Below are 54613 nucleotides of genomic sequence, written 5' to 3'. Positions count from 1 at the left end.
GAAGACGAAGCATAATATCGCCGGAGCAATCCGCGACAGGAGCCCGGCCATCGCGCCGGGCTTTTTCGTTGGGGATTTTCCGGATGTTTTTGCTGCGGGCCTTATGGCATCGCGCTAAAATAACATTCTCCGAAATGAATGGGCTGAGTCGGCGCCATGCCGTGTCATACGGGTGACACTCACAGTATTTCTCCTTTGTGTTGCCCGGGACTGTGGAGAAGTCGAACAACGTGCACAGCGTTCAGGATTTAAGCGAAGCGAGCCCTCGCTCCTTTCGCGGCCTCTTGATTTTCGCGTCCGGAATTGCAAATCCGGAGCTGGAAAAAGACAGAACGGATGATGATGAACGACGCCGCTCGAAAGATTGCAGCCGTTGCCCCCTCGGAGCAGCATTATCGCGAAGCACCCAACAACATCGAAGCCGAGCAGGCGCTTCTGGGTGCCATCCTGATGAACAACGACGCCTATTACCGGGTGTCCGACTTCCTGAAGCCGATCCATCTCTACGAACCGCTGCACCGGAAGATCTTCGAGGTTGCCGGCGATATCATCCGCATGGGCAAGATCGCCAACCCGGTGACGATCAAGACCTTCCTGAAGGCCGACGAGAAGGTCGGCGATATGACGGTGTCGCAATATCTGGCGAGCCTCGTCAGCAACGCCGTCACCGTCATCAATGCCGAGGATTACGGTCGGGCGATCTACGACCTGGCGCTGCGCCGGGCGCTGATCACCATCGGCGAGGATGTCGTCAACATCGCCTATGATGCGCCGCTCGACATGCCGCCGCAGTCGCAGATCGAGGATACCGAACGCCGCCTCTTCGAACTGGCGGAAAACGGCCGCTATGACGGCGGCTTCCAGGCCTTCAACGATGCGGTTGCGCTGGCGATCGACATGGCCGCCGTCGCCAAGGAACGAGACGGCGGGCTTTCCGGCATTTCCACCGGTATCCATTCGCTGGATTCCAAGATGGGCGGCCTGCAGCGTTCGGACTTGATCGTGCTTGCCGGACGCCCCGGCATGGGCAAGACCTCGCTTGCGACCAACATCGCCTACAATATCGCCGCCGCCTACGAAGGCGAAGTCCAGTCGGACGGCAGCATGAAGGCGAAAAACGGCGGCGTCGTCGGCTTCTACTCGCTCGAAATGTCGTCGGAACAGCTTGCCACCCGTATCATCTCCGAGCAGACGGAAGTCTCCTCATCGAAGATCCGCCGCGGCGACATCAATGATGCCGATTTCGAAAAGCTCGTCGCCTGCTCGATGATGATGCAGAAAGTGCCGCTCTATATCGACCAGACCGGCGGTATCTCGATCGCCCAGCTGTCGGCGCGCGCGCGCCGTCTCAAGCGTCAGCGCGGCCTCGACGTGCTCGTGGTCGACTATATCCAGCTGATGACCGGCTCGGGAAAATCCAGCGACAACCGCGTGCAGGAAATCACCCAGATCACCACCGGCCTGAAGGCGCTCGGCAAGGAACTCAACGTTCCGATCATCGCCCTGTCGCAGCTCTCGCGTCAGGTCGAAAGCCGCGACGACAAGCGGCCGCAGCTTTCCGACCTTCGCGAATCCGGCTCGATCGAGCAGGACGCCGACGTCGTGCTCTTCGTGTTCCGCGAGGAATATTACGTCAAGAACCAGGAGCCGCGCGACATCAACGATCCGAAATATCCGGAATGGGAAGCGTTGTTCGACAAAGTGAAGGGCACCGCCGACGTCATCATCGCCAAGCAGCGTCACGGGCCGACGGGCACGGTGAAGCTCGCCTTCCAGTCGGAATTCACCCGCTTCGCCGATCTCGCCGATCCCTCCTTCACACATTACGAGGAACATTGACGCGGTCCCGCGTCGATTTCCTTAGCTAAAGCCCGGCGGCCCGCAACAAGGCAACCGTTGCGACGCCAATCACGACGCTCATAAGCATTGGCAAACGGCGCGCGGCGATTGCCGTTGCCGCGCAGGCCAAGGTCTCTGCCCAGCCCGCCGCAAAGGCAGTCGGGGCAATGACCGCCATCAGCACAGCCGGCGGAATGGCCTCGATCGCCGCTCTCCGCCGCTGATTCATCTCGACATGATGGAGCAACACGAGGCCGCTGACGCGGGTGAACACCGTTGCGGCGGCCATCGCGAGGATGGCGATGAAGATGTTGAGATCGAGCGTCATGCCGCCTGCTCCCGCGCCCTGTGCTGCCATAGGGCCGTTGCCAGCCCGGCCAGAGCGCCGGCGGCGATATACCAGACCCCCGGCACGAAGTGGTGGACCGCAACGGATGCGGCACCACTTGCCGCAAGGACGGCGCCGGTTTCCGGCCCCTTCCAGAAACCCATGACGAGCACGATGAAGACAGCCGGAAAAGCGAAGTCGAGGCCGACGACCGTTGGATTGCCGAAAAAGGCGCCGAGCAGTGCGCCTGTCAGCGAAGAGCCGACCCAGGTGAGGTAGAAGGGCGTGACGATGCCCGCATACCAGGCCGGTGTCAGTCGTGTGGCTCCCGCGCGGAATTCCGCCATGGCCCACAGTTCATCTGCGAGGAATAGCATGGCAACATACCGTTTGACGCCGGAGAAGGACTGCATCTTCGTGCCGATCGACGCGCTCATCAGCACGTGACGGATATTGACCAGCAGGGCTGCAAAGCCGACGCCGATCCAGCTTGCCGGATGGGTCCAGATGTCCATGGCCACGAATTGCGAACCGCCCGCAAAGACAAGCGCGCTCATCAGCGTCGTTTCCAACGGGGAAAGCCCCTTGGTGGCTGCGACCGCGCCGAACACCAGGCCGATCGGTAACACGGCGACAACAAGCGGAAAAATGGCGCGCATTCCGGCAAAAAAATCGCCGGATGGCCGGCTGTGCTGCAACATGGCAACCTCCTGATCAAGATCGCGGAGGATTAGCCCGGCCAGCCAGGGCCGTATTGAACGAAAGTGATCAGCCCGTGCGGAATTGACCTGGTGTTACGCCTGTCCGTGCCTTGAAGTGTCGGGTGAAATGCGCCTGATCGGCAAAACCGCATTCGAGCGCAATATCGGCAGGCATGCGCCCCTGGCGCAGCAGCCGACGGGCCACCTGCACGCGCCGATCCGTCAGAAAAGCGTGCGGGGTAATGTGATATTCCTTGCGGAAGGCACGGATGAGGTGGGCGCGGCTCAAACCCGCCACTCCGGCCAGCTCCTCGAGCCCGACATCGCTGTCGAAGTTCTCGATGAGGTATTCGCGGGCACGGGCCACCGCGCTTCGTTCCTGCGTATCGACAGGAACGATGATTGCGCTGCCGTGACGCGCAAAGATCGCTGCCAGCACCGAAAACATTCCCTCATCCGATTCCAGCGCGCCTGCCCCGCTCTCAAGCGTTCGATGGGCGGCGTGGAAGGCATTGGCGAGCTGTGGATCGCGTGGAAGCCCGCCGGAGAAAGAGGGCGTCGCATGGAAGGCCTTGCCGGTGACATCCTCCAAAATATCGACGAACAGCTTCATATCGGGATAGATCATCCGGTAGCGGTAGCCCTCTCCGCCCGGAGCGCCGTCATGGATGACACCGGGATCGATGAGATAAAGGTCGCCCGGGCCGGTTTCCTCCCGCCTGCCGCTGAGAGTGGCGATCTGGCTGCCGCTTTCTATTGCGCCGATGCTGAACGTGTCATGCGCATGCGGCGCATATTCGTGCGTCAGGAAGGTGGCGCTCAAACACTCCATGTCGCGGAAGCGGCCATCTCGCCAGAAGCGGGCCGATTCCACGTTCGCAAGCGGCATGGCCGCCGCCGCCTCTTTTTGCGATACGTTCTGCATCCACTGAGATTATCGCGGAAGCCTGCACGCGTCTTGAACAAAAGTGATCAGATGACAGGCAAAGGGTGGTATGTGACCTGCCTTGGCCATAATGCTCTCTAAAGCGCGTCGCGATCTTTCAGATTCGCTCCCTGCGCTTGAGCTCTTTGTCTTTACGCATGTCGTTATCGCAAAACCGCTGCACACTTTTGCGCGACATGCTTTAGACTGGCTCAGGCGATTTCCTTCCATTAGTTCACGGCGATACATGACAGATTTTCCCATCCCCTTCGAAGATGACGATCTTTTCGCTTCCGCGGGCCTGCGGCTGACCGTCGATCTGACCGCGCTGACGGAGAACTGGCGCGACATGGCGCGCCGCTCCGGCGCGGCGCGCGCCGCAGCCGTTGTCAAGGCGGATGCCTACGGCACGGGCATCGAGGATGCCGGTGAAGCGCTCTATATGGCCGGCGCCCGGGATTTCTTCGTTGCCACAGTCGACGAGGGCGTCACACTTCGCCTCTATGCGCCAGAGGCGCGCATCTTCGTGCTCGCGGGCATATGGCCGGGCACCGAGCGGCGCTTTTTCGAAAACGATCTGGTGCCGGTGATTTCCTCCGACGAGCAGCTCGCCTTCTGGATGGCAGTGCTTGCCGACTACGGCGATTATCCCTGCGCACTGCATGTCGATACCGGCTTCAACCGGCTCGGACTGCACATGGACGATGCGATCGCGCTCGCCGACGACGTTTCGCGGCCGGCGAGCTTTGCGCCGGTGCTGGTCATGAGCCACCTCGCCTGCGGCGACGAGCCCAGCCATGCGATGAACCGGCAGCAGCTCGAATCATTCCGCAGGGTTAGCGCCGCCTATGAAGGTATCGATTCAAGCCTTGCCGCCTCGGCCGGCATTTGCCTTGGCGAGGATTATCACTTCGACCTGACCCGTCCCGGCATCGCGCTTTATGGCGGCGAGGCGGTCTGCGGCCGGGCCAATCCGATGCGGCCTGTGGCAACCGCGGAAGCGCGCATCATCCAGGTGCGCAGCGTCGAAGCCGGCGAGACCGTCAGCTATGGGCGGGCGCTGCAGCTTCGCCGCAAAAGCCGACTGGCGATCGCCTCGGCCGGGTATGCCGACGGCTACATGCGCGGGCTGTCGAGCGGCGGCGTGCCGCTGCGCCAGGCCGTGCCGCAGGGCGGGCTAGGCTTCATCGCCGGACACAAGGTGCCGGTCGCCGGCCGGATCACCATGGACCTGACGATCTTCGATATCACCGACCTGCCCGATAACGCCGTGCGCGCCGGCGATTATGTCGAGCTGTTCGGAAAGAATATGCCCCTGGACGAGGTGGCGCGGGCGGCGGGCACGATCGGCTACGAGATCCTGACCAGCATGGGGCTGCGCCACGAACGGCGCTATGTCGTCGACGAGGAATAGCTTCCCCGTCAGCGGCTGCTGAGCGCCAGCCGGACACCGAGCGCCAGGAAAAGCGCGCCGAGGCCGCGATCGAGCCATAGCCCGATTCTTTGATTATGCCTGAGCGCATCGGCAAGCCGCCCTCCGAGAAGGACGAGCGGCGGTTCGATGAAGGCGGCGACGACGATGATGAGCCCGCCATGCAGCATGAGCTGGGTCCATGCCGGCCCTGCCCCTTCGACGACGAATTGCGGCAGGAAGGCCAGGAAGAAAATCGCCACCTTCGGATTGAGCAGCGACACCAGAATTCCCTGCCGGTAGATCTTCGCCGCCGGCAACTTTTCACCGGCATCCTTTATCAAGCCATTGCCGCCGCCGGCGCGCAAAGCCTGGATTCCCAGCCAGACGAGATAGGCGGCGCCGATCCATTTGACCGCGGAGAAGGCGACCGAAGAAGCGGCGAGCACGGCGGAAAGGCCGAGCGCTGCCATCAGAACATGCAGGCAGGCGCCGGACCAGACGCCGAACAGTGCGGAAAAACCGGCGCGTTTTCCACCTCTCATCGTGTGACCGAGGATGAAGGCGATGTCGGGCCCGGGCGACAGATTGAGCAGAACCGCGGCCGAGAGAAATGCAAACCAGTGCGCGAGCGAATAATCGAACATCTTCCACCGTTCGGGATGAGCAGAAGCAAAGGATAGGCACGGGAGGTGCTGATGGGAAAATCATTAGTTTTGATCCGTCGCGATAGCCATTATCTCAGGCACGACAGTGATTCGATGAAGCATGCATCTGCTTCGCTCGAGACCCCGGACTGAAAGAGTATTCGATGGCGAAGGCCAGGACACAATTCATCTGCCAGAGCTGCGGCACGGTTCATAACCGCTGGGCGGGCAAATGCGAGAACTGCGGCGAGTGGAACACCATCGTCGAAGAAGACCCGATGGGCGGGATCGGCTCAGGCCCCGGCAAGACGCCGAAGAAGGGGCGGCCGGTGACGCTGACGGCGCTGTCGGGCGAGATCGAGGAGGCGCCGCGCATCCATACCGCCATGTCGGAGCTCGACCGGGCGCTCGGCGGCGGCTTCGTGCGCGGGTCGGCGGTGCTGATCGGCGGCGATCCCGGTATCGGCAAATCAACGCTGCTGATGCAGGCCGCCGCCGCCCTTGCGCGGCGCGGCCACAAGATCATCTACGTCTCCGGCGAAGAGGCCGTCGCCCAGGTCCGGCTGCGGGCGCAGCGGCTTGCAGCGGCCGATACCGATGTGATGCTGGCGGCGGAAACCAATGTCGAGGATATTCTGGCGACGCTTGCCGAGGGCAAGCGGCCGGACCTCGTCATCATCGATTCCATCCAGACGCTGTGGAGCGAACTTGCCGAATCCGCCCCGGGAACGGTGACGCAGGTGCGCACCGGCGTGCAGGCGATGATCCGTTTCGCCAAGCAGACCGGGGCCGCCATGGTGCTCGTCGGGCACGTGACCAAGGACGGGCAGATCGCCGGACCGCGCGTCGTCGAGCACATGGTCGATGCCGTGCTCTATTTCGAGGGCGATCGCGGCCATCATTACCGCATCCTTCGCACGGTCAAGAACCGCTTCGGACCGACCGACGAGATCGGCGTCTTCGAAATGTCGGACAAGGGCTTACGCGAGGTCGCCAACCCCTCGGAACTCTTCCTCGGCGAGCGCAACGAAAAATCGCCCGGTGCTGCCGTCTTTGCCGGCATGGAGGGCACGCGCCCGGTGCTGGTCGAAGTCCAGGCGCTGGTGGCGCCAACCTCGCTCGGCACGCCCAGGCGCGCCGTGGTCGGCTGGGATTCGGCCCGGCTGTCGATGATCCTGGCGGTGCTGGAAGCCCATTGCGGCGTCAGGCTCGGCCAGCACGACGTCTATCTCAATATCGCCGGCGGCTACCGCATCACCGAACCGGCGGCCGATCTCGCCGTCGCCTCGGCGCTCGTTTCCTCGCTTGCCGGTATTGCCCTTCCCGCCGATTGCGTCTATTTCGGCGAAGTCAGCCTGTCGGGCGCCATCCGGCCGGTTGCGCACACCGCCCAGCGCCTCAAGGAAGCCGAGAAGCTGGGCTTTTCCGCAGCATTGCTTCCGTCCGCCTCCGCCGAACTGCCGAAGGGTTCCGGCGGACGCTGGAGTGAGGTCGAAAGCCTGCCGGATCTGGTTGCGCGCATCGCCGGGTCGAAGGGGGCGCTGCGTGTGGAAGACGAGGTTTGATCCTTTCATTGCCAAGATTGGTGATGATATAGGAGGCACACGATAAGGCACGACACGGCCGCCCAGCGGCAGTCCTGGAGTTGAATTTACATGCCCATTACGATTTTCGACGGTATTGTCATCGGCGTCGTGCTCTTCTCCGCCGTGCTGGCGATGGTCCGCGGCTTTTCGCGCGAGATCCTCTCGATCGCAAGCTGGGGCGGCTCGGCAGCAGCCGCCTATTACCTCTATCCCTACCTGCTGCCCTACGCGAAGAAATACACCGATGACGACCGCATCGCGATCGTCGGTTCGGCAGCGGTCGTCTTCCTGATCGCGCTCATCGTCATTTCCTTCATCACCATGAAGATCGCCGATTTCATCATCGACAGCCGCGTCGGCGCGCTCGACCGCACGCTCGGCTTCCTGTTCGGGGCTGCGCGCGGCGTGCTGCTGCTGGTCGTCGCCGTCGCTTTCTGGAACTGGCTGGTCGATGCCGACCACCGCCCGGCCTGGGTCAACGAAGCGAAGTCGAAGCCCTTCCTGGATTCGATGGTCGTGAAGCTGAAATCCGTTCTGCCGGAGCAATTTGCCCAGATGATACCGGCGAGCATCCGTGATAAGCTTCAGCCGCCGGCACAGGGCGGCGCTGAAGGCACCAATCCGCCGACGGGCGACCAGGCGCCGGCGGAAGACGCACCGACAGCGCCTGCACAGCAGCCGGCGAATTGACACAGTGTTCAAGAGCTTGACCCGCCTTCCGGCAATTGCCATTTGAGCGGGAGTTGAAATGAGAGGTCCGGCCGGGCATTCCAGCTCTGTCGGGCTTCAGCTATTTCTGGAAATGCCGATCCATTCTTGTGAGAGCAGAGGCCCGCAGAAATGAACCAGTCCCATTCCTTGCCCACCGACGATCCGCTCGACGGAGATACGCTGCATGAAGAATGCGGGGTTTTCGGAATTTTGGGACACCCCGATGCCGCGGCACTGACGGCTCTCGGCCTGCATGCTCTGCAGCATCGCGGGCAGGAAGCGGCCGGCATCGTCTCCTTCGACGGCAAGCGCTTCTACCAGGAGCGCCATATGGGGCTCGTCGGCGACCACTATACCAATCCGATGACGCTCGCCCGCCTGCCCGGCAGCATATCGATCGGTCATACCCGCTACTCGACAACCGGCGAAGTGGCGATGCGCAACGTGCAGCCGCTCTTTGCCGAACTTGAGGAAGGCGGCATTGCCGTTGCCCATAACGGTAATTTCACCAACGGCCTGACGCTGCGTCGCCAGATCATCGCGACCGGCGCCATCTGTCAGTCGACGTCCGATACCGAAGTGGTCCTCCACCTCATCGCCCGCTCCCGCCATGCCTCCACATCCGACCGCTTCATCGATGCCATCCGCCAGATGGAAGGCGGCTATTCGATGCTCGCGATGACGCGCACCAAGCTGATTGCAGCGCGTGACCCTACAGGCATCCGCCCACTTGTGATGGGCGAACTCGACGGCAAGCCGATCTTCTGCTCGGAAACCTGCGCGCTCGACATCATCGGCGCCAAATTCATCCGCGATGTCGAAAACGGCGAGGTCGTCATCTGCGAAATTCAGCCCGACGGCTCGATCAGCATCGATGCCCGCAAGCCCGGCAAGCCGCAGCCGGAGCGCCTCTGCCTGTTCGAATATGTCTATTTCGCCCGGCCGGACTCGGTCGTCGGCGGCCGCAACGTCTATACGACGCGCAAGAACATGGGCATGAACCTCGCCAAGGAATCGCCTGTCGAGGCCGACGTGGTCGTCCCGGTGCCGGATGGCGGCACGCCGGCGGCGCTCGGCTACGCACAGGAAAGCGGAATTCCCTTCGAATACGGCATCATCCGCAACCATTATGTCGGCCGCACCTTCATCGAGCCGACCCAGCAGATCCGCGCCTTCGGCGTGAAGCTGAAACATTCCGCCAACCGGGCGATGATCGAAGGCAAGCGCGTGGTGCTGGTCGATGATTCCATCGTGCGCGGTACGACGTCTCTGAAGATCGTCCAGATGATCCGCGAGGCTGGTGCGCGCGAAGTCCATCTCCGCGTCGCCAGTCCGATGATCTTCTTCCCCGACTTCTACGGCATCGACACGCCCGATGCCGAAAAGCTCTTGGCCAACCAATATGCCGATGTCGAAGCCATGGCCAAATATATCGGCGCCGATTCGCTTGCCTTCCTGTCGATCAACGGGCTCTACCGCGCCGTCGGCGGCGAGGACCGCAATCCGGCCCGCCCGCAGTTCACCGACCATTACTTCACCGGTGACTATCCGACCCGCCTGCTCGACAAGAACGGCGAGTCGATGGGCAACAAGCTTTCGATGCTTGCCAGCAACGGCTGAGCCGCCGCTGCATTAACCTCCCTTCCGAGGGGCTGTTGCGCCCCTCGCCTTCGCAAGCAAATCCGGAACCGGAGCAGATGAATATCAATCTTGAGGGCAAGATCGCACTCGTCACCGGTGCATCGCGCGGCATTGGCTATTTCACGGCGCTTGAGCTTGCGAAAGCCGGCGCCCATGTCATCGCCTGCGCCCGCACGGTCGGCGGGCTCGAGGATCTCGATGACGCGATCAAGGCCATCGGCGGCACGGCGACACTGGTGCCCTTCGACCTGGCGGACATGAACGCAATCGACGCGCTCGGCGGCTCGATCTTCGAACGCTGGGGCAAACTCGATATCCTCGTCGCCAATGCCGGCGTACTCGGCGTCATCTCGCCGATCGGCCATATCGAGGCGAAGGTGTTCGAGAAGGTGATGACCATCAACGTCACTGCGACATGGCGGCTGATCCGATCGGTCGACCCGCTGCTCGCCCGCTCGGATGGCGGCCGCGCCGTCATCCTGTCATCGGGTGCCGCCCATAAATGCCGGCCTTTCTGGAGCGCCTATTCCGCCTCCAAGGCCGCCGTCGAGGCACTGGCCCGGACCTGGGCCGGCGAAAGCCAATCGACGCCGTTGCGCATCACCAGCGTCGATCCCGGCGCGACCCGCACGGCGATGCGCGCCCAGGCGGTGCCCGGCGAAGATCCGCAGACGCTGCCGCATCCTTCCGAGGTCGCCAAGGCGATCCTGCCTCTGCTCGGCCCCGGCGTGACCGAGACGGGCAAACTGTTCATTGTGCGGGACAATAAGCTCGCCGATTACCGGCTGCCGGAATAAGCCAGGCTCACTTGGCTGCAACTGCCGGGAACAGATGCGCGAAGCCTGTCTCCGACGGGCAGAGCGCATTGAGGTCCACCGCCCCCTGAATGCCGTTGACACTGCCATTGTCGGAAAATTGCCAGATCGACCAACGACCGCAGCCTTGCTGCGCCGGTTCCTGAAACACGCTCCGCAGCCAGAGGTAATGATCGGGGAAGCGGGATTCATTGCCCTTTAGATACTGATCGTAGAACTCCTGGGTGACATAGAAAATCGGCTTTTCTGGAAAGGCACCCTTCAGCTCGGCGAAGAAGGCGTTCACCTCAGTCGCCATTTCCTCGACCGTCGGGACCTTGTTGCAATTGCCGACGAACTCCAGATCGACGGTGATGGGCAGGGTCCCCGGCTGCCGCGGCACGGTCGCCAGGACATTCTGCGCCTGATCCTTGCCCGGGCGGCAGAAGGTGAAGAAATGATAAGCGCCCCTGACCATTCCGGCATCGCCGGCGCGCTGCCAATTGTCGGCGAACCTCGAATCCTTGTGGTCGCCGCCTTCGGTCGCCTTCATAATCGCAAAGCGCACGTTCGGCTGCGCGGCCACCGTCTTCCAATCGATATCGCCCTGGTGATGGCTGACATCGATGCCCTGGATCGGATAGGTTGACAAAGACGGATTATTGAAACGAAGCATACCGAAATCGTATGCGAAATATGCGGTCGATGCGACTGCCAGAATTGCAATCGCTCCGATCATCCCCCGGCCCCAGCCTCTCACGCAGTCCTCTCCTATTGAGCAACTCCCAACTGCCTATAAGCGATTTGCGCCACGAAAATGGCAGGTGAGCCGTGCCGCGGATCATCGCTTGCCCCTCTTGACCAAAGGTCATTCCCGCGCCATAAATCCCGCCATGAAAACGGTTATCTGCATTATCTGCCGGAAGATTATTCGCTAGCGCACGCGCTGGCCCGGCCGTTTTCGTCTCCCAAATAGTCAGATGCGAAACGCCCCGGCCCGCCGGTCGCGATATTTTTCTAGTTGTGCTTATGGGAGAGTGGAATGGGCGGCATGCCGGAACTGAAGCTGTACAACACGCTGACACGGGAAGAATCGGTCTTTGCGCCGATCGATCCGGACAATGTCCGCATGTATGTCTGCGGCCCGACCGTCTATGATTTCGCTCATATCGGCAACGCCCGCCCGGTCATCGTCTTCGACGTGCTGTTCCGGCTGCTGCGCCATGTCTATGGCGAGGATCACGTCACCTATGCCCGCAACATCACGGATGTCGACGACAAGATCAATGCGCGGGCGCTGAGGGATCATCCGGGCCTGCCGCTCAACCAAGCGATCCGGGCGGTCACCGAAAGGACCGAGACGCAGTTTCACGCCGATGTCGCCGAACTCGGCTGCCTGGAGCCGAGCGTCGAGCCGCGCGCCACCGACAATATCGTTGAGATGACCGAGATCATCGAGAAGCTGATCGGCAACGGCCATGCCTATGTGGCAGCGGGCGAAGTGCTGTTCGACACTAAGTCCATGGCGGATTACGGCCAGCTTTCGAAGCGCCCGCTCGACGAACAGCAGGCAGGCGCCCGCGTCGCCGTCGATGCGCATAAAAAGAACCCGGGCGATTTCGTGCTCTGGAAGCTGTCGAGCCACAACGAACCCGGCTGGGAGAGCCCATGGGGCCGTGGCCGACCGGGCTGGCATATCGAATGCTCGGCGATGAGCCGGCGTTATCTCGGCGATATCTTCGACATTCACGGCGGCGGGCTGGACCTGATCTTCCCGCACCATGAAAACGAGATCGCCCAGTCACGTTGCGCCCATGGCACCAAGGTGATGGCGAATGTCTGGATGCACAACGGCTTCGTGCAGGTCGAAGGCCGCAAAATGTCGAAATCCGAAGGCAATTTCGTCACCATTCACGATCTGCTGCATACGCAGATTTTCGGCGGCCGCAAATGGCCGGGCGAGGTGCTGCGCCTTGCGATGCTGATGACCCATTACCGCGAGCCGATCGATTTCTCGATCAAGCGGCTGGAAGAGGCTGAACGCCTGCTCGCCAAATGGCCGGCGACGGAAGCCGGCGATGCCGCGCCGGATGAAACCGTGCTGACCGCGCTCGCCGACGACCTCAACACGGTCGCGGCGGTGCAGGCCTTACATGCGCTGGCGCAGGCCGCCCATAACGATCCCGCCGCGGCCGCCCGTTTTGCCGCGACGGCTGCGTTCCTCGGCCTGCTGCCGAAGAAAGCCGAAATCGACCAGGCCGTCGCAGCGGCGGTCGATGCGTTGGTCGCCATGCGGCTTGAAATGCTGAAGGCGAAAAACTTCGCCGAAGCCGACAAGATCCGCGACGAACTGACGGCAAAGGGCATCCAGCTGAAAGACGGCAAGGATGCGGCGACCGGCGAGCGGATGACGACGTGGGAGGTCAAGCGGTGAGACCCGTGTCTTCGGATAAGGCCCCTCCCCAACCCCTCCCCACAAGGGGGAGGGGCTACGGCGCTGTACTGCTCCGAAGCGACCTCACCGCAAACGCAAGCCTTCGAGGCGGGAATGAAGGCGGCATCACGGGAGAGCCCTCCCCCTTGTGGGGAGGGTTGGGAGGGGTTCTCTTTTTCTCATCCACATTGTTGCGGAGGGATTGTCCATGACCACCTATACCGGCGGCTGCCAGTGTGGCGCGGTGCGCTTTCGCGTCAGCGGCGAACTCAAAGATTCGTCGATCTGTCATTGCCGCATGTGCCAGAAGGCGTTCGGCGCCTATTATGCGCCGCTGGTCTCGGTGCGCGGCGCCGATTTCGCGTGGACACGCGGCGAGCGGAAAAAGTTCCGCTCTTCCAATTTCGTCGAGCGCGGCTTCTGCGGCGATTGCGGCACGCCGCTCTCCTACGAGGCGCCTGACGGGGTTGCAATTGCCGCAGGCGCCTTCGACGATCCTTCGGCGCTTCCGCCGGTCGTGCAATACGGCATCGAGGGCAAGATCGGCTTCGTCGATCATCTGCACGAGTTGCCGGGGCACCGGACGGAAGAGGATGCACAAGCCGCCCCCTTCGTGCTCGAACTCGTCTCCTACCAGCATCCCGATCATGAGACCCAGACATGGCCACCCAAGGAGCCCAGATGACAGCGGACGCGGACAAAAACGGCGGGTGCCAGTGCGGAGCGGTGCGTTACCGCGCCGAAGGCGAAGTCGGTTCTCCCCATCTTTGCCATTGCCGCATGTGCCAGAAAGCGGCCGGCAATTATTTCATGCCGCTTGGCGGCGTGAAGCACAGCAATTTCACCCTGACGCGCGGCGCGGCGAAATGGTTCCACTCCTCTGACCTCGTGCGGCGCGGTTTCTGCGGCGATTGCGGCACGCCGCTGTTCTACGATATTCCGGGGACGGATTTCATCAACATCACCCTCGGCTCGTTGGACGATCCCGACGTGGTCAAGCCGGTGATGCAATCGAACACCGGCCGCAAGATGTCCTGGTTTCACGCACTCGACGGCCTGCCGCTCGAACCAGAGCCCGAAACGCCCGACCGCGAGGATGCGATTGCGGCAAGCAACCATCAGCACCCCGACCACGACACGAAAAGCTGGCCCCTCGGAGAAATCTCATGACGGACACGATAAAAACAGGCGGCTGCCAGTGCGGCGCCGTGCGCTTCCGCATCTCGGGCAAGTTGGGGCGCCCCTCGATCTGCCATTGCCGCATGTGCCAGAAGCAGTTCGGCGGCTTCTTCTCCGCGCTGGTCACCGCGCCTGAGGAAGCGATGGAATGGACGCGCGGCGCGCCGAGCTACTTTCAATCCTCGGTCAATATCGAGCGCGGCTTCTGCAGCAATTGCGGCACGCCGATGACCTATCGTCATCCGGGCGGGCTGGAGCTTGCGATCGGCACCTTCGACGATCGCAGCGACCTGGCGCCGCAAATCCAGGTCAATTACGACGCCCGCCTGCCCTGGGTCGAGGAGATCTTCGAGGCGCCGGTGCTGAAGGATCAGGATTTCTACGCACGGCAGGAGGCGATCATCTCCTTCCAGCATCCCGATCACGATACCGAAGTCTGGCCCGCGAAAGGCGTGAAAATATGACCGAGAGACTGCGCACGCTCTATCCTGAAATCGAAGCCTATGCCTCAGGCCATCTCGATGTCGGTGACGGCCATGTGATCTATTGGGAGCGCTCGGGAACGCCTGGCGCCAAGCCCGCCGTCTTCCTGCATGGCGGCCCCGGCGGCGGCTTCTCGCCCACCCATCGCCGGCTTTTCGATCCCGCCCTCTACGACGTCGTGCTGTTCGACCAGCGCGGTTGCGGCAGGTCGACGCCGCATGCCGAGCTCAATGCCAACACGACCTGGCACCTCGTCGCCGATATCGAGCGGCTGCGGGAAATGGCCGGCGTCGACAGCTGGCAGGTGTTCGGCGGCTCCTGGGGTTCGACGCTGGCGCTCGCCTATGCCGAGGCGCATCCGGAGCGCGTCTCCGAGATCATCGTGCGCGGCATCTATACGCTGACCAAGGCCGAGCTCGACTGGTACTATCAGTTCGGCGTCTCGGAAATGTTCCCGGACAAGTGGGCGCGCTTCATCGCGCCCATTCCGCCCGATGAGCGGCATGAGATGATGCATGCCTATCATCGCCGCCTGACGCATGAGGACAGAAGCGTGCGCCTCGCAGCCGCGCAGGCCTGGAGCATCTGGGAAGGCGAAACGATCACGCTGCTGCCCGAGCCTTCGACGAGCGGCAAGTTCGAGGAACCGGAATTCGCCTATGCATTCGCCCGCATCGAGAACCATTTCTTCGTCAATGCCGGCTGGATGGACGAAGGACAGCTGATCCGAGACGCCGGCCGGCTGAAGGATATTCCCGGCGTCATCGTGCACGGCCGCTACGACATGCCCTGCCCGGCAAAATATGCCTGGCTGCTGCACAAGGCCTGGCCGAAGGCGGAATTCCACCTGATCGAGGGTGCGGGGCATGCGTATTCGGAGCCGGGAATTCTCGACCAACTGATCAGGGCGACAGACAAGTTTGCCGGGAAGACAAACTGATTGTTTGAGGTAGCCTCTCACCCTAGCCCTCTCCCCGCGCGCGGGGAGAGGGAACGAGCTCTGCGATACGGCGCGGCATCTCCCTTCTCCCCGTCAGAACGGGGAGAAGGTGGCGGCAGCCGGATGAGGGGCAGCATCCGCATTCCAACAACACCCGCTTGCCGGGAGGAAACGACATGAAAGAACGCATCTATCTCTTCGACACGACGCTGCGGGACGGGCAGCAGACGCCCGGGATCGATTTCTCGGTCGAGGACAAGATTGCGATCGCCGCGATGCTGGACGAATTCGGCATCGATTACGTCGAGGGCGGCTATCCCGGCGCCAATCCGACCGATACCGCCTTTTTCAGCGAGAAGCGCACCAGCCAGGCCAGCTTCGTCGCCTTCGGCATGACGAAGCGGGCGGGCGTTTCGGTTTCCAACGATCCCGGCATTGCCGGGCTGCTGCAGGCGAAATCCGACGCCATCTGTTTCGTCGCCAAGAGCTGGGATTATCATGTCGCGGTGGCGCTCGGCTGCACCAATGAGGAAAACCTCGAAAGCATCGCCGAAAGCGTCAAGGCGGCGGTCGGCGCCGGCAAGGAAGCGATCGTCGATTGCGAGCATTTCTTCGACGGTTTCAAGGCCAATCCGGCCTATGCGCTCGCCTGTGCCAAGACCGCCTATGAGAGTGGCGCCCGCTGGGTCGTGCTTTGCGACACCAATGGCGGCACGCAGCCGCCAGAGGTACGCACCATTGTCGAGGCGGTAATCACTTCAGGCGTTCCCGGCCGCTGTCTCGGCATCCATGCCCATAACGATACCGGCCAGGCGGTCGCCAATTCGCTGGCTGCCGTCGAAGCCGGCGTCCGGCAGATCCAGGGCACGCTGAACGGCATCGGCGAGCGCTGCGGCAACGCTAATCTGGTGACGCTTATCCCGACCTTGGCGCTGAAGAGCGCTTATAATACACGTTTCGAAACGGCGATCGATGAGGAGCGGCTGCTCAATCTCACCCGGCTCTCGCACGCTTTCGACGAGTTGCTCAACCGCTCGCCCGATCATCAGATGCCCTATGTCGGCGCCTCCGCCTTCGCCACCAAGGCCGGCATCCATGCGTCGGCGCTGATCAAGGACCCGAGGACCTACGAACATGTGCCGCCGGAGAGCGTCGGCAATTTCCGCAAGGTCATGGTGTCGGACCAGGGCGGCAAAGCGAACTTCATCAATGCGCTGAAGCGGCGCGGTATCGTGGTCGCCAAGGACGATCCGAAGCTCGATCTGCTGATCTCGATCGTCAAGGACCGTGAATCGATCGGCTATGCCTATGAGGGTGCCGATGCGAGCTTCGAACTGTTGGCGCATCGCACGCTCGGCACGATACCGGAATTCTTCACCATCGAAGGCTTCCGGGTGATGATCGAGCGCCGCTTCGACAGTCTCGGCCGCGTGAAGATCGTCTCGGAAGCGGTGGTCAAGATCACGATCGACGGCCAGACGCTGATGTCGGTTGCCGATGCCGAAGGCCCGGTCAACGCGCTCGACCTGGCGCTGCGCAAGGATTTCGGCAAGTACCAGCACGAGATCGACGATCTCGTGCTCGCCGATTTCAAGGTGCGTATCCTCAATGGCGGCACGGCGGCAATCACCCGCGTGCTGATCGAATCCACCGACAGCGATGGCGTGCGCTGGTGGACGGTCGGCGTTTCCGAGAACATCATCGACGCTTCGTTCCAGGCGCTGATGGATTCCGTCATCTACAAGCTGATGAAGAACCGGCAGCTTGCCGGCAAGATCGCAGCGGAATAATCTGTTTGCCGGTTCGGCTAACCGCGGGCAAACGCCGCCAGCGTCTCGCCCGCCATCCTATAGCGGATCCATTCCTTCTGCGGCTCCGCGCCAATCGCCTCGTAGACACGGATCGAGGGTTCGTTCCAGTCGAGCACGCTCCATTCGAAGCGGCCGCAACCCTTCTCCAGCGCGATCTGCGCCAGGCGCCGCAGCAGCGCCTTGCCCGCGCCCGAACCGCGCGCGTCCGGCGTTACGTAGAGATCCTCTAGATAAAGACCGTTCTTCGCTTGCCAGGTCGAATAGTTGAAGAAATAGACCGCGATGCCGATGGCTTGACCCTCGCGTTCGCAGATCAGCGCATGCGTGACTGAACCGTCCCCGAAGATCGCCGCACGCGTGCTTTCCTCGGTCGCCTCGACCTCGTGGATCGCCTTTTCATAATCGGCCAATTCGCGGACAAATCGCAGGATCGTTGCCGCGTCTGAAGGCGTTGCAGGGCGTAAGGTAAGGGTCATGTGAGAGGCTCCTGGTCTGGCGCTTGGCGTTCCAGATGAAAGAACCTGCCGGGCCTGTCAACTGAATGCGCAGATCATCAGCGGGGTTCCCTCGATTGGTCCACCTGTCGCCCGCTCGCGGCAGTCTGGAACAGGATTCGGATTTTTGGAGACCGATATCAGCCTTTGCCGCTATCATCCGTTCATTCTTCTCCCATCCGCTTCAAATCCTCTTAGCCTTTATTCAACGAAATGAATTGGCCTATTCACGGCGCTTAAGCTAGGCCGGATCAGAAGCAGAACAAAGATGGAAACACCCCGATGTCGACCGATGCATCCGTTCCCCTGGCCAAGAACGAAGACAGTCCGCGCGGTTTTGCCTTCGCGCTGACGGCCTATCTGCTCTGGGGCTTCCTGCCGATCTACATGAAGGCGGTGGCGCATATCTCGCCGGCCGAGGTGATCGCCCACCGCATCGTCTGGTCGCTGCCGCTGGCCGGCATCGTGCTGATCGTGCTCGGGCGCACGGCGGATATCGCCACGGCGCTGCGCTCGCCGCGTATGCTGGCGATGGCGGCGCTGACGGCGTCGCTGATCACCGTCAACTGGGGCACCTATGTCTGGGCGATCGGCGCCGGCCATTCGCTCGACGCAGCACTCGGCTATTTCATCAATCCGCTGTTCAGCATCTTCCTCGGCGCGGTGCTGCTGAAGGAAAAGCTGCAGCCGCTGCAGATCGCGGCGATCGCGCTGGCAGCACTTGCCGTCGCCATTCTCGCATTCGACAGCGGCGGCATTCCGTGGGTGGCGCTGACGCTGGCAATCAGCTGGGGTTTCTATGCCTTGCTGCGCAAGACGCTGCCGCTCGGGCCGAACCAGGGCTTTTTCCTCGAAGTGCTGATCCTCAGCGGCCCTGCCCTGCTCTATATCCTTTATCTCGAATTCGGCAGCGGCCAGGGCCATCTCTACCGCACCGGCCTTGCCGACACGACGCTGCTGCTCGGCTGCGGCGTCATCACCGCCGTGCCGCTGATGATCTATGCCAATGGCGCCAAGCTGCTGAAGCTGTCGACGATCGGCATCATGCAGTATATCGCGCCGACGATGATCTTCCTGATCGCCGTCTTCATCTTTCACGAGCCGCTCGGCACGGCGCGCATGATCGCCTTTCCACTGATCTGGGCGGGGCTGTTCCTCTATAGCTGGTCGATGCTGAAGGGAAGCCGCGGGCGCTGAACGGCGGGCGCCGGAGACGCCGGCCCCTCGCCTACATTTTCGAGATCACTTCATCCTCGCCGTTACGATCAGCGGCGAGCTGGGCTGCCTGAGCCATGATTGCCGGAATGATGCCGGAGATCTCATCGACGACAAGCGGCTGCACCCGATGAGCGGTGTGCAGGAAGCCCTCTTCTGTCATGTGGCGCATCAGCTCCATCATCGGATCCCAGAAACCGTCGACGTTGGCAAAGACCATCGGCTTTTCATGGCGGCCGAGCTGCGCCCAGGTCATGATCTCGACGATCTCCTCCAGTGTACCGATGCCGCCGGGCAGCGCGACGAAAGCATCGGAACGCTCGAACATCGTATGTTTGCGCGCATGCATGTCAGGGGTTACAATAAGTTCGTTAAGTTGACCGAGCGAGTGGCGAGTCGCTTCCATATCGATCAGGAATTCGGGGATGATGCCCGTGACCTGGCCGCCGCCTGAAAGCGCGCCGCTGGCAACCGCGCCCATGATGCCTTTGGTACCCCCGCCATAGACGAGGCGCAGGCCGTATTCGGCGATCTCTCGTCCGAGAGCACGCCCGGCCGCCATGTGGGAAGGATCGCGTCCCGGCCTTGAGCCGCAGTAAACGCAGATGGATCGAATCGATACAGATTGTTCGGTCATAGAGGCAAACAACTATTCCATTTCAATGCAGTCAAGAAAATTGACTGGAAAGCAGCCTACCTAGCTTGCCGAATTGCTTTGAATGCTTGTGCAAAGCAACGGGAATCGCTAGCAATTTCGGTTACTACGGCAAATTGCCGCCTGGGGAGACATAATGATGAAGAACCGTGCCGGCTTGCTGGCCCTTGCAGTGCTCGTAATCGCAATCCTACTGATGGTATTTTTCGTCATGCCGCGCATTGGCGGCGATGCAGCCAAGGTCGGCGACGCCATCAACCAGGCGAGCACGGAGCTCAAGGACACGGTTAACGAGTCGGCAAAAACATCGCGCTCGGCCGTGGCCGACGCGGCCGGCGTCGCCGATAAGGTGGGTCGCCTATCGGCCAATGCGAGCGTGTCGCTTACCGAACTCAAGGCACTGTTTGCCGACGGCAAGGGCCCCGCCGACGACGTCTTCACCGCTGCCAAGACGAAGGCCGTCGATGCGCTGAGCGCGCTTGCCGGTTTCGCAATCCCCGAGGGGCTCGATCCGGCGACCCAGGCACTTGCCGTCAAGGCGAAGGATGGCGGCACGAAGGCGCTCGCCATTGTCCAGTCGCTACCGGAGAACATTACCGAAGCGCTTGCCGCGATCGCCAAGGCCGAGGCTGCGCTGACCGGTGCGCCTGAGCCTGCGGCGAGCACGGCTGCGGCGAATGCCGGCCCGAAGCTTCCCGCATTCGACGTCCTGCGCGTCGAGCCCGATGGCTCGACGGTGATCGCCGGCTCCGCCGAACCGAACGGCAAGCTCGAAGTGCTTGACGGCGAAAAGGTCGTGACGACAGCCAATGTCGATGCCAGCGGCGATTTCGCCGCCGTTCTCGACGATCCGCTTGCGGCGGGCGACCACCAGCTGGTGCTGAAGTTTACCGGCAAGGACGGCAAGAGCACGCTTTCCGAAGAGGTTGCGACCATCTCCGTACCGAAGGACGGCAACGGCGCCAATCTGCTCGCCATGGTCTCCAAACCCGGCGCGGCGAGCCGCATCATCACCGCGCCGAAGGCCGGCACCGAAGTCGCCGATGCCTCCAACCCGATGGCGCCGCCAACAGACAAGCCAGCAACGGGCGCAGGTTCGGCTGCGCCTGCTGCGACCGTTGCGCCAACCGGCGAGCTGGCGCTGCAGACGCCCAACCTAACCGACGCCGCCTCCGGCGGCCTAGCGACGGCCCCCGCCGTTCCCGGCACCGCCGCACCCGACAAGTCGAATGCGCCCGATGTGATGGTCAACGCCGTCGAAATCGAGGGCAACAAGATTTTCATTGCCGGCACGGCGCGCGCCAACGCCAAGGTCCTCGGTTACGCCGACGACAGCCTTGTCGGCCAGGACACCGCCGGCTCCGATGGCCATTTCGTTATCGACGGCGTGGTGGCGCTCTCGGTCGGCGACCACAAGATCCGCGTCGATGTCGTCGATCCCGCCGGCAAGGTGATCGTGCGTGCAGCGGTGAATTTCAATCGCCCGGCCGGCGACCAGGTCAGGGTCGCGGCGCAATCCGTCCCAGCCGACGCAAATGGCGCCTCCTCGATGGTGCCGCTCGACGAAGGCGAACTCGGCAAGCGCAAGGCCGAAGTCGGCAAGGCCTTCGGCCTGCTGAAGGGGCTGTTTGCCGATGGCAAGCTGCCCGGCGCCGAACAGCTTGCGGCGGCGCGCTCGGCAACCGAATTCGCATTGCGCTCGGTCGCAGATTTCCGGCCGGGATCCGATGCGCCCGACACGTTCAAGCAATCGTCCGGCGCCGCCTCGCAGACCGCGACAAGCGCCTTGAAGATGCTGCAGGGCCTGCCGAAGGATGCAAAATCCGTCGGCGCAGGCCTCGACGGCCTGGGGGCGATCATCGCCGGCCTCTCCGCGTCCCCCGCACCGGCGGCACCGGCGGCGCCTGGTGCAACCGACGCGGCAGGCAACCAGCCGAAGACGATCGAACAGGCGCCGCTGACGGCAAACAACGCGGCGGTGATCATCCGCCGCGGCGACACACTGTGGCAGATTTCGCGCCGCACCTATGGGCTCGGCGTTCGTTACACGACGATCTACATCGCCAACGAGGACAAGATCGTCGATCCGGATCGCATCCGCCCCGGCCAGATCTTCGGTCTGCCGAAGGATGTACTGCCGAACGCCGAGGAACTGCACCGCAAACGCCTGTCCAACCGACACCTCTAAAGCGCGTCGCGATCTTTCAGATTCGCTCCCCGCGCTTTAGCTCTTTGTTTTCGCATGTCGTTGCCGCAAACCACCCGCTGCACACTTTTGCGCGACATGCTTTAAGCGCCAAACACCGTAACGAGGCCGGGCGGGATAACCGCCCGGCCTCTCTTTTCCTGAACCCCGCACTTGTTGTATTCATCCGCCCGGCATCCTATCTGGCGGTGGCGGGGAAGCGCTTCGGGCATATTCCGGTTCCGCGCTCTTGCCGGCATCGAAGCGCGGCAATCGCCGCAAGCCCATCCGGGCTGGAGACAAGCATGGCAAACGGCAAGACAGTCTCGGAATCCAACCTGCTGCAGACACTTCTCAACCTCTGGCCCTTTATGTGGCCGGCCGGCCGACCCGACCTCAAGATGCGCGTCGTCTGGGCTTCGGTCTTCCTGCTGATTTCCAAGTTCGTGCTGCTGCTCGTTCCCTATTTCTTCAAGTGGTCGACCGATGCGCTGAACGGCAGGATGGATCTCGCCGGCTCGGTGCCGCCGCTGCTAGCCGGCGCCATCGCCCTGGTGATCGCCTACAACATCACCCGCCTGATCCAGCTCGGCCTCAACCAGCTGCGCGACGCGCTGTTTGCCAGCGTCGGGCAGCATGCGGTGCGCCAGCTCGCCTACAGGACTTTCGTGCATATGCATGAACTGTCGCTGCGCTTCCATCTGGAGCGCAAGACCGGCGGCCTGTCGCGCATCATCGAGCGCGGCACCAAGGGCATCGAGACGATCGTGCGTTTCACGATCCTCAATTCGGTCCCGACCGTCATCGAATTCCTGCTGACGGCGGCGATCTTCTGGTGGGGTTACGGCTTCTCCTATCTCGCCGTCACCGCCTTTACTGTCTGGGCCTATATCTGGTTCACGATCCGCGCATCCGACTGGCGCATCGCCATTCGACGGTCGATGAACGACAGCGATACCGACGCCAACACCAAGGCGATCGACTCCCTCCTCAATTTCGAGACCGTCAAATATTTCGGCAACGAAGAGATGGAGGCAAAACGCTTTGACAAATCGATGGAACGCTACGAGAAGGCGGCGACCGATGTCTGGACATCGCTCGGCTGGCTGAACTTCGGCCAGGGTGTGATCTTCGGCATCGGCACGACGATCATGCTGGTGCTGTCGGCACTCGCCGTGCAGCGCGGCGAACAGACGGTCGGCGATTTCGTTTTCGTCAATTCGATGCTGCTGCAGCTTTCCGCGCCGCTCAACTTCATCGGCTTCGTCTACCGCGAAATCCGTCAAGGCTTGACCGATATCGAGCAGATGTTCGACCTCCTGGAGGTCCAGGCCGAGGTCAAGGACGCGCCCGATGCGGTCGATCTTCGGATCGGCCAGGGCGCGATCGCCTTCAGGGACGTGCACTTTTCCTACGACCCCGCCCGTCCGATCCTGAAGGGCATTTCCTTCGAGGTGCCGGCCGGCAAGACGGTTGCCGTCGTCGGTCCTTCGGGAGCCGGCAAGTCGACGCTGTCGCGGCTGCTCTATCGTTTCTACGATATCCAGAGCGGAGCGATCACCGTCGACGGCCAGGACATCCGCAAAGTCACACAGAAAAGCTTGCGCTCGGTGATCGGCATGGTGCCGCAGGATACCGTGCTCTTCAATGACACCGTCGCTTACAACATCCGCTACGGCCGCACATCGGCGAGCGACGGCGAGGTCTTCGCGGCAGCCGAGGTGGCGCAGATCGCCCATTTCATCGAAATGCTGCCCGAAGGGTTCGAGACCAAGGTCGGGGAGCGCGGGCTGAAGCTTTCGGGCGGCGAGAAGCAGCGGGTGGCGATCGCCCGCACCATTCTCAAGGCACCGCCGATCCTGATCCTCGACGAGGCGACGTCGGCGCTCGACACGACGACGGAACGAGAAATCCAGACGGCGCTCGACGTGGTTTCGAAGAACCGCACGACGCTGGTGATCGCCCACCGACTATCGACGGTGATCGGCGCCGATGAAATCATCGTGCTCAAAAGCGGCGAGATCGCCGAGCGCGGAACGCATGCCGCCCTGCTCGAGCGGAACGGTCTCTACGCCTCGATGTGGAACCGGCAGCGCGAGGCGACACAGGCAGAGGAACATCTGAAGCAGGTGCGCGAAAGCGACGACCTGGGGGTGATCACGCGGCTTGCCCCGGCAAGCTGAGCCGGGAGCGACAAGGCCCAAGCTTTTGTTGTTCAGAACTCCGGCGTCGGAACCACGTCCGGGGCCACAGCATTGCCCCGGAGACGGTTTTTCGCTAACCAGCAAAAAACGACAACGCAAGGAGACCGGCAGCATGAGCCTGTTCAACACGGTTCGCAACACGATCGTCCCCGTGCATAAGGAGGGTTATCCCTTCGTTGCCGCCTTCTTTGTTGCGTCGCTGATCCTGGGCTGGATCTTCAAGCCGCTCTTCTGGATCGGCATGATCTTCACGCTGTGGTGCGCCTATTTCTTCCGTGATCCCGAACGCGTGACCCCGCAGGACGACGATCTGGTGATCTCTCCCGCCGACGGCAAGGTCTCGGCGATCCAGATGGTGACCCCGCCGGCCGAGCTCGACCTCGGCTCCGAGCCGATGCTGCGCATCTCGGTGTTCATGAACGTCTTCAATTGCCATGTGAACCGGGCGCCGATGCGCGGGCGTATCGTCAGCATCAATTACCGCTCCGGCAGCTTCGTCAATGCCGAACTCGACAAGGCGAGCGAGGACAACGAGCGCAACGGGCTGGTGATCGAAACCCGCCACGGCCAGATCGGCGTCGTACAGATCGCCGGCCTCGTGGCGCGGCGCATCCTCTGCTGGGCAAATCCCAACGAACCGGTGGATGCCGGCGAGCGCTTCGGGCTGATCCGTTTCGGCTCTCGGCTCGACGTGTTCCTGCCCGCCGGTGCCGCGCCGCGCGTCTCGCTCGGCCAGGTGGCGATTGCCGGGGAAACTGTGATTGCCGAATTCGCCTCCGCCAAGGGTCCCATCATCAGCCGCCGCAGTTAAGGCGCGTCGCGATCTTTCAGATTCGCTCCTCGCGCTTTAGCCCTTTGTTTTTACGCATGTCGTTGTCGCAAAACCGCTGCACACTTTTGCGCGACATGCTCCAGGTTCAGATTGGAACGCGATATGGAAACGCCCTTTCCGCCTTTCGAGCCCAACGGTCCGGATGATTCCGCCCGCGGCCCGCGTCTGCGCGAAATCCCGCTCCGTCTCGTCTTTCCGAACCTCATCACCATTCTGGCAATCTGCGCCGGGCTGACCGGCATTCGGCTGGCTTTCGAGAACCGTTACGAGCTCGCCGTCTCCATGGTGCTGGTCGCCGCCTTCCTCGACGGCATTGACGGGCGCGTGGCCCGGCTGATGAAGGCAACCTCGAAGTTCGGCGCTCAGATGGATTCGCTTGCCGATATCGTCAATTTCGGCGTCGCACCTGCCCTCGTCGTCTATGTCTTCGCGCTCGATCAGGCGCGCTCGCTCGGGTGGATCGCGGCTTTGATCTACGCGATTGCCGCCGGGCTTCGGCTTGCCCGCTTCAACGTCATGGCCGAACGCGAGAACAAGGCGAGCTGGCAATCGGAATATTTCGTCGGCGTACCGGCGCCGGCTGGCGCCATGCTGGTGCTGCTGCCGGTCTATCTCGGCTTCCTGGGCCTGGCGACGGACCGCACCTTCGCCTATGTCTCGTCGATCTATACCGTCGTCATCGCCTTCCTGCTGATCAGCCGGCTGCCGGTCTGGTCGGGCAAATCGGAAGGCAACCGGCTGCGGCGCGATCTCGTGCTGCCGATGATGCTCGGCGTCGTGCTCTATGTGGCTCTGCTGATGAGCTACACCTGGGAGGTGATGGTCTTCACCGTTGCCGCCTATCTCATATCGCTTCCCTTCGGCGCGCGGAAATGGCGCCGGAAATATGGAACGCTGACGATCGAGGAACCCGGCGTCGGCGACGACGACATCGGCCGTCACATCTGAGGCGGACGCATTTCCTGATTTTTTCGGAGTGATGGGAATGCGTCTCTTCGCATTCCCGGGAAAACTGTTGCGCGCTTTTTCCCCGGAAAAACGGCTGCGCAGTTTTATTGGAACCGCTCTCTTCAGTAAGTATTAACCAACGTAGGCTTCAGTTAAGCCTCGCGAATTATGGTGCGCGTTTACAAATCCTGATAAGCTGCGTCCCCGTTTTGTCGCTATTGGTGACCAAACTTCAAAATACAAAATACCCCGGGAAGAAACACGTAAGGAGAGTATCGTGACTTCGAAGAAGAGCAGTAGCGGCGAACAGCAGACGGCCAAGCCCGATCTCGCCGCCAACTATCGCCCTGTCGGCCTCAAGGCTGTTGCGGCGGCATCGCTGATGGCGAAACACAAGCCGACCAGCGTCAAGAAATCCGCTTGAGCGCCCGTGCGACTAACGAAAAGCGGCAGATAGTATTCAGAAGAAACTAAGCTGACCGTCGTCAGGCCTCTGCTTCTCGGGGGCCTTCAGCGGCTTTTCGACGACGACCGGCTGCTGCAGGTCGGGCCCCATATTGGCGACCTTGTTGACTTTGTCGGAGACCGGGACGGCCTCGAAAAAATCGTCCTGAACCGGCCGCATCAGGTCGACCACCTCGCGCGGTTCCTGGGTCTTGCAATCCAGCCAGCGCGAAAAATCTTCCGGCTTGATAATGACGGGCATGCGATCGTGGATCGCCGACATGCCCGAATTGGCCGGTGTCGTCAGGATCGCGCCGGTATCGACCTCGGAACCATCCGCCGAGGACCATGTCTCCATCAGCCCGGCAAAAGCGACGACCCCGCCCTTACGCGGCCTGATCCAATAGGCCTGCGGCCGCTCTCCGCTTTCCTTGGACGGGCGATGCCATTCATAAAAGCCGGTGGCCGGGATAAGTATGCGGCGATGACGCATGGCCGCCCGGAAGGAGGCCTTGCCGATCGCGGTCTCGGAGCGGGCGTTGATCAACAGCGGGAAGTCCCTCGGATCCTTGACCCAGGCCGGGGTGAGACCCCACCGCACGAGCACGGCGCGGCGGTCGGCCAGGTTGCTGCCCTGCTGCCGGCCCTCGCCTGCTATGATGACGAGGATCGGCTGCGTCGGCGCGATGTTATAGCGCGCCGGAAACTCATCGAGATCGACACCGGAGAAAAATTCGCGCAGGTTGGCGCTGGAGCTTGTCAGGGCGAAACGTCCACACATCGGCTTGTCTTTGCACCCGGCTTGAGTCCGGTCAAGGCGTCAGCCTCTCGGCCCAAAGAGGATAATGCTCGTTCCGGCAAGGCAGACCAGCGCCCCGCCGATATCGTAGCGATCAGGCACGCGGCTTTCGACCAGCCAGAGCCAGAGCAGTGAGGCGGCGATATAGATGCCGCCATAGGCCGCGAAAGTGCGGCCGGCGGCCTCGCTCGGCACCAGAGTCAGAAGCCAGGCAAAAAGCGCCAGCGAGACCATTCCCGGGGCCAGCCACGAGATTGGCTTTCCAAGTCTCAGCCACGCCCAGAAGGCGAAGCAGCCGGCAATCTCGAAGACGGCGGCAACGGCATAAATGATGTAGGTCACGGAAGCACCTCTCGCGCCTTCGCATTTCTTCGGCAGTATTCATCGGGTAGGATGGGTCATCACAGCAAGAGCCATCTCATGATCTCCACCGCCAAAGCCGCCTCCTCCGCCATTCTCGAACGCGACGGACGATTCCTTCTGGTGTTGCGGCGCAATCCGCCTTCTGCCGATATGTATGCGTTTCCGGGCGGCCGCGCCGAACCGGGCGAGACGCCGGAGCAAACGGCGTTGCGCGAATTCCGTGAGGAAACGGGCATTTCGGTGCGCAATCCGCAGCTGTTTTCGACCTATGACCTGAAGACCCATGCCGCCGATGGCAGCCTCAGCAGCCACTTCTTCCTGTCGGTCTTCCGCGTCGAGGCGGATCGGGAGCTGGTGGCTGAGGCCGCCGACGATGCGGCGGCGCTCGGCTGGTATACGGTTGAGGAAATCCGGCGGCTGCCGGTGCCGCAGAGTGTGCTCGAATGCGCAGAACGGCTAGAACAGGATGATTTCAGGCCGACCGGCCTATAATCTGAATCTTATTCTGAAATAAAATTAGAGCATGATGTCAAAAGAAACCGCTGACACTTTCGGCAGCATGCTCTGGCTTGCGGCGAATAGGAGTGGAAACTCTCAAGGTCCGCCTTGTTGCCGTCATGCTCAACGTATCAACTGGGAGCATGATTCCCGTTCGACGCGTTTTCCTGTCCCTGCTCGTGCTCGCCGGCCCCACCATGGCGCAGGGTAAGAACGCGCCGCCTCCACGGGAGGAGGAGATTACGCCGCCGCCTGCGGTGACGGTGCCCTATGACGACAAACTGGCACGGCTGGCCGAGGTGTTGGGCTCGGTGCATTATTTGAGAACGCTCTGCAAGGCGGCAGGCGGCGACGAGTGGCGAAACGGCATGCAGCAGCTGCTCGATTCGGAGACCGGCAACGAGCCGCAGCGTAGGGAAAAACTGACCGCGGCCTTCAATCGCGGCTACCGCGCCTTCGCCTCCGTCTATACCGATTGCACCGCGGCGGCCATCGTGGCAGAAGAGCGCTACCGTAACGAAGGTGCAACACTCGCCACAGAAATTACCTCGCGTTTTGGAAATTGACGTTTAATTAACCTGTTTTCGCATGTGGACGTGTCGTTTTGGGAAAAGGCTGTTAGTGTTGTTAACGGTGCAGTAAGACATGAGAAGTTCTGAGGAAAAGACAATGGAAGCAAGCCTCAACGAGATCGACGACATGATCGTCCACGAGAAGATGCAGGCGGCTCTGGAGTACCAGAACGAGGCTTGGGCCGACGGCATGGCCGACGGAATCGAGCCTGAGATCATCGCTGATGCCGCTATTGCGCATGCCCTGCGCGAGACGATCAGATTGCACGGGGAAAGCAGCGCCGAAGCCTTGCTGGATTCGCTGCGTGAACGCATGCTTGCCGGCGAATTCTCCGCGAACCGCACCCTGCAATAATTATTTTCAGAGAGTTTGATGCATACCGGTAAAGAGAAAATTTCGCGAATTCCGCTCGCGCCGGTGCTGCTTGCGTTCAGCCTCGCCGCCGGCAATATTTTCCTTGCCCCGGCAGCCTACGCGCTTTCCGAACTGCACAAGATCCCTGGCCAGGCGGCCAACGACGCGCCGGCTGCACCGGGAAGCGCTCAGGGGCAGAGCCAGCCGCAGAGTGGCACCGCTCCCAGTGTTCCCATGGCCGATCCACTGGTCAACAGCCAGAACAATCAGGGTGTCGACAAGACGCCGGGCGCCCAGGATGCTTCCAAGCCCGCCGAAGTGATCTACGACATCAGCAAGGTGCCCGAGCCGGTTCGCAAGATGCGCGAGCAGATCGTCGAGGCGGCCGCCTCCGGCGATCTCGAACGCTTGCGGCCGCTGATGGGCACCGGCACCGAGCAGACACAGGTGACTGTGGGCGAGCCCACGGACGATCCGATCGGCACGCTGAAGGATCTTTCGGGCGATCCCGATGGAGACGAGATCCTCGCCATCATGCTCGACATCGTCTCGACCGGCTTCGTGCATGTCGGCCAGGGTACGGCAGACGAGATGTATGTCTGGCCCTATTTCGCCGAAAAGGACCTGAAGTCGCTGACGCCGCCGGAGCGTGTCGAGTTGCTGCGAATCGTCACGGCCGGCGATCTTTCCGACATGCAGGAGTTCGGCGGCTATAATTTCTACCGCCTCGGCATTACCCCTCAGGGCAAATGGAAATTCTTCACGGCGGGCGATTGACGCCCACAACGCTTGCGCCTTTCGCGTTTCGCCTTTCGGTGGGACGCTTGCGATCCACCTCATGAAGACATACCTCTGAGCGATAACCAACGCGACAGGTTCCGCCATGCCAGCCGTATTCCTGAAAGACCGCTCACTTCTCTCCATCAGCGGCGCGGAAGCCCAATCCTTCCTGCAGAACCTGATCACCACCGATATCATCTCGCTTGAGGCCGACGAGGCGCGGCCCGGGGCACTGCTGACGCCGCAGGGCAAGATTCTGTTCGACTTCATGATCTGGCAGGAGGGCAACGGCTATACGATCGAAACGGATGCCGGCCAGCGCGATGGCCTGCTGAAGCGGCTGACGATGTACAAGCTGCGCGCTGCCGTCACGCTCACGCCGCGCACCGAAGATGGGGTCACCGTTTCCTGGGACGAAGATGCCGAGGGCGTTCGGGACAGCCGGGGCGTCCGGGACAGCCAGGGCGTCCGGGACAGCCAGGGCGTCCGGGATAGTCGCTTCGCCAAGGCTGGCGTCGCGTTGATCCGTCAGCCCGGCAAACACGGCGACGGTGAAGAATTGCTCTACGATGCGCTGCGCATCACCCACGGCATCGTCACGTCAGGATCGGACTTCGCCCTGCAGGATGCCTTTCCGCACGACGTGCTGATGGATTTCAATGGCGGTCTGTCCTTCAGGAAAGGCTGTTATGTCGGCCAGGAGGTCGTTTCGCGGATGCAGCACCGCGGCACCGCGCGCCGGCGCGTTGTCACAGTGTCCGCTGCAACGGCTCTGCCGGAGACCGGGACGGAGATCTCCGCCGCCGGCAAGCCTGTCGGAACACTCGGTTCGGTCGAAGGCGACCATGGATTGGCGATTGTGCGCATCGACCGCGCCGGCGCAGCAATGGCCGCCGGCACGCCGCTGCTCGCCGGGCAAACACCCGTTTCCCTCGTCCTGCCGCAATGGTCCGGCCTTGTCTTTCCCACCAGCGCCGACGAGGCCAGCGCGTGACGACCACGAAAGCTCCGCGTGCCTGGCAACGCATGTTGTCCGGGCGAAGGCTCGACCTGCTCGACCCCTCGCCGCTCGATGTGGAACTGATCGACATTGCCCATGGGCTGGCGCGTGTCGCCCGCTGGAACGGCCAGACATCGGGCGATCATGCTTTTTCGGTGGCACAGCACAGCCTCGTCGTCGAAGACATTTTCCGCCGCGTCAATGATGCGTCCCCGCAGGAGTGCCTGATGGCGCTGCTGCATGACGCACCCGAATATGTGATCGGCGATATGATCTCGCCGTTCAAATCGGTGGTCGGCGGCGGCTACAAGACGGTGGAAAAGCGGCTGGAGGCCGCCGTGCACCTGCGCTTCGGCCTGCCGCCGCATCCCTCGCGCGACCTCAAGGACCGAATCAAGAAAGCCGATACGATCGCCGCCTATTTCGAGGCGACGGTGCTCGCCGGCTTCACACCTGCCGAGGCACAGAAGTTCTTCGGCCAGCCGCGCGGCATCAGCAGGGAGATGCTGATGATCGATCCGCTGCCGGCGATCGAAGCGCAGCGGCTGTTCTGTGAGCGCTTTGCGGCGATCGAGACCGCGCGGGAGATGGTCTCGTGAGCTTCATCATCGTGTCGCCGCTGTCGCGCATCGCGGAGATGGCGGTGCGCCACAAGGCGCGCGACATGATCAGCCTGATCGCCAAGGAGCAGGCCTTTCATCGGCCGGGCGTGATCGTGGCCGACCGTCATCTGACGCTTGCGATGAACGACATCACCTTCAAGGGCACCGGCGGTCTGGTGGCGCCCGACGAAACGCATGTGCAGGGGATTATCGACTTTGCCGCGTCGTGGCGGCAGGAGACGCCGCTGCTCATCCATTGCTGGATGGGCGTGTCGCGCTCGCCGGCAGCAGCCCTGATCGCCGCACTGTCACTTGCACCGGATCAGAGTGAGGAAACGCTTGCCCGTCGGCTGCGGGCGGCCTCGCCTTTCGCGACGCCGAATGCCCGGCTGATCGAGATCGGCGACGCGCTGCTTAACCGTAGCGGCCGGCTTGTTGCGGCAGTGCGGGCGATCGGACGCGGTGCGGATGCCGACGGCAACGCGCCCTTCGTGCTTGCAATCGCAGCGCCCGCCTGCGGTTGACGCTGCCGCCATCTGCCCCATCTAGCCCCGACCACGTAGAAGAGGCCAGATCATGCAACAACAGGCAGCCGACGTCCTTCTTGCCACGCAAACGGCGCTTAGCCAGGCGAGCGCGCTTGCAGTGCAATATTCCTTCTCCGTCCTCGGGGCCGTAATCCTGCTGGTTCTCGGCTGGGCGCTTGCCGGTTTTGCCAGCCGCTGGGCCTATGAAGGCCTGTCGCGCGTCCATGGCATCGACGAGACGCTGGCGCGATTCTTCACCAATGTGCTGCGATACGCGTTGCTCATCCTGGTGTTCATCACCGTGCTCGGCCAGTTCGGCGTCCAGACAGCCTCGATCATCGCGGCCCTCGGCGCAGCCGGCCTGGCAATCGGACTGGCGCTGCAGGGAACGCTGCAGAATATCGCCGCCGGCATCATGCTGCTGATCCTCAGGCCGTTCCGGGTCGGAGAATATATCGAGACCAGCAGCGTGGCCGGCACGGTGCGCGAAATAGGGCTGTTTGCGACCGAACTCAGGACCGCCGACGGGCTCTACCGGTTGGCGCCGAATTCGACGCTCTGGAATACGCCGATTACCAATTTCAGCCGCGAGGCGACGCGGCGGAACGAGCTGAAGATCAAGGTGGAGGATGACATCGATCGGTCGATGGAAACATTGATGGGCCTTGCCAAAGCCGATTCCCGGGTGCTGAAGTCACCGGAACCGAGCGTCTTCATCGACGGCCTCGGCGACGGCGCGATCTTCGTGACGCTGCGATACTGGGCGAAGACCGGTGACTGGTGGACGGTCAGCCGGGACATGGCAAAACGGGTAAAGCTTGCCTTCGACGAGAACAATCCGGCCGCGTCGCCGGATGCGCCGAACGCCGCACCGGCAGAGATGTCCAACGGCAGGGCGGCCGCCGAAAAGGCAGCACTGAGGCGGCAATGAGACATTGATCCAGGAACTTATGCAGCAGACTATTGAATGACGCCGCAGGACAGTCTTTCCCCGGCATCACCCGAGGGCTGGCTGCGATAGTCATCCGAATTGGCGTGCACCATCAATGCGCGGCCGCGAATGCCGTCGGTCTTGCCATCAAGCGTGACCATGCTGTCGAAGACCTGCGCCCTCAGCACGCCGTCCTGCCCGACATATTGATTGGGCATATCGCCGGCATGCGGCCCCTTGGCGGCAAGGATGCCATGCTCGGCCTTCTCAGGGTTGAAGTGACCGCCGGCCGACTCGTGATGGGTCGCGGCGTCGCATCGGCCGGTCTCATGAACATGGAAGGCCACCCATTTGTTCGCCGGCAGTCCCGATATCTCGAGCTCGATCAGCACACCGCCGGTGGCGGCAGCCGTCAGCTGCGCGCGGCCATCTTCCTTGCCGTCCTTGCCGACGAAATTGGCAACCGCGGTCTGCTTGTCCTGGGCACCCGCCGGCAATGCAACGGCAAGCAGGCTCAGGGCGGCGATGATGCACATGGGTTTCATGGGAGATATCCTTCCGTCCGGTTGTCCTTCTGAACGTATCAACCCGGAAGGTGTTCCTCATTTGGAGCGCCGTGTGTCCGACAGGAGGCTCTATCACATGGAAGTGGCGCTATTCGCGGGGAGTGCGAGACGAAAAAAGCCGGCCAACGGCCGGCTTGCAGATGACCCGATTCGGGAGCGGCTCAGGCGACGGCGCTGAAGTCGAACTGGCCGTAAGTGTTGCGGTAGAGATCGTCCGGTTGATCGCCGGTCGTCGGCGCCGTCTGCTGCAACGGATAAGGGACGCCGATGCTGCTGTCACGCGAGTCCATCATCAGCGCAATCAGGCTGCCGGAAAATTTCGGCTGCGTCTCGCTGGTGTTGTCCTCTTCCAGGAGTTCCTTGATGATGCCGGGCTTCTCATCAGCGGCACGCTCGCCACGGCTGAGTACACCATCGCCATTGGCATCAAGCCGCGAGAGTGTCGCCAGATATGCATATGACGTATCGGAAACGGATGTGGTGCTGGTCATACAAACCTCCATTCACCGCCTTTTGCCGGTGGTGTTTGTACGCAATACGAACGTGGACAATCATTGAATGACTCGCTGGTTAAACTGATTTGCGCGGTGCGTCAATAAGTTGTTAACTTCTCATTAACGATGATTGACAACGGTTAACGGACTGGCCTGAGGCTGAGCATCCGCCTGCGCCAAGCGAAGAGGCTTTGCGGTATTTCAGCGATTTTTCACATATAAAACAAATGCCTAACGACGCGAAGCCGCTGCTGCACTGCAACCGAATATTAATCCCGCCCGTCCAGAATGAGCGACACTAGATACCACCTGGACGTTTAGTTTATGAGAAATCAATTTAATGGCCACTTTTGGAAGAGTTTTCAACGCGATGATGTACGTCCATCAAATGACGGCCATGGCCGTCGCGCCCGCCCTGCAGAGGCCTCGCCATGAAAGCTGAGGCGCTCTTCTGGCAGCAATGCAGCCAGGCCGTCACCGCCGATGGATCGGTGGATGCACAGCGTCTTATGGAGCTTGTCATCGCGACCTATCGTGTCCACGAAAGCGACTATGACGAGATCGAAAGAAGCGCGGAAACGCTGCTAAGGGACAACCATGCGCTGAGAGGCAATATGTCAGCCCTCAGGCAGGCATTCGACGGACAGCAGAGGCTCTTCGAAATCATCCTCAACAACCTGCCACTCGGTCTCAGCGTCTTCGACGCAGATCAGCGGCTGACACTTTCCAACATTCGCTTCAGTCAGCTTTTCGGCCTGACGCAGGCCGATGTCACTCCAGGCGTGACAATCGCCGATCTCATCGACAAAATGCGCGGTGCGGAAGGCGCCAGCGCCAAGCCCGGCCGGCGAGCCGGGCGACATTCCTCCGCAGCCGTAAAAAGCAGCGGTATTCGTCGGCGCGAATGGCTGATGGACGATGGCCGCGTCATCCAGAGCATGGTGACTATCCTTGCCGACGGCAGCAACATCGCCATTCATGCCGATATTACCGAGGATCGAAAGGCGGCTGAGCGCATCACCTATCTCGCCCACCACGATCCGCTGACCGGTCTTCCGAACCGCATCCATTTCCGCCAGCAGGTCGATGCGGCACTCGCAGAGCGCAAACCGGACGAGCAGATCGCCCTCATTCACCTCAACCTCGACCGGTTCAAATCGATCAACAACTTGATGGGCGTGTCCGCCGGCGACACGATCCTGCAGCAGGTCGCCGCGCGCATCCGGGCATCGGCCGGTTCGGAAAACACCCTGGCGCGGCTGGGTTCGGACGAATTCGCCATCCTGCAGACCGGCAGACAGCAGCCGTGGAACGTAACGGCGCTGGCCGAGCAGATCCGCCGCGAGCTTTCCGAGCCATTCCTGCACGGCGAAAAACAGATGGAGCTCAGCGTCTCGATGGGGATCGCAGTCGCCCCGGGGGATGGCGATGAAACCGATATCCTGCTGAAACATGCCGGCGTGGCGCTGTCGCATGCCAAATCGGACGGGCGCAAGCGCGAGCGTTTCTTCGCCGGCGAGATGGAAGCGCAGATGCAACTGCGCCACGCGCTGGAGGCGGACCTCAGAGCAGCCATCGAGAAGGAAGAATTCGAGCTGCATTACCAGCCGCTCTACGACCTTTCGCAGCGGCGCATCTGCGGCTTCGAGGCGCTGATCCGCTGGAACCATCCGATCCGCGGCCGTGTTGCGCCGATAGATTTCATTCCGTTCGCCGAAGAGGTCGGCCTCATCGTCGATATCGGCCGCTGGGTTTTGCGCCGGGCCTGCAGCGATGCGGCAGAATGGCCTGAAGACATCAAAGTCGCCGTCAACGTTTCGGCGACGCAGTTCAGCAGCAGCGACCTGACCAGGGATGTCGGCGAAGCGCTGGCGACCGCCTCATTGTCGCCGCTGCGGCTCGAGCTCGAAATCACCGAAAGCGTGCTGATGGAAAATCTCGGCGAAGTGCTGCCGATCCTGCATGCGCTGAAGGAGCGCGGCATCCGCATCTCTATGGACGATTTCGGCACCGGCTACTCCTCGCTGAGCTATCTCTCAAGCTTCCCCTTCGACAAGATCAAGATCGACAAATCCTTCGTCAACGACATCGTCGACAACAAGGAAGCACATGCGATCATGCACGCGATCATTCTGCTCGGTGACGCGCTCGGCATGCGCGTCACCGTCGAAGGCGTCGAGACGGCCGAGCAGCTGGCGCTGCTCGAATGCGAGGAATGCGACGAGATCCAGGGCTATCACATCAGCCGGCCGAGACCCGCGCTTGACGTGCCCCATCTTCTTTCCCTGCCGAGAAACGGCGGCGCGACACCTCTGCCGAGCCACTGAGCCAGCTTCAATTGCGACTCGCACGGCAAGCGGCTACATAATCGGCAACGGTCCCCGAGCCTTCGTTGTCGCGTGCTTCGACCGAGATCCCGAATCCGCTTCCGCTCCGATGCTCTATCGACGGAAGACAATCCTCCTCATAAACAGGTGGCGCAATGGTCGAGGCCGAAGCCTTCTCTCCTCATGAAACGCTCGCCGCGGCGCTGATCGCCCATGCGGCCGATGGCGACGACGGCTCGCACGATCTTGCCCATATCCTGCGCGTCTTCCGGAACGCCATGCGCATCCATGCTAGCGAAGGCGGCGACGGGCGAATTCTTGCCGCCTCCGTGCTGCTACACGACTGCGTTGCCGTAGAGAAGAATTCGCCGCTGCGGGCACAGGCATCGGCTTTGGCGGCGCAGAAGGCTTCGGCGATCTTGGCAGAACTCGGCTGGAATCAGGCGGATATCGACGCTGCGGCTCACGCCATCACCGCGCATAGTTTCTCGGCCGGGGTGGCGCCGCAGACGCTGGAGGCAAAGATCTTGCAGGATGCCGATCGGCTGGATGCGATCGGCATGGTCGGCGCCGCACGCTGCTTCTATATTGCCGGGCGACTGGGATCCGGGCTCTACGATCCGTTCGACCCGGCGGCAGCGGATCGCCCGCTCGACGACAAGCGGTATGCCATTGACCATTTCCGGACGAAGCTGTTCAAACTGGCGGACGGGTTCCAGACCGAGACCGGCCGCAGGTTGGCGGCCGCGCGCGACAAAAGCCTGCGCGACTTTCTCCAGGCATTCATGGACGAGATCTAGGAGAACGGCATGCGTATCAGCGACCTCTTCATCTATCCCCTCAAAAGTGCCCGCGGCATTGCCCTGCCTTCGACCGACATCGACGCCTATGGGCTTCCCGGCGACCGGCGGGCAATGATCACTGATCCCAACGGACACTTCATCACCCAGCGCGAATTGCCGGACCTTGCGCGCATCGAGGTCCGGCCGGAGCCCGGCGCTTTTCGGCTGCTGATGCAGGGAAGGCAGGACATATCGGTGCCGCCGCCTCGGCCTGAAAGCCGCATGGATGTGAGCGTGTGGAAATCGACCGTCAGTGCCGCCGTCGCCGATCCCGAAAGCAACCGGTTGCTTTCCGAATGGCTCGGCCGCGAGGTGCGGCTGGTCTTCTTCGACGGCCAGGCAAGGCGCACGGCGAATGCCGAATGGGCCGGTGAAGGTACGCCCGTAACCTTTACCGACGGCTATCAGATCCTGGTGACGACAACCGGCTCGCTGAAAGCGTTGAACGCCGACCTCGCGGCCCATGGCGAAGGCAGCGTTGGCATGGAACGTTTCCGTCCGAACATCGTCATCGATATCGACGAGGCCTGGCCGGAGGACCGCTGGGCGGCGATCGAGATTGCCGGCATCCGCTTCGATCTCGTCAAACCCTGCTCGCGCTGCATCATGACGACGCAGGACCAGTTGACCGGTTCACGCGAGGTACCCAACCCGATGCCATCAATGGGCCGCATCCGCATGTCGGCCGACCGGCGTGTGCCCGGCCCGCTCTTCGGCTGGAACGTCACCCCGCGCGCCAACGGCAGGATCACGATCGGTGACACCGTGCGCGTCGTCGAGGAAAGGCCTGAGGGCTGGGCGTTGAAGGTTCGTGCACGGCGGTAGGTCGAATTGCGGAAGGCTTTCTTCCGCACGCGCTGCAACGTTCTCCCCCATTCCTGTGCTCGTCACAGGAACGAGGAAGCGTGGGGGATTGTCGCCGCCTCTCACTGATGCCCGAGTGCGGCGTCGATCGCCGCCATGATATCCGCCGGCAGCGGTCCCTTTTCCAGCGCCCCGACATTTTCCTCCACCTGGGCGAACGTGCGGAAGCCTGGAATAGGCAGTGTGCGCGGCGATTTTGCCCAGAGCCAGGCGAGCGCCCCTTGCGTCAGCGTGCGGCCACCCGAGGTCAGGAGATCGCGGACGGCGTCGAGCCTTGCGGCGAATTCCGGGGCCATGCGCCCGTCCTTGAAGTAGACCATCCAGTCGAGGGCCGCGCCGCGTACATCCTTGGCGCCCACTGCCTTGTCGGCGGTAAACTTGCCGGTCAGGAGCCCCATGGCCAACGGACCACGATTAATAGAGATCAGCCCCTGCCTTTCGATCACCGCGATCATCTCCGGCACCGGCTCAAAGACGTTCATCGTATGCTGCACCGAGACATAGCCCTGGCGGCCGGCATGGCGGGCGGCGCGATCGGGAGAATCGGTGCTCCAGCCGAATGCGCCGATCTTGCCTTCGGCGCGCAGCGCCTCCAGCACGTCGAAGACGGCATCGGATTGTTCCAACGGAAAATCATTGATGTGGAATTGCAGGAGATCGAGGCGGTCGCGCCTGAGGCTGCGCAGCGAGGTCTCGACCGAACGGCGGATGAAGGCCTCATCGGCGAAGGCGCCAGTTGCCTGCTTGGTTTGCGGGTCGGTGGCGAAGCCGAACTTGGTGGCGACGACAATATCGTCGCGATTGCCGATCGCCCGGCCGAGCACTTCTTCGGAATGGCCGGCGCCGTAATTCGAGGCTGTATCGAAGAAGCGGATGCCGAGTTCGATGGCGCGGCGGATCGCTTCGACGGATTCATCGTCGTCGACCTCGCCCCAGCCGAGCGGCGTGTCACCGGCAAAGAAGGGGCCGCCGATCGCCCAGCATCCCATGCCGAGACGCGGAATTTCGCGGCCGTTCCAGAGCGTGATCGTCTTCGGTGTTGCGGTCTTGGTCAGCATGGGATCCTCCTTGGCTGGCAGTCCTCCAGACATAGGAAGGGCTCCCATGCGGGTAAACCGCCAAATCCGGAGGATGTTTTGCACCGGTAAAAAACCGAAGTCAGGCGGAAATATCATTCGGACCGGAAAGCGTCCGCAAGGCTGGATTGAGCGCCTTGAGCGCCGCCTGAACGAAGCCGTCGCGGGCTGCTGCGGCTTCGATGCCGCGTGGTTCATAGACGTGGCGATGCAAAAAGAACCCGGTCAGACGGAACGCGGCCGTGAGACTATCGAAGTCGGCCGCACGATTGCCTTCGATACCGAGAAACGGTGGCAGGAGCAGCATCTTGTCAGCCCAGGGGGCACCGGCGCTGCGGCTGACGGCGCGGCCGGATTTGGGCGAGACATAGACGAGATCGGAACGGGCGCCGGTCGCGGCGCATTCGGCGAGATCGAGGCCGAAGCCGAGATCGTTCAGCACCGCCAGTTCGAAACGCACGAAGAGCTCGCCGGCATCGGCCGGGTTGTGCAGGTGATCGAGGATGACCTCCAGCGCTTCGAAGAGATGCGGATGCGGATCACGCTCCGGCAGCAGCCGCAGCAGCGCGCCCATCGCCTGAACGCCGTAGACGGCGGTCGCCGTTTCCATCAGGCGGGCGGCGCGCAACGTCACCGGTTCGACGCGGAATTCGCCGAGATGTTCGTCCAACCTGGCGCGCCAGATAACCTCCACGGCATTGCCGGCCTGCAGCACCGGCTGCATGGCGCGCGACCGGCCGGAGCGCACCAGGCCAAGATGGCGGCCGCGATCGCGCGTCATCACCTCGGCGATGACACTCGTCTCGCCGTGGCGCTTGACGCCCAGGATGATCGCCTGATCCTGCCACTGCATCGAAAGAAGTCCTTGCGGCTGACGAATCCATCCTAGAGCCTTTCCCGGTTAGATTGAAGCATTCTGTTGGCTCAAACGGAGTCGGATGGTCGACCGGCCGGCGCGTCGTAGCCCGGCTTTACGGCCAAGCCGGCCGGTCGATCAGCCGGCCCGTTTCAGCCAACCCGAAGGGCCGGGCATCTTTCCGCCAGGATCAGAGGCGATCGGCTCGGCCGTACCAAGAGGTAGGCCCGTCGCCAATCGCCTCTGCCCTGACGAAAACCTGCTCCGGCAGAATGCTTCAATCTAACCAGGAAAGGCTCTAGAACATGATGCCGAAAATGGAAAAGGCCTAGCTGCTGTCCTGGACCGCGTCAGGCAACGGCGGGGAATAACCTCAGCAGGAATTGACGCATCGCCGTTTCGTCGAAAGGCTTCACCAGAAGCGGAATGTGCTGCAAGTCCGGCGGGAAATCGCCGGTATCGGAATAACCGCTGACAAAGCCGAAGGGAATGCCGAGATCGAGAAGATGACGAGCAAATCCGAAGCTCATGCCCTCGCCGAGATTGACGTCGAGAAGCGCGAAATCATAGGTCTCCGCAGTGATGGCAGCCCTCGCCTGCTCCACACTGCCGACGATATCGATATTCTCGACGCCGGCCAGGCGCAAAATGTCCTCCGCCTCCATCGCGATAATCAGGCTGTCTTCAAGAACCAGAACACGGATTGCGCTCATGATTGCCCGCCCTCCGTCGGGCGGCAGTCGCAGCGCCCCGGCTGTTTCGCCAACATCAATGCCCTCCGGTGCCCCGCATGGCACGCTGTCGGTGAATTCCGCCACCATTTCTGAATGAACCATTTTTCTGCCCGGTCGATAAGAATCAAATCGGAGGAAAGACGACGACCGAGCTTATTTTCCCTGATGCTAATGCGCATTTAAAAAAGACATAAGGCCGGGACTAGATGAAGGGACGTTTGCTTTCTCCGAGCCCTTCCCAGCCAGCAATCGCCATCAGTTCCTCGCCGTTCAGAACCTCGCAGCCGCGCTCCTGCCAGCGGATCAACCCACGTTCACCGAGCTTTTTCAAGGTCTTGTTGGTGTGGACGATGGAAAGGCCGAGCGTATCGGCAATGTGTTGCTGGGTGATGGGGATGAATTGGCGGCCATTGAAGAGATTAAGCTTCCGGCCGCGCTCAAACAGGAAAGCGATCAGATAGGCTGCTCTTTCCAACGCCGTGCGACGGCCGATGCTGAGCAGGTGTTCATCCAAGATTCGCTCCTCGCGCGCCGCGATCCAGGTGATGTCGAAGGCAAGCGAGGGGTGTTTGTTATAGAGCGTCATCAGCCTGTCGCGCTCGAAGACGCAGAGAGAAACCGGTGAAAGCGCTTCGACGGAATGCTGCATCTCGCCGGCGATCGTTCCCTGCAGGCCGACCAGATCGCCCGGCATGATATAATTCAGTATCTGGCGGCGCCCATCCTCCAGCATCTTGTAGCGAAAGCCCCAACCGGCAAGCACGGTGAAAAGATGGGCGCTGTGCGCACCCTCGACGAGGATGGTGGAGCCGGCATCGACGGCAAGTTCACCTCTCTTGAAATTGGAAACGAATTCCAGTTCGTCGCGGCTGAATTCCCGGAAATGCGGCAGGGGCCGCAAAGGACATTGCTGGCAAGGAGTCTTGAAGGAATTGATCGTTCTCGACGTCACCATGCCCGCCCCTGCCGTCGCAAAACAGGCACGCCGTCTTTGGCGCGCCGTTCATGAAGGAATGCACAAGTTACCGAATTGTTCCGTGAGCGATGCGGTTTTTTTATTTGAAAACAAGGGGCTGGCAGCCGAATAAGCAAATTCTTGCCACCCCTTATTTCGGGAAATCGAGACCCATTTCGCGGAACCGTTCGGGATCATCACCCCAATTCTCGCGAACCTTGACGAACAGGAAGAGATGGACCGGCTGCTCGAGGATCTCCGACAATTCCTTGCGGGAAGCCGTCGAGATCGCCTTGATAGTTTCACCACCCTTGCCGAGCGCGATCTTCTTCTGGCTGTCGCGCTCAAGATAGATCACCTGCTCGATACGTACCGAGCCATCCTTGCGCTCTTCCCACTTCTCCGTTTCGACATGCGAGGCGTAGGGAAGCTCCTGGTGCAACCGCAGGAACAGCTTCTCGCGGGTGATCTCGGCGGCGAGCTGGCGCATCGGCAGATCTGAAATCTGGTCTTCGGGATAATACCACGGCCCCTCCGGCAGCGTCGCAGCCAGATAATCCATGACATCGTCGCAGCCGGACCCGTTTTCGGCCGATATCATGAAGGTGCGATCGAAGGCGATCTTTTCATTGGCAGCGGCCGCGAGGGCCAGCAGATCCTCGCGGTTGACGCGGTCGATCTTGTTGAGCAGCAGGATCTTCGGCTGCCGGACTTCCTTGAGGCCTTCGAGAATGGCTTCGGCATCGCCGCGCAGGCCGCGCTCGCTGTCGATCAGCAGCACGATCAGATCGGCATCCCTCGCGCCGCCCCAGGCCGAGGTCACCATGGCGCGGTCGAGCCGGCGGCGCGGCTTGAAGATACCGGGTGTATCCATGAAGACGATCTGGGCGTTGTCGTGGATCGCGATGCCGCGAACGATGGCACGTGTCGTCTGGACCTTATGGCTGACGATCGAGACCTTGGCGCCGACCAGGCGGTTCACCAGTGTCGACTTGCCGGCATTGGTCGGCCCGATCAGCGCGACAAAGCCCGAATGCGTCGGACCACTGGTTTCTGCGGTAGCTTCGGCCGCGATATCTTCTTCTTGTGTCATTGTCCCGTCAGTTTCCGGCAGGCGATTGCTGCCAAATGCCTTCGCGCTCAAGCATCTTCGTCGCCGCAACCTGTTCGGCGGCACGCTTCGACCGCTCTACGCCGGTTTCCGGCTTTATGCCAGCAACTTCCACCGTCACCTTGAAGCGCGGATCATGATCCGGTCCGCTGCGTTCATCAACCCGGTAGTTTGGTGTGACGCCGAATTTCGCGTGCGACCATTCCTGCAGCTCAGTCTTGGCGTCGCGCTTGGCGCCATCGGCCCTGACCGCCCTGCCCTGCCAGTAGCGCAGGATGAAGCGGCGGGCAACTTCGAGGCCGCCGTCGAGATAGATCGCGGCGATCAGGCTTTCGACCACGTCGGCGCGCACGTTCATCATCCGCTTGCCGGTCAATTTCTTCACGTCGGCGCCGGTGCGGATATAAAGATGAAGATTGAGTTCGTCGGCGACCGCAGCACAGGTTTCGGCGCTGACCAGCTGGTTCAAACGAACCGAGAGCTCGCCTTCCCCCGCCGTGCCGAAGGTGCGGAACAAAAGCTCGGCGATGCAGAGCCCGAGAACCCTGTCGCCGAGGAATTCCAGCCGTTCGTAGTTGCCGCCCTTCTCGGTGCGGGCGCTCGCATGGGTCAGCGCCCGGTCCAGGCGTTCCTTTTCGGTGAAGTCGTGACCGATCAGGCCTTCAAGCTTTGCGCGGTCTGCCGCAGAAAGCGTCTGCGCCTTGCTCATTCAACAACCTTGAAGAGGCGATCCCAGCGCATGTTCGTCGGCCACTTCCAGATTTCGCGGAAGGAGGTATCGTTGCCGAGCGAGAAGAAGATGACGCTGGCGCGGCCGACAAGATTTTCCGCAGGCACGAAGCCGACGTCGAAGCGGCTGTCGAGCGAGTTGTCGCGGTTGTCGCCCATCATGAAATAATGGCCTTCCGGCACGATGAATTCGCGGGTGTTATCGCCGCGCGACACGGGAGACTGATCGAGCGTGTCGTAAGTCTTGCCATTGTCGAGCGTTTCGCGGAACACCGGCACATCCGCGCCCGGATCGAGCTTGTAATCCGACGTGAAGGTACCGTCCGCTACCTTCGGAACGGGTTTGCCGTTAACGTAGAGCACTCCGTCGGTGACCTGGATATGGTCGCCCGGCAGGCCGATGCAGCGCTTGATGTAATCGATCTCGGGGTTCGGCGGGAAGCGGAATACGACGATATCGCCGCGCTTCGGATCGGCGCCGAACAGGCGGCCGCTGAAAATATCAGGCGAGAAGGGCAGCGAATATTTCGAATAGCCGTAAGCGAACTTATTGACGAAGATGTAGTCGCCGACGAGCAGTGTCGGCATCATCGAACCGGACGGAATTGTAAAGGGCTGGAATAGCACCGTACGGATCACCATCGCCAAAATCAGCGCCTGGATGATGACTTTGATATTTTCCCAGAGGGCGTTCGGCTTGGCTTCGACTTTTTCGGACACGCAGTCTTATTCCTTCAAGACGCCGCGGCGGCGCAATTCTTCTGACGTTCTCTCTAGCGACTTCGGCCGGTTGCGGCAATGGTGACAACGTCAAAAGCGACGAGAGGTCGCGATCGACAGCTCCCGAGGTCGCGATCGGCAGCTCCCGAGGTCGCGATCAACGCTCCCGAGGTCACGACCAGAGGTTCTCGGGCAATGCCTCGATAATCACGAAGGCCTGTGCCAAGGGATAATCATCCGTTATTGTCAAATGAATGGCGGGCCTGTGGCCCGCAGGCAGCATCGATTCGAGGATCACGGCGGCAGCGCCCGACAAAACCATGGTCGGCTTGCCGCTCGGCAGGTTGACGACGCCCATATCCTTCCAGAAGACGCCTTGGGCTATGCCGGTGCCGAGCGCCTTGGAACAAGCCTCCTTGGCCGCGAAACGCTTGGCATAGGAGGCGCCGCGATTTGTCCGGCGGTCGGAACGGGCGCGCTCGATCTCGGTGAAGCAGCGATTGGTGAAGCGCTCGCCGAAGCGCTCGATGGATTTCTCGACGCGGCGAATGTCGATCAGATCGCTGCCAATGCCGATGATCATGCCGGAACCTTCCGTCGCTTAAGAGTTCTTGATCAGGTTCATACGCTCGGCATGTCGCCGGCCGGGCCGGCCAGACGCAGGCGCGCCCGCTCCAGCAGCCGTGTGTGGCGGCGCGTCTGAAAACCCCTCACGGTGTAGAATGTCAGCGCATAGAGCGCAACGGAGGTGACGATCCCCGGCGGAATGGCGCCGACGAGCATCGGCTCCAGCACCGGCCTCCACAATTCGGTGAAGTTCAGCCTGTGAAAGAGGGCGGCCAGATCCACCGCCTGACCAGCCATATGATCCTCACGGCTCAGCAGCAGATGTCCGATCTCCCAGGTGATGCCCCAGATGAACGGATAGGTCAGCGGGTTGCCGAAGGCCGCGCAACCCAGCGCCGCGGCCACCATACTGCCGGAGAGAAAATAGGTGATGACGAAGGCCATGACGAAATGCACACCGATAAACGGCGTCCACGACACGAAGACACCGGCAGCGACGCCAGCCGCAACCGCATGCGGCGAAGCGCTCAGGCGCAGGATGCGCATTGTGAGGTAACGGAGCGGGCGAAGGAAACCTTTGCGGGGCCATAGAAGCTCTCGCATCTTTTCCTTGAATCCCGCGGGCTTGCGACGGCGAAACAACATGGCCGGTATTTAGTGCAGCGCACATGACCATGACAAGAGCGGCGAATGATACCGCCGAAAAAACAGCTCAGTCCTCGCAGCAGAGAAGAGCTTTGTCATGCCGAGGGGCGTCCGTTATGCATAACGTCCCTCACTCGTCTCAAGTAGAAAGTTCAGTATCAACGTGTGCGGAACAGACCGCGGTCGACCTGGCGCTGGCGAAACTCGAGATCAATACGATCGAACGAGCCGTTGAGATATGCCATTTCACGTTCCTGCGTGGTCGGAGCGCGGAGGGCGCGAGCGATTTTCCTGATAGGATCAAACATTGTCTTGTCTCATCTTCTGTTTGCGTTTCGATGACCAGAAGATAGGCTCGGCCTGGGCTAATTACTACAGCCGCAACATGGAGACAGCCATGCGCGCAATGCATTGCTTGCCTTTTTGGCGTACCACCCTCACCACAAAACGATCATAAAATGTGCAATTCTGCGCTTAAATTCCTGCGACCTTAACAAAAACTTACTCGTAGAGCCGTCGGACCGTGGCAATGCAATCCAGTTCCTTCATCTGGGCGAGCAGCTGATTGAGCTGACGCAGATCCCAGACCTCGACCTCAAGCATCATTTCGGTGAAATCCGCCGCGACCCGCACCGTATTCAGCAAGCGGATATTGACGTCGAGGCCGGCAACCGTCTGGGCGACCTTGGCCAGAGTGCCGGGCTCATTCAGGCCGTTCACCATGATGCGCGCCATGAAACGCGACTTGTTGGCTTCGTCGAGATCCCAACGGACGTCGATCCAACGGTCAGGCTGATCGTCGAAGCGCTGCAGGCTCGGCGACTGGATCGGGTAGATGGTGATGCCCTTGCTCTGGTCCATGATGCCGACGATGCGATCGCCGGGAACCGCGCCTGTCGACGCGAACTTGACGTCGACATTGCCGGACAGGCCGCGGATCGGCCCGATATCGGCGTCGGTGTCGATGTCCGAATGGCCGCCGTCGAGCCCGGGCTTAGTCTTGCCGGGGATCTTGAAGATCATGCCGGCCGCGCTGCGGACGTTGAACCAGCCGTCGTCGCCCGAGGGTTTTACCGTGACGCGCTCATCCTGATGGTCGGGATAGACGGCGCGCAGCACGTCGAGCGAGGACATCTCGCCGCGGCCGACGGCGGCGATCGCATCCTCGACATCCTTCTGGCCGAGACGATGCAGCGCCGGCTTCATCGCCTCGCGTGAGAAGATCTTGCCGGCCCTGTCGAAGGTGCGCTCGAGAATGCGGTGGCCGAGGCCGGCATATTGCTTGCGGATCGCCATGCGGGTGGCGCGGCGGATGGCGGCGCGCGCCTTGCCGGTGACGACGATCTCTTCCCAGGCGGCGGGCGGAACCTGCACGCCGGAGCGGATGATCTCGACCTCGTCACCGTTGGCAAGCCGCGTCACCAGCGGCATGATGCGGCCGTTGATCTTGGCGCCCACCGTGGTATCGCCGATATTGGTGTGCACTGCATAGGCGAAATCGATCGGGGTGGCGCCGCGCGGCAGGGCAATCAGCTTGCCCTTCGGCGTGAAGCAAAAGACCTGGTCCTGGAAGAGTTCGAGCTTGGTGTGCTCGAGGAATTCTTCCGGACTGTCGCCCTCGGCCAGCGCCTCGATCGTATGGCGCAGCCAGGAATAGGCATTGGATTCACGCGACAGGATGTCGCCGTCGGCATTGGTGGCGCCGTCTTTGTAAAGCGTGTGGGCGGCGATGCCGAATTCGGCGATTTCATGCATGCGCTTGGTGCGGATCTGCAGTTCGATGCGCTGGCTGGAAGGACCGACGATCGTGGTGTGCAGCGAGCGGTAATCGTTCTGCTTCGGCGTCGAGATATAATCCTTGAAGCGCCCGGGCACGACGCGCCAGCGGGTGTGGACAATGCCGAGCGCCCGGTAACAGGACGGGATATCTTCGACGATGAGCCGAAAACCGTACACATCGGAAAGCTGCTCGAAGGAAAGCGATTTCGACTGCATCTTGCGGAAGACCGAATAAGGCTTTTTCTGCCGGCCCTTGACATAGGCGCTCGTCAGGCCGCTGGCGACGAGCAGGTCGCGAAGTTCCGCCTCGATCTTCTTGACGATGCCTTCATTGCGCTTGGAAAGCTCTTCCAGCCTTTTGGTGACGGTGTCGTAGGCTTCCGGGTTCATATGCAGGAAGGAGAGCTCTTCGAGCTCCTCGCGCATATCCTGCATGCCCATGCGGCCGGCGAGCGGCGCATAGATTTCCATCGTCTCCTCGGAGATGCGGGCCCGCTTGTCGGCCGACATATGATCGAGGGTGCGCATATTGTGCAGGCGGTCGGCAAGCTTGACCAGCAGCACGCGCACATCGTCTGATATGGCCAGCAGCAGCTTGCGCAGGTTTTCCGCCTGCTTGGCCTTCTTGGTGACGAGATCGAGTTTCTTGATCTTGGTCAGGCCCTCGACCAGGCGGCCGATATCCTCGCCGAAGAGTTCGTCGATCTCGGCGCGGGTCGCCGTCGTATCCTCGATCGTATCGTGCAGCAGCGCGACGGCGATCGTCGATTCATCGAGGTGCATGTCGGTGAGGATGGCGGCGACTTCGAGCGGATGGGAAATATAGGGATCGCCGCTCGCGCGCTTTTGCTGGCCGTGCTTCTGCATGGCGTAGACATAGGCTTTGTTCAGCAGCGCTTCATTGGCATCGGGCTTGTATTGCTGAACCCGCTCCACGAGCTCGTACTGCCGCATCATTCCAAAGCCACTCCGGTAAAAATAAAAGCGCGCCAATCAACGATTGGCGCACACATGGGCAATAATATGCCTAAGCAATAAAGGCGCAAGATTGACGATTGGTAATCATCGCTCTTTCGCATCGCATGAAACTTTTCCGGTTCGGCTGCGACCTGGATCACATACGGTCGGAGATCAGTCTGCGTGCTTAGTAGTCGTCGCTCTTTTCGGGCGGCACAAGGCCTTCGATGCCGGCAAGCAGCTCTTCTTCCGACATCTGGTCGAAAGTGATCGTCTCAGGAAGATCGTCCTGCTCTTCGCTGTCGGCTGCGGCGACACCGCCGGCGGCGATCATGCTGGCCGGATCTGGCTCGGGCTCGTCGACTTCGACATGCTTCTGCAGCGAATGGATCAGATCTTCCTTGAGGTCATCGGGCGAAAGCGTCTCGTCGGCGATTTCGCGCAGGGCGACGACCGGGTTCTTGTCGTTGTCGCGATCGATGGTGATCGAGGCGCCTTGGGAAATCAGCCGGGCGCGGTGGCTGGCGAGCAGAACCAGCTCGAAGCGGTTCTCCACCTTGTCGATGCAATCTTCAACTGTGACACGGGCCATTGCCTGTCCTTTACGGTCGTCATTTCGGGATTAGCACGCCCGATACAATTAAAACCGGGCAATTACAAGTTTTTCATTCCGGCTGCCCTCGTCTTTATAAGTGGCTGAACTAAATTTCCATGGAGAATGCCTCAATTCCACCTTGGGTTGCTTGGAATATGCCGAATCGTGCCCTAAGTCTTTCATATATGAATAATTGTTAAAGTATGGATCAGAGCAAAAATCAAAACACAAATCATTGATTTTATTGGATTTTGGTCCCCCGGATTTCGATTGCTCTCATTGGATTGGTAAGCGATGTTTGACCCACGCGAAAAAATTGCACTCTTCATTGACGGCGCCAACCTCTACGCTGCATCCAAGAGCCTCGGTTTCGACATAGATTACCGCAAGCTCTTGAAAGCATTTCAGAAACGCGGCTATCTCCTGCGGGCCTACTATTATACCGCTCTGATCGAAGATCAGGAATATTCCTCGATCCGGCCGCTGATCGATTGGCTCGACTATAACGGCTATAAAGTCGTCACCAAGCCCGCGAAGGAATTTACGGATTCCATGGGCCGCCGAAAAATCAAGGGCAACATGGACATCGAGCTTGCAATCGACGCCATGGAACAGTCCGAAACAGTCGATCATCTCGTCATCTTCTCGGGCGACGGCGACTTCACCAACCTGGTCGAGGCGCTACAGCGCAGAGGCCGCAAGGTCTCGGTGATCTCGACAATGGCTACGCAGCCGCCGATGATCGCCGACGACCTGCGCCGTCAGGCCGACCACTTCATCGATCTCTTGTCTTTGAAGGCTGAAATCGGTCGTGATCCCGCGGATCGGGCGCCACGCCAGGTCGAAGTCGTCGCCGCCCCGCCCAGCGATTTCGAGGAGTGAGCCGGGAGGATTGCCGTGCGAAACGGCAATCCCAAGCGTCGAGCTTAGCCATTATCCTTCAGCAGGCGACTCTTCTGCCGGTTCCAATCGCGCTCCTTCTCGGACTCGCGCTTGTCGTGCAATTTCTTACCCTTGGCGAGCGCCAGTTCCATCTTCGCCCGGCCGCGGTCGTTGAAATAGATCTTCAACGGAATCAGCGTCATGCCCTCGCGGTTGACGGCAGAGCGCAGGCGGTGAATCTCACGGCCCGATAGCAGCAGCTTGCGGCGCCGGCGCGGCTCGTGATTGAAGCGGTTCGCCTGCAGATATTCCGGCAGATAGGAGTTGATCAGCCAGATCTCGCCGCCCTCGTCCGACGCATAGGATTCGGCGATATTGGCCTTTCCCTCACGCAGCGACTTGACCTCCGTGCCCATCAGCACGAGGCCGGCCTCGTAGGTATCGATGATCTCGTAGTTGAAGCGGGCCTTGCGGTTTTCCGCCACGACCTTGTTCACCACGCGCTGGCTGCCTTTGGGGGCCATGACAATATTCCCTTCGAGGCGCGGGAAAAGCCGCGCCCTCATTGCTTGCCCTCTATGTAGGGGAACGACCCGGCCTTGTGAAGACGGCCGGTCTGCTCAGTTCAGCAGCCCGGCATGGCGTAGCGCCGCATCGATCGCCGCTTCCGTTGCCGGCTCCAGCGTCGACAGCAGCGGCGAGCGGACGTTGCGGCTCATCCGACCAAGCCGCGAGAGCCCGTATTTGGCGCCGCAGAGACCGGGTTCGAGGAAGATCGCCTTGTGCAGCGGCATCAGCCGATCCTGATATTCCAGCGCGCCGGCATAGTCGCCTTTCAGCGTCGCCGCCTGGAAATCGGCGCAGAGGCGCGGAGCGACATTGGCCGTGACCGAAATACAGCCGACGCCGCCATGGGCGTTGAAGCCGAGCGCCGTCGCGTCCTCGCCGGACAATTGCCGGAAATCCTTGCCGCAGGTGATGCGCTGTTCGGAAACGCGCTCGATCTTGCCCGTCGCATCCTTGACGCCGACGATATTGCCATGCGCCTTGGCAAGCGCACCCATCGTTTCCGGCGTCATGTCGACCACCGAGCGGCCGGGGATATTGTAGATATAGATCGGCAGATCGACGGCCTCGGCAATCGCCGAAAAATGCGCGATCAAACCCTTTTGCGTCGGCTTGTTGTAATAAGGCGTGACGACCAGAACAGCGTCGGCGCCGACCTTTTCGGCATGCTGGGCAAGCTCGATCGCCTCACCTGTGTTGTTCGAGCCGGCGCCGGCCATGACGGGAACGCGCTTTGCGGCAACTTCGATGCACAGTTCCACCACCCGTTTGTGCTCGGCATGCGACAGCGTCGGGGATTCGCCCGTCGTGCCGACAGGAACGAGACCGCTGCTGCCCTCCTTGATCTGCCAGTCGACGTGCGCGGCGAAACTGTCTTCGTCGATCAATCCGGCATCGGTGAAGGGGGTGACGAGGGCGGGAATGGACCCATTGAACATGCAAAGCTCCTCACGACCAAATCCTTGCTTCGGCCGCATTCCATGAATATTTTGCGCACCATAGAGCGCCGAAATCATCGCGACAAGCGCGTAGAGTTCGGTTAGGGCAAATTCCGATAGCAGATGTGAATGAATTTTACCTGGTACGGTAAGGTTTCGTTAAGATGCCTCTAGCCAAATGGCAGGGCGTGTTTTCGTTGCGAGATCCCGGATGAAGAAAGCTGTCATGATTCTGTCCGCCTTCGGCTTTATTGCCGCTGCGTGGAGCAGCGTAGCGTCGCCGCTTGCCGGCGAGAGCACGGCCATGCCCGCTGTCAAGCCGCTCGGCTTCATCCCCGAGACAGCCATGCCGGAATCGATCACAACAGGCGCTATTCCGCGCAATCTGGCCGTCGCACCCGTCAACGGCGACCTGAAAGCCGGCCTCGACGCACTTTCCGACAAGGACCCGCTGCTGGCGCTGTCGATCCGCGACAATATGCGAGACGGTGCGCTCGATCGCCATATCCTCACCTGGGCGATCGCCGTTTCCGGACTGAAGGGCGTTCCCTCCTATGAAATCGCCAGTGCTGCGCAGGAGCTCAAGAGTTGGCCGGGCCTGTCGCGGCTGCGTGCCTATTCCGAACGCGCGCTCTATGACGAAAACCCCGCCCCATCAGCCGTGCTGGCCGCCTTCGGCGATACCGCGCCTGAGACGATGCAGGGCGCCGTCATCCTCGGACGGGCGCTGGTTGCAACAGGCAAACAGGCGCAGGCGGCTAAATATATCCGCAAAGTCTGGCGCGGTGAGGCTCTCGACAAGGCGACCGAGGACAAGATCCTCATTGAATTTTCCGCGCTGTTGACGCCGGCCGACCATAAGGCACGCATGGACTATCTGATGTATCGCGGCCGGGTGGCGCAGGCCAAGCGCTTCGGCGACATGGGCGAGGCGCAGTCGCTCTACAAGGCATGGTCCGCTGTCGACGCAAAAGCCGGCAACGCCGGCGCGCTGCTTAACGCCGTCGATGCGAGATGGCGCAGCGATGCCGGGCTGCTGTTTGCGCGGATCGAATATCTGCGCAAGCAGGACAAATATGCCGAGGCAGCGGCACTGCTGGAACAGATGCCGCCCGAGCGCAGCGAGCTCGTCAATTCCGGCGAGTGGTGGAACGAGCAGCGCATCGTCAGCCGTGGCCTAGTCGACCAGGGACAATTCAAGCCCGCTTATCGCATCGTCGCAAACTACGCCGCAACCAGCCCGACGGATATCGTCGAGGCTGAATTCCATGCCGGGTGGTACGCGCTGCGCGGTCTGCAGGATCCGGCAACGGCGGAAAAACACTTCCGCAAAATCCTGCAGACATCGAACGGACCGATCTCGGTTTCACGCGCATGGTATTGGCTGGGACGAGCGGCGGAGGCCGGCGGCCCTGGTAAATCCAGTGAATTCTATGCGAAGGCTGCAACGTTTCCCGGCACCTTCTATGGCCAGCTCGCAGCAGAACGGTTGGGGCGAAAGACGCTGAACGTTACCTATCCGTCGCCGAGCACGGCCGACCGGCAAAACTTCCAGGCACGCGAAGCCGTCCAGGCAATCGCCCGGCTGGAAGCCGCAGGCCATGGATGGCGGGCCGACATTCTCTATCTCGCGCTCGCCGACCAACTGCAGAGCCCCGGTGAACTGGCCGTGCTTGCGGCACAGGCCGAGCAATCCGGCGATCATCATCTGTCGCTGCAGATCGGCAAGATCGCCTATGGACGCGGCATCGATGTCGCAGCGCTCGCTTTTCCGGTCGGCGTCATCCCGGCGAATGCCAATATTTCAGGCTCCGGCAAGGCACTCGCCTATGCCATCGCCCGGCAGGAAAGCGCCTTCAACCCGGCCGCCGTTTCGGCGGCGAACGCACGCGGCCTGCTGCAGCTTCTACCGGGAACGGCCCAGGCGGTGGCCAAGCGCCACAACATCGCCTATTCGAAAGACAAGCTGACGGCCGACGCCGGTTATAACGCCACACTCGGCGCGCATTATCTGGGCGAGCAGATCGACGCCTTTGGCGGCTCCTATATCCTCACCTTCATCGCCTATAATGCCGGGCCCAAGCGGGTACCGGAATGGATCGGCCGCTACGGCGATCCGCGCGGCAAATCGATCGACGAGATCGTCGACTGGATCGAGCGCATCCCCTTCCCCGAAACGAGGAACTACGTCCAGCGGGTGATGGAGAATTACGAGGTCTATAAGGCCCGCCTCGGCCAGTCGACCGATATCGAGCGTGACCTCATCGGCGGACGCAGCGCCTCCTGACGCTGTTTGGCGCGGCTCGAAAAGCAGGCTACATCTTCGGGATCAACAACTCTCGAGGGATGCGATGCCGGATACGGATGCGGGCGGTTTCCAGGAACGATTTTACACCTCTTCCGACGGGCTGACGCTTTATGCCCGCGACTATCAGCCGGGCGAAACGGCAAGCGGGGGGCGGCTGCCAGTCATCTGCCTGCCCGGCCTGACCCGCAATACGCGGGATTTTCACCCGCTTGCGCTGCTTCTCTCCCGGGACATGACAGCACCGCGCCGGGTCATCGCGCTCGATTCGCGCGGACGGGGAAAGTCGGCGTTGGATGAGAACAAGGCGAACTACAATCTCGCTATAGAGGCCGGCGACATCGTCACCGCCTGCGCGACCCTCGGCGTCGAGCGGGCGATCTTCATCGGCACGTCGCGAGGCGGGCTGATCCTGCATCTGATTGCAGCGACACGGCCGGATCTTCTCGAAGCCGTCATCCTCAACGATATCGGCCCCGTGGTTGAGGCCGAGGGGCTGGCGCGGATCCGCGACTATCTAAACAGCGGCAGAAGGCCTGAAGACTGGCACGCGGCGGCCGATATCGTGAAGGAAAATCATGGCGCGTCGTTTACGGCGCTTGAAGAGGAAGACTGGCGCGAGATGGCGCTTGCTCTTTATCGCGACGTCGGCGGAAGACCGGTCGCCGACTTCGATCCAGCGATCGCGGAGGCACTAAAATCGGTCGATCTCAGCCAGCCACTGCCTGATCTCTGGGCGCAATTCGACAGCCTGTGCCGATTTCCGCTGATGCTGATCCGCGGCGAAAACACGTCTCTGCTCTCAAAGGAGACGGCCGATGAAATGGCCCGCCGGCATCCGAGTTTGATCCTGCATGCTGCAGAAGGGCAAGGCCATGCCCCCCTCCTGCATCACGGCGATATCCCCACGGCTATTCGAGCTTTTCTCGCCTCCTGCCGATAAAGCCCGCCGCATTAATTTGATTCAAACGACGCGCTTTCGCGCGTTGTTTTGATGCATGTCGTTGTCTTGGAACCGCGACACGCGTCTGAGCGGCATACATCGGCCTCATCGAAGCCGGGCGGCGGGCAACAGGTGCGTTCGACCCAAAGCAAAAAGCCCGGCTCAGAGAGCCGGGCTTTCCTGATTGACCGAAGTCAGATCAGATTAGAACGAACGCTGCAGGCGGAAGTAGCCCGAAGTGGAGTCGTCTGCATCTTCCGGATCGAGGTACTGAACCGAAGCCTTGGCGTAGAAGTTGTCGACGATCTGGTAATCAACCGTCAGACC

General features: G+C 61.5%; 59 protein-coding genes and 1 pseudogene (1 of these 60 cut by a window edge). 34 read left to right on the top strand and 26 right to left on the bottom strand.

From position 1 onward, the window contains the following. Both rplI and K6N12_RS10960 read left to right on the top strand, forming a co-directional pair. Positions 1 to 15, top strand: the end of a protein-coding gene (rplI, locus tag K6N12_RS10965; protein WP_049733920.1) for a 50S ribosomal protein L9. Its footprint begins 564 nt before the window's first position; 15 of the gene's 579 nt are visible here — the last part of the coding sequence; the start codon falls outside the window, past its left edge; its stop codon occupies positions 13 to 15. Positions 16 to 342: 327 nt separating this feature from the next. After that, entirely contained in the window at positions 343 to 1839 is a 1497-nt protein-coding gene (locus K6N12_RS10960) for a replicative DNA helicase (protein ID WP_049734132.1), read from the top strand. 25 nt (positions 1840 to 1864) lie between these two features. Here K6N12_RS10960 and K6N12_RS10955 read toward each other — a convergent pair whose 3' ends face one another. The 3 genes from K6N12_RS10955 to K6N12_RS10945 form a co-directional block, all read right to left on the bottom strand. Further along, positions 1865 to 2167 carry an AzlD family protein gene (locus K6N12_RS10955; RefSeq protein ID WP_097626931.1) on the bottom strand — a complete coding sequence of 101 codons (303 nt, stop codon included), beginning with the start codon at positions 2165 to 2167 and terminating at the stop codon, positions 1865 to 1867. Next, positions 2164 to 2868, bottom strand: coding sequence for an AzlC family ABC transporter permease (locus K6N12_RS10950; RefSeq protein ID WP_097626929.1), 705 nt, complete (start codon positions 2866 to 2868; stop codon positions 2164 to 2166). The genes K6N12_RS10955 and K6N12_RS10950 overlap by 4 nt, the downstream gene beginning before the upstream one ends. A 67-nt stretch (positions 2869 to 2935) precedes the next feature. Further along, positions 2936 to 3757, bottom strand: a complete 822-nt coding sequence (locus K6N12_RS10945) for an AraC family transcriptional regulator (protein ID WP_097627273.1) — start codon at positions 3755 to 3757, stop codon at positions 2936 to 2938. 283 nt (positions 3758 to 4040) lie between these two features. Here K6N12_RS10945 and alr point away from each other — a divergent pair, with 283 nt between their 5' ends. Further along, positions 4041 to 5207, top strand: coding sequence for an alanine racemase (gene alr / locus K6N12_RS10940; RefSeq protein ID WP_097626927.1), 1167 nt, complete (start codon positions 4041 to 4043; stop codon positions 5205 to 5207). An 8-nt stretch (positions 5208 to 5215) separates the two neighbouring features. Here the strand turns inward: alr and K6N12_RS10935 are convergent, their stop codons facing one another. Further along, entirely contained in the window at positions 5216 to 5851 is a 636-nt protein-coding gene (locus tag K6N12_RS10935; protein ID WP_097626925.1) for a LysE family translocator, read from the bottom strand. A gap of 164 nt (positions 5852 to 6015) precedes the next feature. On the opposite strand from K6N12_RS10935, the gene radA reads away from it, so the two are divergent. From radA to K6N12_RS10915, 4 genes are all read left to right on the top strand, one after another. Continuing rightward, positions 6016 to 7416 carry a DNA repair protein RadA gene (radA, locus tag K6N12_RS10930; protein ID WP_097626923.1) on the top strand — a complete coding sequence of 467 codons (1401 nt, stop codon included), beginning with the start codon at positions 6016 to 6018 and terminating at the stop codon, positions 7414 to 7416. A 90-nt stretch (positions 7417 to 7506) separates the two neighbouring features. After that, on the top strand, positions 7507 to 8127 hold the full coding sequence (locus K6N12_RS10925) for a CvpA family protein (protein WP_097626921.1): 621 nt from the start codon (positions 7507 to 7509) through the stop codon (positions 8125 to 8127). A gap of 150 nt (positions 8128 to 8277) precedes the next feature. Further along, a complete protein-coding gene (purF, locus tag K6N12_RS10920; protein WP_097626919.1) occupies positions 8278 to 9768 on the top strand; it encodes an amidophosphoribosyltransferase in 1491 nt (496 codons plus the stop codon). 77 nt (positions 9769 to 9845) lie between these two features. Next, positions 9846 to 10586 carry an SDR family NAD(P)-dependent oxidoreductase gene (locus K6N12_RS10915; protein ID WP_097626917.1) on the top strand — a complete coding sequence of 247 codons (741 nt, stop codon included), beginning with the start codon at positions 9846 to 9848 and terminating at the stop codon, positions 10584 to 10586. A 7-nt stretch (positions 10587 to 10593) separates the two neighbouring features. Here K6N12_RS10915 and K6N12_RS10910 read toward each other — a convergent pair whose 3' ends face one another. Then, positions 10594 to 11322: a glycoside hydrolase family 25 protein gene (locus K6N12_RS10910; protein ID WP_097626915.1), complete on the bottom strand. Its 729-nt coding sequence runs from the start codon at positions 11320 to 11322 to the stop codon at positions 10594 to 10596. Between the two features lie 303 nt (positions 11323 to 11625). Between K6N12_RS10910 and cysS the strand changes: the two genes are divergently transcribed. From cysS to cimA, 6 genes are all read left to right on the top strand, one after another. Next, positions 11626 to 13017 carry a cysteine--tRNA ligase gene (cysS, locus tag K6N12_RS10905; RefSeq protein WP_097626913.1) on the top strand — a complete coding sequence of 464 codons (1392 nt, stop codon included), beginning with the start codon at positions 11626 to 11628 and terminating at the stop codon, positions 13015 to 13017. Positions 13018 to 13225: 208 nt separating this feature from the next. Beyond that, positions 13226 to 13702, top strand: coding sequence for a GFA family protein (locus K6N12_RS10900; RefSeq protein ID WP_097626909.1), 477 nt, complete (start codon positions 13226 to 13228; stop codon positions 13700 to 13702). After that, complete coding sequence (locus tag K6N12_RS10895; protein ID WP_097626907.1) at positions 13699 to 14187, top strand: GFA family protein; 489 nt, start codon at positions 13699 to 13701, stop codon at positions 14185 to 14187. Before K6N12_RS10900 ends, K6N12_RS10895 begins: the two co-directional genes overlap by 4 nt. After that, the gene (locus K6N12_RS10890) at positions 14184 to 14660 is read left to right on the top strand and encodes a GFA family protein (protein ID WP_097626905.1); all 477 of its coding nucleotides are present in this window, start codon (positions 14184 to 14186) and stop codon (positions 14658 to 14660) included. Before K6N12_RS10895 ends, K6N12_RS10890 begins: the two co-directional genes overlap by 4 nt. After that, the gene (pip, locus tag K6N12_RS10885; RefSeq protein WP_097626903.1) at positions 14657 to 15619 is read left to right on the top strand and encodes a prolyl aminopeptidase; all 963 of its coding nucleotides are present in this window, start codon (positions 14657 to 14659) and stop codon (positions 15617 to 15619) included. Before K6N12_RS10890 ends, pip begins: the two co-directional genes overlap by 4 nt. A 176-nt stretch (positions 15620 to 15795) precedes the next feature. Continuing rightward, positions 15796 to 17409 (top strand): citramalate synthase, encoded by a 1614-nt coding sequence (gene cimA / locus K6N12_RS10880; RefSeq protein ID WP_097626901.1) that lies wholly within the window; start codon positions 15796 to 15798, stop codon positions 17407 to 17409. A gap of 17 nt (positions 17410 to 17426) precedes the next feature. Here the strand turns inward: cimA and K6N12_RS10875 are convergent, their stop codons facing one another. Beyond that, on the bottom strand, positions 17427 to 17906 hold the full coding sequence (locus K6N12_RS10875; RefSeq protein WP_097626899.1) for a GNAT family N-acetyltransferase: 480 nt from the start codon (positions 17904 to 17906) through the stop codon (positions 17427 to 17429). A gap of 300 nt (positions 17907 to 18206) precedes the next feature. Here K6N12_RS10875 and rarD point away from each other — a divergent pair, with 300 nt between their 5' ends. Further along, positions 18207 to 19121: an EamA family transporter RarD gene (rarD, locus tag K6N12_RS10870; RefSeq protein WP_097626897.1), complete on the top strand. Its 915-nt coding sequence runs from the start codon at positions 18207 to 18209 to the stop codon at positions 19119 to 19121. A gap of 31 nt (positions 19122 to 19152) precedes the next feature. Here rarD and K6N12_RS10865 read toward each other — a convergent pair whose 3' ends face one another. Further along, a complete protein-coding gene (locus K6N12_RS10865; RefSeq protein ID WP_097626895.1) occupies positions 19153 to 19776 on the bottom strand; it encodes an LOG family protein in 624 nt (207 codons plus the stop codon). A gap of 154 nt (positions 19777 to 19930) precedes the next feature. Here K6N12_RS10865 and K6N12_RS10860 point away from each other — a divergent pair, with 154 nt between their 5' ends. From K6N12_RS10860 to K6N12_RS10840, 5 genes are all read left to right on the top strand, one after another. After that, on the top strand, positions 19931 to 21982 hold the full coding sequence (locus K6N12_RS10860) for a LysM peptidoglycan-binding domain-containing protein (RefSeq protein ID WP_097626893.1): 2052 nt from the start codon (positions 19931 to 19933) through the stop codon (positions 21980 to 21982). 302 nt (positions 21983 to 22284) lie between these two features. Beyond that, a complete protein-coding gene (locus K6N12_RS10855; protein ID WP_097626891.1) occupies positions 22285 to 24162 on the top strand; it encodes an ABCB family ABC transporter ATP-binding protein/permease in 1878 nt (625 codons plus the stop codon). Then, positions 24146 to 24994: a phosphatidylserine decarboxylase gene (locus tag K6N12_RS10850; protein ID WP_312865347.1), complete on the top strand. Its 849-nt coding sequence runs from the start codon at positions 24146 to 24148 to the stop codon at positions 24992 to 24994. The genes K6N12_RS10855 and K6N12_RS10850 overlap by 17 nt, the downstream gene beginning before the upstream one ends. Before the next feature lie 123 nt (positions 24995 to 25117). Next, positions 25118 to 25963 (top strand): CDP-diacylglycerol--serine O-phosphatidyltransferase, encoded by an 846-nt coding sequence (pssA, locus tag K6N12_RS10845; RefSeq protein ID WP_003587548.1) that lies wholly within the window; start codon positions 25118 to 25120, stop codon positions 25961 to 25963. Positions 25964 to 26240: 277 nt separating this feature from the next. Continuing rightward, positions 26241 to 26387, top strand: coding sequence for a hypothetical protein (locus K6N12_RS10840; RefSeq protein WP_003587549.1), 147 nt, complete (start codon positions 26241 to 26243; stop codon positions 26385 to 26387). A 36-nt stretch (positions 26388 to 26423) separates the two neighbouring features. Here the strand turns inward: K6N12_RS10840 and K6N12_RS10835 are convergent, their stop codons facing one another. Together K6N12_RS10835 and K6N12_RS10830 are read right to left on the bottom strand one after the other, a co-directional pair. Continuing rightward, positions 26424 to 27188: an SOS response-associated peptidase gene (locus K6N12_RS10835; RefSeq protein ID WP_097626887.1), complete on the bottom strand. Its 765-nt coding sequence runs from the start codon at positions 27186 to 27188 to the stop codon at positions 26424 to 26426. A gap of 39 nt (positions 27189 to 27227) precedes the next feature. Continuing rightward, positions 27228 to 27548: a YnfA family protein gene (locus K6N12_RS10830; protein WP_097626885.1), complete on the bottom strand. Its 321-nt coding sequence runs from the start codon at positions 27546 to 27548 to the stop codon at positions 27228 to 27230. Between the two features lie 78 nt (positions 27549 to 27626). Between K6N12_RS10830 and K6N12_RS10825 the strand changes: the two genes are divergently transcribed. The 8 genes from K6N12_RS10825 to K6N12_RS10790 all read left to right on the top strand — a co-directional run bounded on the left by K6N12_RS10825 (position 27627) and on the right by K6N12_RS10790 (position 32834). Beyond that, on the top strand, positions 27627 to 28061 hold the full coding sequence (locus tag K6N12_RS10825; protein WP_097626883.1) for an NUDIX hydrolase: 435 nt from the start codon (positions 27627 to 27629) through the stop codon (positions 28059 to 28061). Positions 28062 to 28186: 125 nt separating this feature from the next. Beyond that, entirely contained in the window at positions 28187 to 28633 is a 447-nt protein-coding gene (locus K6N12_RS10820; protein ID WP_097627272.1) for a TIGR02301 family protein, read from the top strand. A gap of 103 nt (positions 28634 to 28736) precedes the next feature. Next, entirely contained in the window at positions 28737 to 28994 is a 258-nt protein-coding gene (locus K6N12_RS10815; RefSeq protein ID WP_003578293.1) for a hypothetical protein, read from the top strand. An 18-nt stretch (positions 28995 to 29012) separates the two neighbouring features. Next, positions 29013 to 29771 carry a hypothetical protein gene (locus K6N12_RS10810; RefSeq protein ID WP_097626881.1) on the top strand — a complete coding sequence of 253 codons (759 nt, stop codon included), beginning with the start codon at positions 29013 to 29015 and terminating at the stop codon, positions 29769 to 29771. Positions 29772 to 29877: 106 nt separating this feature from the next. Beyond that, complete coding sequence (ygfZ, locus tag K6N12_RS10805; protein ID WP_097626879.1) at positions 29878 to 30768, top strand: CAF17-like 4Fe-4S cluster assembly/insertion protein YgfZ; 891 nt, start codon at positions 29878 to 29880, stop codon at positions 30766 to 30768. Beyond that, positions 30765 to 31373, top strand: coding sequence for a YfbR-like 5'-deoxynucleotidase (locus K6N12_RS10800; protein ID WP_097626877.1), 609 nt, complete (start codon positions 30765 to 30767; stop codon positions 31371 to 31373). The genes ygfZ and K6N12_RS10800 overlap by 4 nt, the downstream gene beginning before the upstream one ends. Then, positions 31370 to 31900 carry a tyrosine phosphatase family protein gene (locus K6N12_RS10795; protein ID WP_097626875.1) on the top strand — a complete coding sequence of 177 codons (531 nt, stop codon included), beginning with the start codon at positions 31370 to 31372 and terminating at the stop codon, positions 31898 to 31900. The genes K6N12_RS10800 and K6N12_RS10795 overlap by 4 nt, the downstream gene beginning before the upstream one ends. A gap of 52 nt (positions 31901 to 31952) precedes the next feature. Further along, on the top strand, positions 31953 to 32834 hold the full coding sequence (locus K6N12_RS10790; protein WP_097626873.1) for a mechanosensitive ion channel family protein: 882 nt from the start codon (positions 31953 to 31955) through the stop codon (positions 32832 to 32834). Positions 32835 to 32863: 29 nt separating this feature from the next. Here the strand turns inward: K6N12_RS10790 and K6N12_RS10785 are convergent, their stop codons facing one another. Together K6N12_RS10785 and K6N12_RS10780 are read right to left on the bottom strand one after the other, a co-directional pair. Then, positions 32864 to 33379 carry a superoxide dismutase family protein gene (locus K6N12_RS10785; protein ID WP_097626871.1) on the bottom strand — a complete coding sequence of 172 codons (516 nt, stop codon included), beginning with the start codon at positions 33377 to 33379 and terminating at the stop codon, positions 32864 to 32866. A 182-nt stretch (positions 33380 to 33561) separates the two neighbouring features. Next, positions 33562 to 33903, bottom strand: a complete 342-nt coding sequence (locus tag K6N12_RS10780; protein WP_179867135.1) for a hypothetical protein — start codon at positions 33901 to 33903, stop codon at positions 33562 to 33564. Between the two features lie 422 nt (positions 33904 to 34325). Here K6N12_RS10780 and K6N12_RS10775 point away from each other — a divergent pair, with 422 nt between their 5' ends. The 3 genes from K6N12_RS10775 (at position 34326) to K6N12_RS10765 (ending at position 37888) form a co-directional block, all read left to right on the top strand. Further along, complete coding sequence (locus K6N12_RS10775; protein WP_097626867.1) at positions 34326 to 36221, top strand: putative bifunctional diguanylate cyclase/phosphodiesterase; 1896 nt, start codon at positions 34326 to 34328, stop codon at positions 36219 to 36221. Positions 36222 to 36376: 155 nt separating this feature from the next. Beyond that, a complete protein-coding gene (locus tag K6N12_RS10770; protein WP_097626865.1) occupies positions 36377 to 37021 on the top strand; it encodes an HD domain-containing protein in 645 nt (214 codons plus the stop codon). Between the two features lie 9 nt (positions 37022 to 37030). Continuing rightward, positions 37031 to 37888: an MOSC domain-containing protein gene (locus K6N12_RS10765; RefSeq protein WP_097626863.1), complete on the top strand. Its 858-nt coding sequence runs from the start codon at positions 37031 to 37033 to the stop codon at positions 37886 to 37888. A gap of 101 nt (positions 37889 to 37989) precedes the next feature. On the opposite strand, the gene K6N12_RS10760 is transcribed toward K6N12_RS10765, so the two are convergent. From K6N12_RS10760 to K6N12_RS10745, 4 genes are all read right to left on the bottom strand, one after another. After that, entirely contained in the window at positions 37990 to 38985 is a 996-nt protein-coding gene (locus K6N12_RS10760; RefSeq protein WP_097626861.1) for an aldo/keto reductase, read from the bottom strand. Between the two features lie 100 nt (positions 38986 to 39085). Next, complete coding sequence (gene recO / locus K6N12_RS10755) at positions 39086 to 39856, bottom strand: DNA repair protein RecO (RefSeq protein ID WP_097626859.1); 771 nt, start codon at positions 39854 to 39856, stop codon at positions 39086 to 39088. 353 nt (positions 39857 to 40209) lie between these two features. After that, the gene (locus tag K6N12_RS10750) at positions 40210 to 40695 is read right to left on the bottom strand and encodes a response regulator (RefSeq protein WP_097626857.1); all 486 of its coding nucleotides are present in this window, start codon (positions 40693 to 40695) and stop codon (positions 40210 to 40212) included. A gap of 100 nt (positions 40696 to 40795) precedes the next feature. Continuing rightward, positions 40796 to 41548 (bottom strand): Crp/Fnr family transcriptional regulator, encoded by a 753-nt coding sequence (locus K6N12_RS10745; RefSeq protein ID WP_097626855.1) that lies wholly within the window; start codon positions 41546 to 41548, stop codon positions 40796 to 40798. Here K6N12_RS10745 and K6N12_RS10740 point away from each other — a divergent pair. After that, positions 41517 to 41681, top strand: coding sequence for a hypothetical protein (locus K6N12_RS10740; RefSeq protein ID WP_165503908.1), 165 nt, complete (start codon positions 41517 to 41519; stop codon positions 41679 to 41681). The genes K6N12_RS10745 and K6N12_RS10740 overlap by 32 nt on opposite strands. A gap of 18 nt (positions 41682 to 41699) precedes the next feature. On the opposite strand, the gene era is transcribed toward K6N12_RS10740, so the two are convergent. The 8 genes from era to rpoZ form a co-directional block, all read right to left on the bottom strand. Beyond that, positions 41700 to 42641, bottom strand: a complete 942-nt coding sequence (gene era, locus K6N12_RS10735) for a GTPase Era (RefSeq protein ID WP_097626853.1) — start codon at positions 42639 to 42641, stop codon at positions 41700 to 41702. Positions 42642 to 42648: 7 nt separating this feature from the next. Continuing rightward, positions 42649 to 43368 (bottom strand): ribonuclease III, encoded by a 720-nt coding sequence (gene rnc / locus K6N12_RS10730; protein ID WP_097626851.1) that lies wholly within the window; start codon positions 43366 to 43368, stop codon positions 42649 to 42651. Then, on the bottom strand, positions 43365 to 44108 hold the full coding sequence (lepB, locus tag K6N12_RS10725) for a signal peptidase I (RefSeq protein WP_003587590.1): 744 nt from the start codon (positions 44106 to 44108) through the stop codon (positions 43365 to 43367). The genes rnc and lepB overlap by 4 nt, the downstream gene beginning before the upstream one ends. Before the next feature lie 172 nt (positions 44109 to 44280). Next, positions 44281 to 44691 (bottom strand): holo-ACP synthase, encoded by a 411-nt coding sequence (acpS, locus tag K6N12_RS10720; protein WP_097626849.1) that lies wholly within the window; start codon positions 44689 to 44691, stop codon positions 44281 to 44283. A gap of 38 nt (positions 44692 to 44729) precedes the next feature. Then, positions 44730 to 45320 carry a DUF2062 domain-containing protein gene (locus K6N12_RS10715; protein WP_097626847.1) on the bottom strand — a complete coding sequence of 197 codons (591 nt, stop codon included), beginning with the start codon at positions 45318 to 45320 and terminating at the stop codon, positions 44730 to 44732. Between the two features lie 158 nt (positions 45321 to 45478). Continuing rightward, complete coding sequence (locus tag K6N12_RS10710) at positions 45479 to 45628, bottom strand: DUF3563 family protein (protein ID WP_003587595.1); 150 nt, start codon at positions 45626 to 45628, stop codon at positions 45479 to 45481. Positions 45629 to 45821: 193 nt separating this feature from the next. Continuing rightward, positions 45822 to 48056, bottom strand: a complete 2235-nt coding sequence (locus K6N12_RS10705) for a RelA/SpoT family protein (RefSeq protein WP_097626845.1) — start codon at positions 48054 to 48056, stop codon at positions 45822 to 45824. A 187-nt stretch (positions 48057 to 48243) separates the two neighbouring features. Beyond that, positions 48244 to 48648: a DNA-directed RNA polymerase subunit omega gene (rpoZ, locus tag K6N12_RS10700; RefSeq protein WP_003574261.1), complete on the bottom strand. Its 405-nt coding sequence runs from the start codon at positions 48646 to 48648 to the stop codon at positions 48244 to 48246. Positions 48649 to 48945: 297 nt separating this feature from the next. Between rpoZ and K6N12_RS10695 the strand changes: the two genes are divergently transcribed. Next, complete coding sequence (locus K6N12_RS10695; RefSeq protein ID WP_097626843.1) at positions 48946 to 49533, top strand: LabA-like NYN domain-containing protein; 588 nt, start codon at positions 48946 to 48948, stop codon at positions 49531 to 49533. Between the two features lie 44 nt (positions 49534 to 49577). On the opposite strand, the gene smpB is transcribed toward K6N12_RS10695, so the two are convergent. Further along, positions 49578 to 50057 (bottom strand): SsrA-binding protein SmpB, encoded by a 480-nt coding sequence (gene smpB / locus K6N12_RS10690; protein WP_012557117.1) that lies wholly within the window; start codon positions 50055 to 50057, stop codon positions 49578 to 49580. Between the two features lie 96 nt (positions 50058 to 50153). Then, complete coding sequence (gene dapA, locus K6N12_RS10685; protein ID WP_097626841.1) at positions 50154 to 51038, bottom strand: 4-hydroxy-tetrahydrodipicolinate synthase; 885 nt, start codon at positions 51036 to 51038, stop codon at positions 50154 to 50156. A 211-nt stretch (positions 51039 to 51249) separates the two neighbouring features. Here dapA and K6N12_RS10680 point away from each other — a divergent pair, with 211 nt between their 5' ends. Together K6N12_RS10680 and K6N12_RS10675 are read left to right on the top strand one after the other, a co-directional pair. Next, the gene (locus K6N12_RS10680) at positions 51250 to 53325 is read left to right on the top strand and encodes a lytic transglycosylase domain-containing protein (RefSeq protein WP_097626839.1); all 2076 of its coding nucleotides are present in this window, start codon (positions 51250 to 51252) and stop codon (positions 53323 to 53325) included. 64 nt (positions 53326 to 53389) lie between these two features. After that, entirely contained in the window at positions 53390 to 54286 is an 897-nt protein-coding gene (locus K6N12_RS10675; RefSeq protein WP_097626837.1) for an alpha/beta fold hydrolase, read from the top strand. 204 nt (positions 54287 to 54490) lie between these two features. On the opposite strand, the pseudogene K6N12_RS10670 reads toward K6N12_RS10675, so the two are convergent. After that, positions 54491 to 54613: pseudogene (locus K6N12_RS10670) on the bottom strand (porin); the annotation flags it as partial.

Origin of the sequence: Rhizobium redzepovicii, from assembly GCF_019793435.1 — a bacterium.
Lineage (GTDB): Bacteria > Pseudomonadota > Alphaproteobacteria > Rhizobiales > Rhizobiaceae > Rhizobium > Rhizobium redzepovicii.
Note: the sequence above shows the minus strand (reverse complement) of the source record. Positions and strands in the feature narration are given on the sequence as shown.

Excerpts from the sequence above, each read along its gene's own strand:
- K6N12_RS10675 (WP_097626837.1), top strand. The coding sequence starts at position 53,390 with ATGCCGGATACGGATGCGGGCGGTTTCCAGGAACGATTTTACACCTCT.
- K6N12_RS10780 (WP_179867135.1), bottom strand. The coding sequence starts at position 33,903 with ATGGAGGTTTGTATGACCAGCACCACATCCGTTTCCGATACGTCATAT.
- K6N12_RS10705 (WP_097626845.1), bottom strand. The coding sequence starts at position 48,056 with ATGATGCGGCAGTACGAGCTCGTGGAGCGGGTTCAGCAATACAAGCCC.
- K6N12_RS10875 (WP_097626899.1), bottom strand. The coding sequence starts at position 17,906 with ATGACCCTTACCTTACGCCCTGCAACGCCTTCAGACGCGGCAACGATC.
- K6N12_RS10695 (WP_097626843.1), top strand. The coding sequence starts at position 48,946 with ATGTTTGACCCACGCGAAAAAATTGCACTCTTCATTGACGGCGCCAAC.
- ygfZ (WP_097626879.1), top strand. The coding sequence starts at position 29,878 with ATGCCAGCCGTATTCCTGAAAGACCGCTCACTTCTCTCCATCAGCGGC.
- K6N12_RS10765 (WP_097626863.1), top strand. The coding sequence starts at position 37,031 with ATGCGTATCAGCGACCTCTTCATCTATCCCCTCAAAAGTGCCCGCGGC.
- K6N12_RS10890 (WP_097626905.1), top strand. The coding sequence starts at position 14,184 with ATGACGGACACGATAAAAACAGGCGGCTGCCAGTGCGGCGCCGTGCGC.
- K6N12_RS10715 (WP_097626847.1), bottom strand. The coding sequence starts at position 45,320 with ATGTTGTTTCGCCGTCGCAAGCCCGCGGGATTCAAGGAAAAGATGCGA.
- K6N12_RS10750 (WP_097626857.1), bottom strand. The coding sequence starts at position 40,695 with ATGGTTCATTCAGAAATGGTGGCGGAATTCACCGACAGCGTGCCATGC.
- acpS (WP_097626849.1), bottom strand. The coding sequence starts at position 44,691 with ATGATCATCGGCATTGGCAGCGATCTGATCGACATTCGCCGCGTCGAG.
- K6N12_RS10935 (WP_097626925.1), bottom strand. The coding sequence starts at position 5,851 with ATGTTCGATTATTCGCTCGCGCACTGGTTTGCATTTCTCTCGGCCGCG.
- K6N12_RS10945 (WP_097627273.1), bottom strand. The coding sequence starts at position 3,757 with ATGCCGCTTGCGAACGTGGAATCGGCCCGCTTCTGGCGAGATGGCCGC.
- K6N12_RS10775 (WP_097626867.1), top strand. The coding sequence starts at position 34,326 with ATGAAAGCTGAGGCGCTCTTCTGGCAGCAATGCAGCCAGGCCGTCACC.
- K6N12_RS10825 (WP_097626883.1), top strand. The coding sequence starts at position 27,627 with ATGATCTCCACCGCCAAAGCCGCCTCCTCCGCCATTCTCGAACGCGAC.
- era (WP_097626853.1), bottom strand. The coding sequence starts at position 42,641 with ATGACACAAGAAGAAGATATCGCGGCCGAAGCTACCGCAGAAACCAGT.
- K6N12_RS10960 (WP_049734132.1), top strand. The coding sequence starts at position 343 with ATGAACGACGCCGCTCGAAAGATTGCAGCCGTTGCCCCCTCGGAGCAG.
- K6N12_RS10955 (WP_097626931.1), bottom strand. The coding sequence starts at position 2,167 with ATGACGCTCGATCTCAACATCTTCATCGCCATCCTCGCGATGGCCGCC.
- purF (WP_097626919.1), top strand. The coding sequence starts at position 8,278 with ATGAACCAGTCCCATTCCTTGCCCACCGACGATCCGCTCGACGGAGAT.
- K6N12_RS10855 (WP_097626891.1), top strand. The coding sequence starts at position 22,285 with ATGGCAAACGGCAAGACAGTCTCGGAATCCAACCTGCTGCAGACACTT.
- pssA (WP_003587548.1), top strand. The coding sequence starts at position 25,118 with ATGGAAACGCCCTTTCCGCCTTTCGAGCCCAACGGTCCGGATGATTCC.
- smpB (WP_012557117.1), bottom strand. The coding sequence starts at position 50,057 with ATGGCCCCCAAAGGCAGCCAGCGCGTGGTGAACAAGGTCGTGGCGGAA.
- recO (WP_097626859.1), bottom strand. The coding sequence starts at position 39,856 with ATGCAGTGGCAGGATCAGGCGATCATCCTGGGCGTCAAGCGCCACGGC.
- K6N12_RS10810 (WP_097626881.1), top strand. The coding sequence starts at position 29,013 with ATGCATACCGGTAAAGAGAAAATTTCGCGAATTCCGCTCGCGCCGGTG.
- rnc (WP_097626851.1), bottom strand. The coding sequence starts at position 43,368 with ATGAGCAAGGCGCAGACGCTTTCTGCGGCAGACCGCGCAAAGCTTGAA.
- K6N12_RS10745 (WP_097626855.1), bottom strand. The coding sequence starts at position 41,548 with ATGGTGACGTCGAGAACGATCAATTCCTTCAAGACTCCTTGCCAGCAA.
- alr (WP_097626927.1), top strand. The coding sequence starts at position 4,041 with ATGACAGATTTTCCCATCCCCTTCGAAGATGACGATCTTTTCGCTTCC.
- radA (WP_097626923.1), top strand. The coding sequence starts at position 6,016 with ATGGCGAAGGCCAGGACACAATTCATCTGCCAGAGCTGCGGCACGGTT.
- K6N12_RS10900 (WP_097626909.1), top strand. The coding sequence starts at position 13,226 with ATGACCACCTATACCGGCGGCTGCCAGTGTGGCGCGGTGCGCTTTCGC.
- K6N12_RS10835 (WP_097626887.1), bottom strand. The coding sequence starts at position 27,188 with ATGTGTGGACGTTTCGCCCTGACAAGCTCCAGCGCCAACCTGCGCGAA.
- K6N12_RS10770 (WP_097626865.1), top strand. The coding sequence starts at position 36,377 with ATGGTCGAGGCCGAAGCCTTCTCTCCTCATGAAACGCTCGCCGCGGCG.
- rpoZ (WP_003574261.1), bottom strand. The coding sequence starts at position 48,648 with ATGGCCCGTGTCACAGTTGAAGATTGCATCGACAAGGTGGAGAACCGC.
- K6N12_RS10760 (WP_097626861.1), bottom strand. The coding sequence starts at position 38,985 with ATGCTGACCAAGACCGCAACACCGAAGACGATCACGCTCTGGAACGGC.
- rarD (WP_097626897.1), top strand. The coding sequence starts at position 18,207 with ATGTCGACCGATGCATCCGTTCCCCTGGCCAAGAACGAAGACAGTCCG.
- pip (WP_097626903.1), top strand. The coding sequence starts at position 14,657 with ATGACCGAGAGACTGCGCACGCTCTATCCTGAAATCGAAGCCTATGCC.
- K6N12_RS10785 (WP_097626871.1), bottom strand. The coding sequence starts at position 33,379 with ATGAAACCCATGTGCATCATCGCCGCCCTGAGCCTGCTTGCCGTTGCA.
- cysS (WP_097626913.1), top strand. The coding sequence starts at position 11,626 with ATGGGCGGCATGCCGGAACTGAAGCTGTACAACACGCTGACACGGGAA.
- K6N12_RS10820 (WP_097627272.1), top strand. The coding sequence starts at position 28,187 with ATGCTCAACGTATCAACTGGGAGCATGATTCCCGTTCGACGCGTTTTC.
- K6N12_RS10950 (WP_097626929.1), bottom strand. The coding sequence starts at position 2,868 with ATGTTGCAGCACAGCCGGCCATCCGGCGATTTTTTTGCCGGAATGCGC.
- K6N12_RS10710 (WP_003587595.1), bottom strand. The coding sequence starts at position 45,628 with ATGTTTGATCCTATCAGGAAAATCGCTCGCGCCCTCCGCGCTCCGACC.
- K6N12_RS10680 (WP_097626839.1), top strand. The coding sequence starts at position 51,250 with ATGAAGAAAGCTGTCATGATTCTGTCCGCCTTCGGCTTTATTGCCGCT.
- cimA (WP_097626901.1), top strand. The coding sequence starts at position 15,796 with ATGAAAGAACGCATCTATCTCTTCGACACGACGCTGCGGGACGGGCAG.
- K6N12_RS10925 (WP_097626921.1), top strand. The coding sequence starts at position 7,507 with ATGCCCATTACGATTTTCGACGGTATTGTCATCGGCGTCGTGCTCTTC.
- K6N12_RS10915 (WP_097626917.1), top strand. The coding sequence starts at position 9,846 with ATGAATATCAATCTTGAGGGCAAGATCGCACTCGTCACCGGTGCATCG.
- dapA (WP_097626841.1), bottom strand. The coding sequence starts at position 51,038 with ATGTTCAATGGGTCCATTCCCGCCCTCGTCACCCCCTTCACCGATGCC.
- K6N12_RS10895 (WP_097626907.1), top strand. The coding sequence starts at position 13,699 with ATGACAGCGGACGCGGACAAAAACGGCGGGTGCCAGTGCGGAGCGGTG.
- K6N12_RS10860 (WP_097626893.1), top strand. The coding sequence starts at position 19,931 with ATGATGAAGAACCGTGCCGGCTTGCTGGCCCTTGCAGTGCTCGTAATC.
- K6N12_RS10865 (WP_097626895.1), bottom strand. The coding sequence starts at position 19,776 with ATGACCGAACAATCTGTATCGATTCGATCCATCTGCGTTTACTGCGGC.
- K6N12_RS10910 (WP_097626915.1), bottom strand. The coding sequence starts at position 11,322 with ATGATCGGAGCGATTGCAATTCTGGCAGTCGCATCGACCGCATATTTC.
- K6N12_RS10815 (WP_003578293.1), top strand. The coding sequence starts at position 28,737 with ATGGAAGCAAGCCTCAACGAGATCGACGACATGATCGTCCACGAGAAG.
- K6N12_RS10790 (WP_097626873.1), top strand. The coding sequence starts at position 31,953 with ATGCAACAACAGGCAGCCGACGTCCTTCTTGCCACGCAAACGGCGCTT.